Genomic DNA, 57,671 nt, shown 5'->3' with positions numbered 1-57,671 from the left:
TTACGAACATCTTAGCGTCGGATTGCTGGTTCTGATTGTGGTTATCGGTTTTAACTGCTGCCGCAGTCCGCTTCTGCGCATGGGCGGTATCGCCATTGGTTTATGCGTTGGCTATATCGTTTCGTTATGCCTGGGCATGGTTGATTTCAGCAGCATGCGCAATCTGCCGCTCATCACCATCCCACATCCATTCAAATACGGATTTAGTTTCAGCTTTCATCAGTTCCTGGTTGTCGGCACGATTTATCTACTTAGTGTGCTGGAAGCGGTAGGCGATATCACCGCCACAGCGATGGTTTCCCGCCGCCCGATTCAGGGGGAGGAATATCAGTCGCGTCTGAAAGGAGGCGTGCTGGCGGATGGACTAGTCTCTGTCATTGCCTCCGCGGTCGGTTCATTGCCATTAACCACCTTTGCACAGAACAACGGCGTGATTCAGATGACTGGCGTCGCCTCACGTTATATTGGACGGAGCATCGCGGTAATGTTGGTGATCCTCGGGTTATTTCCAATGATCGGCGGCTTCTTCACCACCATTCCCTCAGCGGTTCTGGGTGGCGCAATGACGCTAATGTTTTCCATGATTGCAATTGCCGGTATCCGCATCATTATCACCAACGGATTAAAACGACGTGAAACATTGATCGTCGCTACCTCTTTGGGTTTGGGTCTTGGCGTTTCATATGACCCCGAAATTTTTAAAATCTTACCCGCCTCTATTTATGTATTAGTTGAAAATCCTATTTGTGCCGGAGGGTTAACCGCAATTGTTTTAAATATCATTCTCCCAGGAGGCTACCGACAAGAAAACGTTTTGCCAGGTATTCCCTCAGCGGAAGAGATGGATTAACAGTAAAGGAGTTAATGATGTCAGGCGAACACACGTTAAAAGCAGTTCGAGGCAGTTTTATTGATGTCACCCGTACGGTTGATAACCCGGAAGAGATTTCCTCTGCGTTGCGATTTATCGAAGATGGATTGTTACTGATTCGCCAGGGGAAAGTGGCATGGTTTGGCGAGTGGGAAGAGGGAAAATATCAAATCCCTGACTCCATTCGTGTCCGCGACTATCGCGGCAAGCTGGTAGTCCCGGGCTTTGTCGACACGCATATCCATTATCCGCAGAGTGAAATGATCGGCGCCTATGGCGAGCAGTTGCTGGAATGGCTGAACAAACACACCTTCCCCACCGAGCGTCGTTATGAAGATTTAGAATACGCACGCGAAATGTCGGCGTTCTTCATCAAGCAGTTATTACGTAACGGCACTACCACGGCGCTGGTGTTTGGTACTGTTCATTCGCAGTCGGTGGATGCATTGTTTGAAACCGCGAGTCATATCAATATGCGAATGATTGCCGGCAAGGTAATGATGGATCGCAACGCGCCAGATTATCTACTCGACACGGCAGAAAGCAGCTATCAGCAAAGTAAGGAGCTAATCGAACGCTGGCACAAAAATGGCCGCCTGCTGTATGCCATTACGCCACGTTTCGCCCCCACCTCAACGCCCGAACAGATGGCGATGGCACAACGCCTGAAAGAAGAGTATCCCGATACGTGGGTACATACTCATCTGTGTGAAAACAAAGATGAAATTGCCTGGGTGAAATCACTTTATCCTGAACACGATGGCTACCTGGATGTTTATCATCAGTACGGTCTGACAGGTAAAAACTGCGTCTTTGCTCACTGCGTCCATCTGGAAGAAAAAGAGTGGGACCGCCTGAGCGAAACAAAATCCAGTATCGCTTTCTGTCCGACCTCCAATCTTTATCTTGGCAGCGGCTTATTCAATTTACAAAAAGCATGGCAGAAAAAAGTGAAAGTCGGCATGGGAACTGATATTGGCGCAGGAACCACCTTCAACATGCTGCAGACGCTGAACGAAGCGTACAAAGTGTTGCAGTTACAGGGGTATCGCCTCTCAGCTTATGAAGCGTTTTATCTTGCCACCCTGGGCGGTGCGAAATCATTGGGGCTCGACAACCTGATCGGCAACTTTATGCCAGGTAAAGAAGCCGATTTCGTGGTGATGGAACCGACAGCAACGCCGCTTCAGCAACTGCGCTATGACAACTCTGTTTCTTTAGTCGACAAATTGTTCGTGATGATGACGTTGGGCGATGACCGTTCTATCTACCGCACCTACGTTGATGGTCGTCTGGTGTACGAACGCAACTAATAATAAAACCTTAACATCCTCGTGAGGACATCATTATGTCTGGAGACATCCTACAAACACCGGACGCACCAAAGCCCCAAGGCGCGTTGGATAATTATTTTAAAATTACAGCTCGTGGCAGTACCGTTCGTCAGGAAGTGCTGGCGGGTTTGACCACCTTTCTGGCCATGGTTTATTCCGTTATCGTGGTTCCCGGCATGCTAGGAAAAGCGGGGTTTCCTCCTGCGGCAGTTTTTGTCGCCACCTGTCTGGTCGCAGGTTTCGGCTCCCTGTTGATGGGGTTATGGGCTAATTTGCCGATGGCGATTGGCTGCGCCATTTCACTTACCGCATTTACCGCATTTAGCCTGGTGCTAGGGCAACAAATTAGCGTGCCTGTCGCGCTGGGCGCGGTCTTTCTGATGGGCCTCATCTTCACCGCCATCTCCGTAACGGGTATTCGTACCTGGATATTGCGTAATTTACCAATGGGTATTGCACACGGTACAGGTATCGGTATTGGTCTGTTCCTGCTGCTGATTGCCGCCAACGGCGTCGGTATGGTCATCAAAAATCCGATTGAAGGCTTACCTGTGGCGCTTGGTACGTTTACCTCTTTTCCGGTGCTGATGAGTTTGCTGGGATTAGCGGTTATCTTCGGTCTGGAAAAGCGCCGCGTTCCAGGCGGGATCTTGCTGGTCATTATCACCATCTCGATCATTGGCTTAATTTTCGATCCAACGGTGAAATACCATGGTCTGGTAGCCATGCCCAGCCTGACTGGCGAAGATGGAAAATCCCTTATATTCAGCCTTGATATTATCGGTGCGCTTCAGCCAACCGTGCTCCCGAGTGTACTGGCACTGGTGATGACCGCAGTGTTCGATGCCACTGGCACCATCCGTGCAGTCGCTGGTCAGGCGAATCTTCTGGATAAAGACAATCAGATTATTAACGGAGGTAAAGCACTAACCAGCGATTCAGTAAGCTCGATATTTTCAGGCCTGGTAGGCGCAGCCCCGGCAGCTGTCTATATCGAATCTGCGGCTGGGACTGCTGCCGGTGGCAAGACAGGTCTGACAGCGACTGTTGTAGGCTTTCTATTCCTGTTGATTCTGTTCTTATCACCGTTGTCGTTTCTGATCCCCGGTTATGCCACAGCCCCCGCACTGATGTACGTTGGTCTGCTGATGTTAAGTAACGTCTCGAAACTGGACTTCAATGACTTTATTGATGCGATGGCAGGACTGGTTTGCGCGGTATTCATCGTCCTGACCTGCAATATCGTTACCGGTATTATGCTGGGCTTTGTAACGCTGGTGGTGGGCCGCGTATTTGCGCGCGAATGGCACAAACTGAATATCGGTACTGTTATCATTACCGTCGCCCTGGTCGTGTTTTACGCAGGTGGTTGGGCAATCTAAGAGAAGCTCCGCGCCATACAAGCGCGGGGGTTTTATCAGAGAAGATTCTCGCCGCTGGCAGCAATACGCTGCTGGCGGATCCGCTTAAGTTCTCCCTCCGTCATCAACTGTAACGCCTGCGTCGGGCAGGACTCGACACAGGCAGGCCCTTCAACCCGATGTTCGCAAAGATCGCATTTCACGATCAGTGGACGTGCATTTCCCGGCAACATCTGAATGGTGATCATGCCAAACGGGCATGCACAGGCACAACTCTGACAACCAATACAACGGTCGGCGTTTGCCTCCACTAGCTGCTCCCCCATGGTTAGCGCCTGTACCGGGCAAGCCCCTACACACGGTGCATTTTCACACTGGTGACACATCACCGGTGCGCTTACGCTATCCAGACGCTGTACCTTTAAGCGCGGTAGAAAAAAACTGGCATTCAACTCCAGTTCTAACGGATGAGCAACCACGCAAGCCACTTCGCAAGTGCGGCAACCAATGCAGTCATTTTGATTGACAATAATTAACGATTTCATTGCGATGCCTTCGTATCAAACATAGCTAACATATCGCGCGCCGCCTGCCTTCCTGCCGCCATTGCGGTGACCACCAGGTCTGCGCCATGAACGGCATCACCACCCGCAAAGACTTTTTTCAGATGCGTTTGGGTAGATAAATGTCCCGCGGCGCCGGCTTTAATCAGGCCATATTTATCGAGTTTAATACCGCTACCTTGCAACCACGGCATCGCATGCGCCTGAAAACCAAATGCCATAATCAGGACATCGGCGGGCAGCTCAAATTCAGAACCAGCCACCGGGCAAGGACGACGTCGACCATCTGGCCCCGGTTCTCCCATTGCGGTGCGGATCAAACCAACCGCAGTTAAGTGCCCGTCATCATCACAGGCGATATATTGCGGCTGAACATTAAACTGGAATTCAACCCCTTCTTCGCGTGCATTGACTACCTCTTTGCGGGAACCAGGCATACTGACTTCATCACGACGATAAGCACAAATCACGCTGGCGGCATTCAGACGAATGGAGGTACGCAGGCAATCCATTGTCGTATCTCCGCCACCCAACACAACAACCCGTTTACCTGCAACATCCGTCTGCGGATACTCTTCAGATTCAGGCAGCCCCATCAACTGTCGGGTATGCGCAGTAAGGAACGGTAATGCCTGAATCACACCGGATGCATCTTCATTCGGCAACTCCGCACGCATCATGCCGTAAGTACCAACACCAAGGAAAACGGCATCATATTCCGCCGTTAAATCGCTAAAGGAAATGTCGCGGCCAATTTCACAGTTGAGATGAAAGTCGATCCCCATCGCCGTGAAAATCTCCCGCCGTTGGCTTAATACCGTTTTGTCCAGCTTGAAGGACGGAATACCAAAAGTCAGCATACCGCCGATTTCGGGATGCCGATCAAACACATCCGCATGCACGCCAGCCCGCGCAAGAATATCGGCACAGCCCAGCCCTGCGGGCCCTGCGCCAATCACCGCCACTCTTTCCATGCGGGGTATAACCTGGCTGACATCGGGGCGCCAGCCCATCGCCAGCGCGGTATCAGTGATGTAACGTTCCAGATTACCGATAGAGACTGCGCCGGTGTGATCTTTCAACGTACATGCCCCTTCACAAAGCCGGTCCTGTGGGCATACCCTGCCACAGATTTCTGGCAAGGAGCTGGTCTGGTGGCAACGTTCTGCCGCTTCGATAATCCGTCCTTCTTGCACCAGTCGAATGTAGTCTGGAATGGCGTTATGCAGCGGACAATGCCAGTTACAGTTAGCTTTTTCGGCGCACCAGACACAGCGGTCACTTTCATAAGCAGCTTGTTGTTGATCCAGCCCACAATAAATTTCTCCAAAGTGCGTTTTCCGCTCGCTCGCTGAAATTTTATCTGCACCTTTGCGCGGATTAACAGGGAGTAACGCCGCGCGGCGGGATGATGGTAGTTCCTCTGCTGCTTTTCCCTCTGCGGTTCTACGCTGACGCCTCATTTTTATCTGCTGTAACCCTTTGCCATCCATCAGCCGTAACGCCTGCGTTGGGCAAACTTCAACACAAGCTTGCGCGCCAGAATCTCGCTGAAAACAAAGGTCGCATTTCAATGCGACCACGTTATTCATCTCAATGACACCAAAGGGGCAAGCGATTGCGCATCTTTTACAACCAATACACTTTTGTTCATCCAGCTGTACGCTATCTGGTTGAAAAGTTAGAGCATTAACGGGACAAGCCGTAACGCAAGGGGCATTATTGCAATGATGGCAAGCAACGGGATTTGCGGCCAGTCCTTTCCCAACAACATGGAGACGAGGTCGAAAATCACTCTGACTCTGTGGCCAGTTTTCATGATTATGCGCCACCGCACAGGCAATTTCGCAGGCATGACAGCCTATACATTCCGCAGCATCAGCAGCGATAAACTTATTCATTCGTATCCCTTTCACTTGATGAGTTTTTGTCTTCTCAAATGTTGCGATGCAATAAACGGGCATATATTAGGTAGCGTATCTGTATTAATTGCAATTTTGGAACTTAGATCAAATTATTGCGCCGCAATCTATGCCGCTTTCATTAATTGATCATCGTAACCAAAAATAGGGACTTCAGGATTAAAAGTAATAAATGCGAGAGCTCGGTATGCCAGAATGATTAAAGAAATATCAATATGAGAAAATTAGAGATAATTTCACTACCCATTTATTTTCTCATCTATTCTGTTTAACTACGATTATGTGATTACCTCCGCATTTCCACCTTATAACCTCGCCTCCTCGCTAAAACTGGCATCCCACGAGCATGTCTTTATTCAGTTTTATGAAGGTAAACGGTTGCTTTTTAATTTGGCGAGCTTAAGGAGAGACGCATGAGCGCCATAGATTCTCAACCTCCCTCATCTTCAGGGCTAGAGCGCCCCACTGATGAAGTTGACCGCATATTATCACCAGGAAAGCTGATCATACTCGGTCTGCAACACGTGCTTGTTATGTATGCAGGTGCGGTCGCTGTACCGCTGATGATTGGCGACAGGCTTGGCCTCTCCAAAGAGGCTATCGCAATGCTCATAAGCTCCGATCTCTTTTGCTGCGGTATCGTCACGTTGTTGCAATGTATCGGCATCGGTCGTTTTATGGGCATTCGCCTGCCCGTCATTATGTCGGTGACCTTCGCTGCCGTGACACCGATGATTGCCATCGGGATGAACCCAGATATTGGTCTGCTGGGGATTTTTGGCGCGACCATCGCAGCGGGTTTTATCACCACATTATTAGCACCGCTCATCGGCCGCTTAATGCCATTGTTCCCACCGCTGGTTACTGGTGTGGTAATTACCTCTATCGGTCTTAGTATCATTCAGGTTGGCATTGACTGGGCCGCAGGCGGTAAAGGTAATCCGCAATATGGTAATCCCGTCTATTTGGGGATCTCCTTCGCCGTTTTAATTTTCATCTTGCTCATCACTCGCTATGCGAAAGGATTTATGTCCAACGTCGCCGTATTACTGGGGATTGTATTTGGTTTTTTCCTGTCGTGGATGATGAACGAAGTTAATCTGTCCGGATTATATGATGCGTCGTGGTTCGCGATTGTCACGCCAATGTCGTTTGGCATACCGGTGTTCGATCCCGTCTCTATTCTGACCATGACCGCTGTGTTAATCATCGTGTTTATTGAGTCTATGGGGATGTTCCTGGCCCTGGGGGAAATCGTCGGTCGAAAACTCTCTTCACAAGATATTATTCGCGGGCTGCGCGTAGATGGCGTCGGGACAATGATTGGAGGTACGTTTAACAGCTTTCCGCATACTTCATTTTCGCAAAACGTCGGTTTGGTCAGCGTAACGCGCGTTCATAGCCGCTGGGTGTGCATTGCTTCTGGCATCATTTTGATGTTATTCGGCATGGTGCCAAAAATGGCGGTGCTGGTGGCTTCTATTCCGCAATTCGTTCTTGGCGGCGCGGGGCTGGTGATGTTCGGCATGGTGCTTGCAACCGGGATTCGTATTCTGTCGCGTTGTAACTACACCACCAACCGTTACAACTTGTATATCGTCGCAATCAGTCTTGGCGTGGGTATGACCCCGACACTTTCTCATGACTTCTTTTCTAAGCTGCCGGCCGTACTGCAGCCCTTACTACATAGCGGCATTATGTTGGCAACCTTTAGCGCCGTTGTACTGAACGTCTTCTTTAATGGCTACCAGCATCATGCCGATCTGGTTAAGGAATCTGTTACTGATAAAAATTTGAAAGTCAGAACAGTCCGTATGTGGCTTCTGATGCGCAAGCTAAAGAAAAATGAGCATGGAGAATGATATGAATCTTTTAATACGCGCAATATTCAGTCTGCTGTTGCTCTTTCTGATTTCTATTCCTGTCATTTCTGACTGCGTTGCAATGGCCATTGAAAGCCGTTTCAAATATATGATGCTGCTTTTTTAATTACCTTTCCTTGTCGGCATCCGCATTGCTACCGTCGGATGCCGATAAACACTCACATGGTTAATCATTTCACTCTTCTGTTATCTATAATGACGAGTGACTAGAATTAAATGTGAGAAATCATGCAAACGGAACATGTCATTTTGCTGAATGTAAAGGGAATTCCCTCGGGTACGCTGGAAAAATATACCGCGCACACGGCTGATACCCCATTACATCTGGCATTTTCATGCTGGCTTTTTAACCGTGAAGGCCAACTATTAGTAACCCGCCGCGCATTGAGTAAAAAAGCGTGGCCCGGCGTGTGGACCAACTCGGTTTGCGGTCACCCACAGCAGGGAGAAAGTAATGAGGAGGCGGTGATCCGTCGTTGTCGCTTTGAGCTGGGTGTGGAAATAACGCCCCCCGAGTCAATCTATCCTGATTTCCAATACCGCGCCACCGACCCGAATGGCATCGTCGAAAACGAAGTGTGCCCGGTTTTTGCCGCACGAATTACCAGTGAATTGCTGCCAAACAGTGATGAAGTGATGGATTATCAATGGTGCAATTTATCGTGTGTTTTGCGTGGAATTGATGCTACGCCATGGGCGTTCAGTCCGTGGATGGTAATGCAGGCGACGAATAGCGAAGCGAGAAATATGTTGTCTTCTTTCGCGCAGCAAAAGTAAAAAACCCCGACAAATGCCGGGGTTGCGTGCTTTCGCGTAATGCTTATTTTACCGGACGCATAGCCGGGAACAGGATCACGTCGCGAATGGTGTGGCTGTTAGTAAACAGCATAACCATACGGTCAATACCAATGCCCAGGCCAGCTGTCGGCGGCAGACCGTGTTCCAGAGCGGTTACGTAGTCTTCATCGTAGAACATCGCTTCGTCATCACCAGCATCTTTGGCGTTAACCTGATCCTGGAAACGCTGCGCCTGATCTTCTGCATCATTCAGCTCGCTGAAGCCGTTACCGATTTCACGTCCACCAATGAAGAATTCGAAGCGGTCAGTGATTTCCGGGTTTTCGTCGTTACGACGCGCCAGCGGAGACACTTCTGCCGGATACTCAGTAATGAAGGTCGGTTGAATCAGATGCGCTTCCGCAACTTCTTCAAAGATCTCCGTTACGATACGACCCAGGCCCCAGCTCTTCTCAACCTTGATACCGATAGATTCAGCAATAGCTTTAGCTGAGTCGAAGTTGTCCAGATCCGCCATATTGGTTTCCGGGCGGTATTTCTGAATCGCTTCGCGCATGGTCAGTTTTTCGAATGGTTTACCAAAGTCGAAAACTTCATCGCCGTAAGGCACTTCAGTCGTACCCAGAACGTCCTGTGCCAACGTACGGAACAGAGACTCGGTCAGTTCGATCAGATCTTTATAGTCCGCATAAGCCATGTAGAGTTCCATCATGGTGAACTCTGGGTTATGGCGAACGGAGATCCCTTCGTTACGGAAGTTACGGTTAATTTCGAACACACGCTCAAAGCCGCCAACCACCAGACGCTTGAGGTACAGTTCCGGCGCAATACGCAGGTACATGTCCAGATCAAGCGCATTATGATGGGTGATGAACGGACGCGCTGCGGCACCGCCTGGGATCACCTGCATCATCGGAGTTTCAACTTCCATAAAGCCGCGACCAACCATGAACTGACGAATGCCCGCCATGATCTGTGAACGCACTTTAAAAGTATTGCGGGATTCATCGTTGGAGATGAGATCCAGGTAACGCTGACGATAACGCGCTTCCTGATCCTGCAAGCCGTGGAATTTATCCGGCAGCGGACGCAGAGCTTTGGTCAGCAAACGCAGTTCGGTGCAATGAATAGACAGTTCACCAGTTTTAGTCTTGAACAACTTACCTTTAGCACCGAGGATGTCGCCCAGATCCCACTTTTTGAACTGCTCATTGTAGACGCCTTCCGGAAGATCGTCGCGTGCAACGTACAGCTGAATACGCCCACCAACGTCCTGCAGCGTAACAAAGGATGCTTTACCCATAATGCGGCGGGTCATCATACGACCAGCAACAGATACCTCGATGTTCAGCGCTTCCAGCTCTTCGTTTTCTTTCGCGTCGAAGTCAGCGTGCAGTTGGTCTGAGGTATGATCGCGACGGAAATCGTTCGGGAACGGGATCCCCTGCTCGCGCAGGTTGGCCAGCTTCTCACGGCGCGTTTTCAGTTCATTGTTAAGGTCGGCTACCGCGTCAGCGCCCTGTGCGTGTTGTTCAGACATTTTGGTTCCTCATAACCCTGCTTTCAAACTTGCTTCGATAAATTGATCCAGGCTGCCATCCAGCACCGCCTGCGTGTTACGGGTTTCAACCCCGGTACGCAGGTCTTTGATGCGGGAGTCATCAAGGACATAAGAACGAATCTGGCTACCCCAGCCGATATCGGACTTGGTGTCTTCCATCGCCTGTTTCTCGGCATTCTTCTTCTGCATTTCCAGTTCATAAAGCTTTGCTTTCATTTGCTTCATGGCCTGGTCTTTGTTCTTGTGCTGGGAACGGTCGTTCTGGCACTGCGTCACTATCCCGGTAGGGATATGGGTGATTCGCACCGCAGATTCCGTACGGTTAACGTGCTGGCCGCCCGCACCGGAGGCACGATACACGTCAATACGCAGATCCGCCGGATTGATGTCGATATCGATATCATCGTCGACTTCCGGATATACAAATGCAGAGCTAAACGACGTATGGCGGCGACCGCCGGAATCGAACGGACTTTTACGTACCAGACGATGCACACCGGTTTCAGTACGCAGCCAGCCGTAAGCGTAATCGCCAGCAATTCTGATGGTCACGGATTTAATACCCGCCACTTCACCTTCAGATTCTTCAATAATTTCTGTTTTAAAGCCGCGTGCTTCAGCCCAACGCAGATACATACGCATCAGCATGCTTGCCCAGTCCTGGGCTTCAGTACCACCAGAGCCAGCCTGAATATCGAGATAGCAGTCGGCACTGTCGTATTCGCCGGAGAACATGCGGCGGAATTCCAGCTGCGCCAGTTTATCTTCCAGCGTATCGAGTTCAGCAACGGCTTCGTTAAAGGTTTCTTCGTCGTCGGCTTCTACAGCCAGCTCCAGCAGGCCGGAAACATCTTCCAGGCCCTGGCTCATCTGGTCGAGCGTGTCGACAATGGCCTCAAGGGAGGAACGTTCTTTGCCCAGCGCCTGAGCGCGATCTGGTTCATTCCAGACATCTGGCTGTTCCAGCTCGGCGTTTACTTCTTCCAGACGCTCTTTCTTGGCATCATAGTCAAAGATACCCCCTAAGAACGTCAGAGCGCTCCGTGAGGTCCTGAATGCGGTTATTTACCGGATTAATTTCAAACATGGTCTGATTTCTTTTATTGGACTAGTCAAAATGCGGTGATAAGAGCGGGATTGTACCCAATCCACGCTCTTTTTTATAGAGAAGATGACGCTAAATTGGCCAGATATTATCGATGATGATTTGCAGGCTTCGGTTACCGCGAAACTCGTTGATATCCAGCTTATAGGCAAGCGTAACTTCACGAACGCCGTTGTCCGGCCAGCAACTGGTATCAACATTAAACGCAATACCGTCGAGCAGTGGCCCTCCGTCAACGGGTTCCACCATCACCTTCAAATGACGCTCGCCGACCAGGCGTTGCTGAAGCAAGCGAAAACGCCCGTCAAACAGCGGCTCCGGGAACATTTGTCCCCACGGTCCGGCATCACGCAACATTTGCGCGACCTCCATGGTCATTTCCGCTGCACTCAACGGGCCATCCGACACGACTTCCCCCTGCAGTAAAGCTGGGTCGAGCCATTCAGTCACCAGCTCACCAAAGCGCTGCTGGAAACGTTCAAACTGTGCTTCCTCCAGCGATAAACCAGCCGCCATAGCGTGGCCGCCAAACTTAAGGATCATGCCCGGATAGAGAGTATCCAGCCGCTCCAGCGCATCACGCATGTGCAGTCCCTGAATTGACCGACCAGAACCTTTAAGCGTGCCGTCACCGGCAGGAGCAAAGGCGATTACCGGACGATGAAAACGCTCTTTTATGCGCGATGCCAGAATCCCTACCACCCCCTGATGCCACTCAGGATGATACATTGCCAATCCACCGGGCAACGCCTCACGACTACGCTCAAGCTTCTCGCACAACGTCAGCGCTTCCGTCTGCATACCCTGCTCAATTTCTTTGCGCGTCTGGTTGAGTGCATCCAGTTCATTGGCAAGCACTCGCGCCTCGCCAATGTTATCGCACAGCAATAGTGCAACACCGACGGACATATCATCCAACCGACCAGCCGCATTCAGGCGTGGACCCAGCGCAAAACCTAAATCGCTGGCGGCCAGCTTTTGCGGATCGCGGTTCGAAATCTCAAGCAGCGCCTTAATACCAGGACGACATTTTCCTGCGCGAATACGGCTTAACCCTTGCCACGTCAGGATGCGGTTATTCGCGTCCAACGGCACAACGTCGGCAACCGTGCCTAATGCCACCAGATCAAGCAAATCCGCCAGGTTTGGTGGTGCGATACCGCGTTCATCAAACCAACCTTTATCACGCAGGAAGGTGCGCAGTGCCAGCATCAGGTAAAAGGCAACACCAACACCCGCCAGCGATTTCGACGGGAATTCACAGTCGTGCAGGTTAGGGTTGATGATGGCTTCTGCATCCGGCAGGGTATCTCCAGGCAGGTGGTGATCGGTCACCACCACCGGTATCTTCAACGTTCTGGCATGTTCAACACCAGCGTGGGAGGAGATGCCATTGTCGACAGTCACAATCAGTTGTGCGCCCCGGGCATGAGCCTGATCCACCACTTCCGGGCTTAAACCATAACCGTCTTCAAAGCGGTTGGGCACCAGGTAGTCAATGTTGCTACAGCCCAACGCACGCATAGCCAGGATGCTCAGCGCCGTACTGGTCGCGCCATCAGCGTCGAAATCCCCCACTACAATAATGCGAGTTCCCTCGCGAAATGCGTTATAGAGGATCTCAACCGCTTTTTCGACGCCGTTCAAATGCTGCCACGGCAACATCCCTTTCACGCTACGCTCAAGCTCCTGGGCACTGCGTACACCACGACTGGCGTACAAACGACGTAGCAAAGGCGGTAATTCTGCAGGCAGTTCGGCTGTCTCGTCGGCTTCACGTCGACGAAGTTGTATCTGTTGTTTCACGCGAATTATTTACCGCTGGTCTGTTTTTGGTGCGCATCCAGGAACGCTTTCATCTCTTTTGGTCCCTGGTAGCCTGGAACAACATAGCCGTTGCTCAGGACAATCGCCGGAGTTCCACTCACGCCAAACTGCACGCCCAGCGCGTAATGGTTAGCAATATCCACATCGCAGGTCGCCGGTTTCACACTCTTGCCTGCCATAGCATCATCAAAGGCTTTGTTTTTGTCTTGCGCGCACCAGATAGACTTCATGTCCTGCTCGGCCTGGCTCTCCAGTCCCTGACGCGGGAAGGCCAGATAGCGCACGGTGATCCCCAGCGCATTGTAGTCTTTCATCTCTTCATGCAGCTTGTGGCAGTAGCCGCAGGTGATGTCGGTGAAAATGGTGATAACGTGTTTTTCCTGCGGCGCTTTATAGACGATCATCTCTTTTTCCAGCGCGTTCAGATGTTTCATCAGCAGCTGATTGGTGACGTTCACCGGACTTGCGCCACTTACGTCGTACATCGGTCCCTGAATAATATGCTTACCGTCTTCAGTGACGTACAGCACACCACTGTTGGTCAGTACGGTTTTCATTCCCGCAACTGGGGCGGGCTGAATTTCGGTGCTTTGTACGCCCAGCTTAGTTAATGACTGGCGAATCGCCGCATCGTCTGCATGCACCATGCCTGAAAACGCCGTAGCCAGCAGGGTGAGCATCATAAAACGTTTTTTCATAACCTATCCTTTCCTGTCAGCACTCACGCTCGCGGGTGATGCTGTTGATGTAATTGACGCAAGCGCTCCGTTGCGACATGAGTATAAATCTGTGTGGTTGAGAGATCGCTATGCCCAAGCAGCATCTGCACCACGCGCAAGTCAGCGCCATGGTTGAGCAAATGCGTAGCAAAAGCATGCCGCAACACATGTGGTGACAGCTTTTCGCTGTCTATCCCCGCTAACACAGCATAGTGTTTAATACGATGCCAAAAGGTCTGACGGGTCATTTGTTGTGCACGCTGGCTGGGAAATAACACGTCAATCGAGACGCCATTCAGCAACCACGGACGACCATGTTCCAGATAAGTTTCCAGCCAGTACACAGCCTCTTCACCCAGTGGTACGAGCCGCTCTTTGTTACCTTTACCGATCACGCGCACCACGCCCTGACGTAAGCTAACATCACTCATTGTCAGCCCCACCAGTTCTGAAACGCGCAAACCCGTCGCATACAATACTTCCAGCATGGCTTTATCACGTAGCTCCAGCGGCTGTTCAATCAGCGGAGCCTGCAACAACCGTTCTACCTGTGCTTCACTGAGATCTTTCGGCAGACGCTGCGGCAGTTTAGGTGAGGCGAGCGAGGCGCTGGGATCATCGTCGCGAAATTTTTCGCGGTACAAATGCTGAAAAAAACGCCGCATTGCACTCAATAATCGCGCGGAACTGGTGGCTTTATACCCGCCATCCATCCGCTCGGCCAGCAGTGCCTGCAGGTCATCACTTTGCGCTGTCGCCAACGATACACCACGATGGTGTAGCCATTCGACAAGCATGGTCAGATCGCGACGATACGCACTTAACGTATTCTCCGCCAGATTTCGTTCCAGCCACAGGGCATCAAGAAATTGCTCGATGCGCGCCAGATCTTGTTCCACTCGCGCCCCTTATATCATTCTCACTTTTGATGCATTATGCCTCATTGTGCCGCGATTGCGGCGATTCTGATACACTACCCGCAACGCTACAGCAGAATTGAGATGTTTACGTAATGAACATGGGTCTTTTTTACGGTTCCAGCACGTGCTACACCGAAATGGCAGCAGAAAAAATCCGCGATATCCTTGGTCCCGAGCTGGTGACATTACACAACCTCAAGGATGATTCCCCGACCTTAATGGAGCAGTACGACGTGCTCATTTTGGGTATCCCAACCTGGGATTTCGGTGAAATTCAGGAGGACTGGGAAGCGGTCTGGGATCAGTTGGATAACCTCAACCTGGAAGGCAAAATTGTCGCGCTTTACGGCATGGGAGATCAACTGGGGTACGGCGAATGGTTCCTGGATGCGCTGGGTATGCTGCATGATAAACTCGTCACCAAAGGCGTAAAGTTTGTCGGCTACTGGCCAACAGAGGGCTATGAATTCACCAGCGATAAACCCGTCATTGCCGATGGGCAGTTGTTTGTTGGTTTAGCGTTGGATGAAACCAACCAGTACGATCTCAGCGATGAACGTATCCAGGCCTGGTGTGAACAAATTCTCGGAGAAATGGCCGAGCACTGGTCCTGAGTTGCTTCTGACTGACGGTTAAGGTCTGTAGCCTTACCGTCAGTGTTATTTCTGCGGCGCCTGTTGCAACATTAACCGCCGTAAATCCCGCCACTCAGCGTCATCCATACTGTCCGCCGCCAGCCACAGATGCTGACGTTTTCCGGCCTCTGAACGCAATCGCAACATCATGCCTGTTTTAATCATCCAGGGTGCGCTGACGATAGTCCACTCTTGCCCTTGCCAGCGTAGACGACCATCCATCAAGAGTCTGATCTCTCCCTGACAGGCGTTAATACGACGCTGGCTGCGCACGCTGTCGAACACTACAAGAGAGAGCAACACCAGCCATAATGGGGTGTAGCTCAATGGCCAGGGCATCAATAAAATAAGCACCGCGACCAGCCCGTGAATAAGTAACGAAAGCCACTGTGCGCGCCATGAAACGCGTAAATCAGATTGCCACTGGACCACGTTCCCGATTCCGTGTCTGGATGAGCCGTACCATCTGCTCCAGCTGTGGATCAGCCGGTTTCCCATGATTCATCAACCAATTAAATAAATCCGGGTCATCACATTCCAGCAGACGGATAAAGATCCGTTTTTCGTCGTCACTCAAGTTGTCATACTCGTGTTCGAAAAACGGCATAATTGAAATGTCCAACTCACGCATGCCGCGACGGCATGCCCAATGAATACGTGCTTTGTTGTTAATATCCATGTTCTTCTCTCTGTCTCACGAAAACGAAGTACTCGGCTATTGTAACGTGTTTTTCACGCTCTTTTGCGGGAATATCAGTAATCGGAAGCACGAACGCAAAATAAAACCACATTAAGTTAAAGGGTTCACCATTTTTGGATGTCTCTTCGCAAAGCTTAATATATGGCACAAATAGGGTGTTTAAACCGCTTGCAATGGGCTATAGCTCTTTTACCATTAGTCATTATTACTGCGTTAAGCAAATCAGGACATTATTATGGCTTTTACATCTTTTCCTCCTCGCCAGCCTTGTGCGTCAACTCGTTTGCCTCTGACGCTGATGACGCTTGATGACTGGGCTCTCGCCACCATTACGGGTGCCGACAGTGAGAAGTATATTCAGGGTCAAGTCACTGCGGATGTCAGCCAGTTGACCGAGCACCAGCATGTGCTGGCAGCTCATTGTGATGCCAAAGGCAAAATGTGGAGCAACCTACGTTTGTTCCGTCACGGTGACGGATTTGCGTGGCTTGAACGCCGCAGTCTGCGCGACACTCAGCTTACTGAGCTGAAAAAATACGCCGTTTTCTCCAAAGTGGTGATTGCCCCTGACGACGAGCGCGTTCTACTGGGCGTCGCTGGGTTCCAGGCACGTGCAGCGCTGACTGGCCTCTTTAATGAACTACCGGGCAGCGATAAACAGGTAATTACCGAAGGCACATCCACGGTATTATGGTTCGAACATCCAGCCGAACGTTTCCTGCTGATCGTCGATGTCGCAACGGCAGAAATGCTCGTCGAGAAACTTCGCGGCGAAGCAGAGTTAAATAACAGTCAACAGTGGCTGGCGCTGGATATCGAAGCAGGAATTGCGGTGATTGATTCCGTCAACAGCGGGCAGTTTATTCCGCAGGCTACTAATCTACAGGCTCTGGGTGGGATCAGCTTTAAAAAAGGCTGTTATACCGGCCAGGAGATGGTCGCCCGTGCTAAATTCCGCGGCGCCAACAAACGTGCGCTTTGGTCGCTGGCAGGCGCCGCCAGTCGGGTGCCGGAAGCCGGTGAAGACCTGGAACTAAAAATGGGTGAAAACTGGCGCCGTACGGGTACCGTTCTCGCTGCGGTGCAACTGGCAGATGGTCAGTTGTTGGTACAGGTTGTGATGAATAACGACATGGAAGCCGACAGCGTGTTCCGCGTTCGTGACGACGCCAAAACATTGCATATTGTACCGCTGCCGTATTCGCTGGAAGAATAAAAGAATAATGCCTGCTGGCACGCAGACTTATGGCCTACTATCCCGTAGGCCAGATGTGGCGTTAGCGGCCATCCGGCATTAAGCCTGCCCCACGTACAAGTAAATTGCCAGGAAGTGGCAAACGCTGCCCCCCAGCACAAACCCGTGCCAGATAGCATGGTTGTATGGGATACGTTTGCAGACGTAGAAAATGACGCCCAACGAATAAATCACACCGCCTACCGCCAACAACGTCACGCCGCCTACCGCCAGTTTTATCGCCAGTTGATATACCACAATCAGTGATAGCCAGCCCATTGTCAGGTAGGTCACCAGCGACAGGATCTTAAACCGGTGGGCGATGGTCAGTTTGAACAAAATACCGAGCAGAGCAAGGCTCCAGATAACAACCATCAGCCCTCGCGCCAGCGGTGAATCCAGGCCCACCAGCAGAAATGGCGTATAGGTCCCGGCGATCAGCAGATAAATAGCGCAGTGGTCGAATTTTTTCAGCCAGACCTTCGCTCTCTGATGCGGAACCGCGTGATACAAGGTTGAGGCGAGGAACAGCAGGATCATACTGCCGCCATACAGGCTATAGCTGGTAATGGCCATAGCGCTGGCATTGGTATCCACCGCCTGAACCAGCAACAGCACCAGTCCAACGATCCCAAACACCAGCCCGATACCGTGACTGATGCTGTTGGCTATTTCCTCAGCCAGCGAATATCCCTGCGCGATTAATGGTTTCTGAACCATAAGTTACTCCGGAGAAACGAACACTTTCGTGATTGCGTCTCTAGCGTAACTGAGAATGGTTCCAGTGAACACCTGTTAGCTAAAATATTTACCAGATAATAAATAATTAATATAAATCATATAATTAGTTTTTATTTTTCAGCTAACAGCCGTACCAAAGCAATCAAAGACATTTAAAATCAATCACATAAAATTGCGTTTGATGCGGATAGATCTCTGCAATCACGCGCTTAAGCTCATCAAGCGTCATATTTTCCTGCCGGGCATGTTTTTCCGTCAGCGTATCAAGTGTGATAGTCGATGTACCGACAACTTCGATAGTGCAGAAATAGCCGTCATCTTCGAAGCGCCCAACTCGCAGGATGTCGCCCGTTTTGAAATGTGATTCGGACTCATCGCGTATAGTGATTGTTTTGCGTCCGGCCAGAATGTCATCCTGGAAACGCTGAAAAAAAGTGATGTCATTTGGCTGCATGTTATTATCCCTGTAAATGAAGTCTGATGAGTGAGTTTTGCCATTGTGAGTATGTTCTCCCACGCCGCCATCGCTAGTCTCAACAATCTTGAGATACTGGTCTACAACTATGTCATCAAGAACCGTGACAAAGTCATGTACATGACCATCCGCGAACTGGCCGACGCTGCTGGAGTCTCCACCACCACCGTACTGCGCTTTTGTCGCAAACTGAAGTGTGAAGGTTACTCGGAGTTCCGCGTACGCTTTAAATTATATTTAGAACAGAATGAACCACAACAGAGTAATTTTGGTGCCAGCGAAATTATCAGCTTCTTTAAAGGCGTGAATAACGACGAGTTTGATAATCTACTCAATCAAGCTGTCGATATTATATTATCTTCCGAACGTATTATATTTGTTGGCGCAGGTACCTCAGGAGCCTTAGCAAAATATGGCGCTCGTTTTTTCTCTAATGTAGGAAAATTCAGCAACCATATTGATGATCCTTATTTCCCGGTTACCAATGATATGGCCCGAAACGCACTGGCAATCGTCCTTTCCGTTTCCGGTGAAACAGAAGAGATCCTGCGTTTCGCCAGCCAGTTCAGCCTGCACAACTGTAAAGTGCTCTCTGTCACCAGCCATGAACACTCACGACTGGCGAAGCTGGCTGACTTTAATCTTTCCTGGCACGTCCCGCAGACCCGAATTGCGGGCGTATATGATATTACTACACAAATCCCCGTCATTTATATTCTGGAATCACTCGGACGAAAACTGGCGAAAAAATTAGTGTAAAAAAACAATCTGTTTTTTTGATGTAACAAATCACATTGGCGCTATTTTGTTATATCGTGACATTTATCTTTCCTTTGTTAGACTCAAAATCAGATTGTATTAATTTGAGACTGAGCGCAGATGAAAAAACTTACCTTACCGAAAGATTTTTTATGGGGCGGCGCGGTTGCGGCGCATCAGGTTGAAGGCGGCTGGAACAAAGGCGGCAAAGGGCCCAGCATTTGTGACGTACTCACCGGCGGTGCCCACGGCGTTCCGCGCGAAATCACCCAGGACGTTGTACCAGGCAAATACTATCCGAATCATGATGCGGTCGATTTTTACGGTCACTACAAAGAAGACATTAAGCTGTTTGCCGAAATGGGCTTCAAATGCTTTCGTACATCCATAGCCTGGACCCGTATATTCCCGAAAGGCGACGAAACCCAACCGAACGAAGAAGGACTGAAGTTCTACGACGACATGTTCGATGAACTGCTTAAGTACAAGATCGAGCCAGTCATTACCCTCTCCCACTTCGAAATGCCGCTACATCTGGTACAGCAATACGGTAGCTGGACCAACCGCAAAGTTGTCGATTTCTTTGTTCGGTTTGCTGAAGTCGTCTTTGAACGCTATAAGCATAAGGTCAAATACTGGATGACCTTCAATGAGATAAACAACCAGCGTAACTGGCGCGCTCCATTGTTCGGCTATTGCTGTTCAGGCGTGGTGTACACCGAGCATGAAAATCCGGAAGAAACCATGTACCAGGTACTGCATCACCAGTTTATTGCCAGTGCACTGGCGGTGAAAGCAGCGCGTCGCATCAATCCACAAATGAAAGTCGGTTGTATGCTGGCGATGGTCCCTCTGTATCCTTTCTCCTGTAAGCCGGAAGATGTGATGTTCGCGCAGGAATCAATGCGTGAACGCTATGTCTTTACCGATGTTCAACTTCGCGGCTATTACCCGTCTTATGTGCTTAACGAATGGGAACGTCGTGAATTCACCATCAGAATGGAAGATGGAGATGAGCAGATCCTGCGTGAAGGCACCTGCGATTATCTTGGCTTCAGCTACTACATGACCAACGCCGTGAAAGCGGAAGGCGGCAGCGGAGATGCGATTTCCGGTTTCGAAGGCAGCGTGCCTAACCCACACGTCAAAGCCTCCGACTGGGGCTGGCAGATTGATCCAGTAGGTCTGCGCTATGCTTTATGCGAATTATATGAGCGCTATCAAAAACCCCTGTTTATCGTAGAAAATGGCTTTGGCGCATACGACAAAGTAGAAGAAGACGGCAGCATTAACGACGATTACCGTATCGACTACCTACGAGCCCACGTTGAAGAGATGATGAAAGCCGTTACGTATGATGGCGTGGATCTGATGGGATACACGCCGTGGGGCTGCATCGACTGCGTCTCTTTCACGACCGGCCAATACAGCAAACGCTATGGCTTTATCTACGTGAACAAGCACGATGACGGTACCGGCGACATGTCGCGTTCGCGCAAGAAGAGTTTTAACTGGTACAAAGAAGTAATTGCCAACAACGGTGAGAAGCTTTAACCACACAGGATAAAACGTACTTACCTGCGTGATGCCAGGTAAGTACGTAAACAAAGAGATCACCAGGTTTTACCGATTTTAAATTCCCAACGTACATTTTCCATTTTGGTCGCCGATTTGGCTTCTTGCATTACAGGGAAGAATGAACCAAAACCAAGCCATACATTTATTGAATCAATAGCAACATTAAAAGAGGGGCCGATAGCCCACTCGGTGGTACCTGAATGATTATTTATCACATAGCCCGTTGAGAGTTCCCGGGTACCTGAATCATTATGGCTATATGTACTCTCCACTCCAATATCCCACGGCATTTCGCTACACATATAGCGGAGTTGGGTATTCCATTGAAACTCATTTCCACGTTTAACCTCCTGATTTCCCCGTTCAAACGGACCCTGGAATATAAAATCCATATCACCTTTAATATTCGGGGTAAAAAACGTCGTTAAAGAAACTGATGCCCGAGCACCCCACGCCCCATTACCGGGTAAATGGTTATCTCCATCCTGTCCTGTCGGTAGCAACACCGCGCCACCAACTGTTAGCCAAAATGGCGCCCCCGCCCGCTGGCTCAATAATGCATAACTCAGACCAACTGACTGATCGCCTAACCCTTCTATGTGTTCGGGAGACATATTGTCGCGTCGATTGTTAATATAAGACCCAACAGTCACACCTTCGAGCCTGTCAGTAAAACCGTAACGAATTTTAAGTAGCCATATTTGTGAGTAGATATCAGGGCTTCCACTGCCTTTTATTTGATCATCCTTATCACGGAATGAACTGTTTATTGCTGTCAGTAACATTCCCTGCGGGAGTAACGCTCCTCCTGAAATTGCTGTATTAACAGGAGCACCTAACAACTTACTGGGGGGTGATGGCTTATCCATTATTTCCGCCCCCAGTGAATTCATAGATACAAAACATATTATTAATGATAATAAATTTAATCTCTTCATCATTCCTTCCTGAAATGAAAAATAAAAACACCGAAATAACTTCACAATAAATACATTTGAATCACTTATGGAATTTAATACGCTATAAATCAAAGAGGATTTAAAACCAAGCGAATTTAATGTACTGGAAATTATGCGGAAAAATTGAGATACAAATTCCGATTTAAGAGTTTATATGTTTCGCTGAAAGAGAATTTATTTACTTCCGTATCTCTGTCGCCAGATTCGGTATTTTCTCAGAGGGCTAATACTGGATGGCGTCCTTGTAAATGCAAATTATCAGGAAAACCAATTCATGGCACTGCTGGTTCAACACCTGTGGAGAACGGCAGTCCGTTGCATAAATCTACGGAACGGGTTGCGAACCTGTGTTCCGATTAGCGCAACGCCGTCCGGCAATGAACACATTACTTCCCTCCTGCCAGCTCCAGAAAACTCCCCGTAACATAAGATGCTTTCTCACTTAACAGCCAGGCGATCGCCTGAGCGACCTCTTCCGGTTGCCCGCCACGCTGCATCGGTAACATAGACTTCACACGATCAACTCTTCCTGGCTCACCGCCAGAGGCATGCATTTCGGTGTAGATAAGGCCAGGACGCACGCAATTCACACGTATCCCCTGTGCCGCCACCTCAAGTGCCAGACCGGTGGTGAGCGTATCTACCGCCCCTTTCGACGCAGCATAATCGACGTACTCAAAAGGGGCGCCAAGCCGCGATGCTGCCGAGGAGACATTAACAATTGCCCCACCCTGACCACCATGTTTTAAAGACATCCGCTTTACGGCCTCCCGACAACAGAGGAAATATCCAGTGACGTTAGTAGCCAGTACACGATTAATACGTTCGGCGGTTAAGTTTTCCACAGTACTCTGTTCAAACAAAATTCCGGCATTATTCACCAGTGCAGTTAGTGGTTCTCCTTCGCGGTCGATGGCTTCAAACATCGCCATAACCTGATTTTCATTACTGATATCTGCCCGCAGGGTAAACGCCTTACCACCCGATGCGATAATGCTATTCACGACTTCTGTTGCGGCAAGAATATTGTGGTGAAAGTTAACCGCGACCGTGTAGCCCTCTTCTGCAAGTTGCCGCGCAGTGGCGCGTCCAATACCGCGACTGCCGCCTGTCACTAATGCGATTGCCATTTCGTATTCTCCAGAAATAAAAAAGCCGGGTGGCGCATGCGCTTACCCGGCCTGTCGTTCATACCTCAGGTATTACTGATATTCGCTCATCGGCACGCAGGAGCAGAACAGATTACGGTCACCGTAAACGTCATCAAGACGCTTCACTGTCGGCCAGTATTTATTCGCAACACCTGTCGGGAACACCGCTATTTCGCGGCTATAACCGTGATTCCACTCAGCAACCAGTTCGTTCTGCGTGTGCGGAGAGTTAACCAGCGGGTTATCTTCCAGTGACCACTCGCCTGCTTTCACGCGATCGATCTCTGCGCGGATTGCAAGCATCGCATTAATAAAGCGATCCAGTTCCACTTTACCTTCAGACTCCGTTGGTTCCACCATCAGCGTACCCGCCACCGGGAAAGACATAGTCGGCGCATGGAAGCCGTAGTCGATCAGGCGCTTAGCAATATCCAGTTCACTGATGCCGGTTTCTTCTTTCAGTGGGCGAATGTCGAGAATACACTCGTGCGCCACACGGCCATCGCGGCCGGTATACAGTACCGGATAGGCATCTTTCAGACGGCTGGCAATGTAGTTGGCATTCAGAATCGCCACCTGGCTCGCCTGTTTCAGACCTTCTGCCCCCATCATGCGGATATACATCCAACTGATTGGCAGAATAGATGCGCTGCCGAACGGTGCAGCAGAAACTGCGCCCTGACGGGTGAGCATACCTTCAATCTGTACAACACTGTGCCCCGGTACAAACGGTGCGAGGTGCGATTTAACACCAATTGGTCCCATACCCGGACCACCACCGCCGTGCGGAATGCAGAAGGTTTTATGCAGGTTAAGGTGCGATACATCCGCGCCGATAAAGCCCGGCGAGGTGATACCGACCTGGGCGTTCATGTTCGCGCCATCCAGGTAAACCTGACCGCCATACTGATGCACAATCTCACACACTTCACGGATGGTTTCTTCATAGACGCCGTGAGTGGACGGATAGGTCACCATAATGCAGGAGAGGTTTTCGCCCGCCTGCTCAGCTTTGGCACGCAGATCAGCCAGATCGATGTTGCCGTTTTTATCACAAGCCACTACTACCACCTGCATACCCGCCATCTGCGCGGAAGCAGGGTTAGTACCGTGAGCAGAGGCCGGGATTAGACAGATATCACGATGCCCTTCGTTACGACTTTCGTGATAATGACGAATAGCCAGCAGGCCCGCATATTCGCCCTGTGCACCGGAGTTCGGCTGCATACAAACGGCATCATAACCGGTCAGTTTTACCAGCCAGTCGGACAGCTGACCAATCATTTGCTGGTAGCCTTCCGCCTGTTCCGGGGGGCAGAACGGATGCAGTTCAGCGAATTCTGGCCAGGTAATTGGGATCATCTCGGCGGCAGCGTTCAATTTCATGGTACAGGAACCCAGCGGGATCATCGCCTGGTTCAGCGCCAGATCTTTACGCTCCAGCGAATGCATATAGCGCATCATCTCGGTTTCGCTATGGTAGCGATTAAATACCGGATGGCTCAGGATCGCATCATCGCGCAGCATGCTGTCCTGAATAGAACGGCTGTCGAGGGCCACGTCTTTATCCAGAGCATCAATGTTCAGACCGTGGCTGTCGCCCAGCAGGACACTGAACAACTGCACGACATTTTCACGGGTGGTGGTTTCGTCGAGCGTAATACCTACCGCGTTATGAATATCACTGCGCAGGTTGATTTCTGCCGCTTCAGCGCGCGCCAGTACGGCAGCTTTGTCGCTTACTTCTACGCACAGGGTGTCGAAGTAGTGTGCGTGACGCAACTTCAGCCCTTTCTGTTGCAGACCTGCCGCCAGAATATCGGTCAGGCGATGGATACGATTCGCAATGCGTTTCAGTCCAACCGGGCCATGATAAACGGCATACAGGCTGGCGATATTTGCCAGCAGAACCTGCGAGGTACAAATGTTAGAGTTCGCTTTCTCACGGCGGATATGTTGTTCGCGAGTCTGCATCGCCATACGCAGAGCAGTGTTACCCGCTGCATCTTTCGATACGCCGATAATGCGGCCTGGCATGGAGCGTTTGTATTCGTCTTTTGCCGCAAAGAATGCCGCATGCGGGCCGCCATAGCCCATCGGTACGCCAAAGCGCTGTGCAGAGCCAAACACAATGTCGGCGCCCTGTTTGCCCGGAGCAGTCAGCAGCACTAACGCCATAAAATCAGCCGCAACGCTGACCACGACTTTACGGGATTTCAGTTCAGCAATCAGTTTGCTGTAGTCGTGAACTTCACCGGTGGTACCAACCTGTTGTAACAGAACGCCAAACACATCCTGATGATCCAGCGCTTTTGCCGCATCATCAACAATGACATCAAAGCCAAAGGTTTCCGCACGGGTGCGTACCACATCCAGCGTTTGCGGATGAACATCAGAAGCGACAAAGAAACGGTTGGCATTTTTTAGTTTGCTGACGCGTTTTGCCATCGCCATAGCTTCCGCTGCGGCAGTGGCTTCATCCAGCAGAGAAGCGGAAGCCATATCCAGACCGGTCAGATCCAGCGTGACCTGCTGGAAGTTCAGCAGCGCTTCCAGACGACCCTGGGAAACTTCTGGTTGGTACGGCGTATAGGCGGTGTACCAGCCTGGGTTTTCCAGCATGTTGCGCAGAATAACTGGCGGCAATTGCACGGCGGTATAGCCCATGCCAATGTATGACGTGAAGCGCTTGTTACGTCCGGCAATGGCTTTTAATTCAGCCAGCGCAGCGTATTCGGTCGCCGCCTCGCCCACCTGCGGCGGGGTTGCAAGCTGAATGTCTTTCGGCACAATCTGGCCGATCAGCGCGTTTAACGACTCGGCGCCAACCGCATTCAGCATCTCTTGCTGCTGCGCGGCGTCCGGTCCGATGTGGCGTTCAATGAAAGCGCCGCTGTTTTCAAGCTGGCTTAACGTCTGTGTCATGGGCGATGGTTCCTGAAACGTGCAGTGAATCGTAGGTGTATCTACTTACCTGAATACACGAAATAATTCACATTGCAGGACACAACGGCTTCCTGCAACGTGAAGAATGAAGCGTATTTACTCGTCTTCTAACAGTGCTTCATATGCAGTCGCATCCAGCAGCGACTCAATTTCGCTTTCATCGCTGGCCTTGATCTTAAAGATCCAGCCACCGGTATATGGCTCGCTGTTCACCAGTTCCGGGGAATCACTGAGCGCGTCGTTAACCGCAACAATTTCACCGCCCACCGGCGCATAAATGTCGGAAGCCGCTTTTACGGATTCTGCAACAGCGCAGTCATCGCCTGCGCTGACAGTCGCGCCAATTTCTGGCAGATCAACAAAAACCATATCGCCCAACAGCTCCTGAGCGTGTTCGGTGATACCAACGGTGTAAGAGCCATCAGCTTCTTTGCGCAGCCATTCGTGTTCTTTACTGTATTTCAGTTCTGCTGGTACGTTGCTCATCAATCAATCTCCAAAAAGGATGAATCACGCGACGGCTTTGCCGTTACGCACAAAAATAGGTTTAGTCACTTTTACCGGCATTTCACGGTTGCGGATCTGCACTATCGCTGTCTCGCCGATACCTGCTGGAACGCGCGCCAGCGCGATGCTGTAGCCCAGCGTTGGAGAGAATGTACCGCTGGTGATAACTCCTTCCTGCAGGTTGCCCTGAGCATCAGTGAAACGCACTGGCAGTTCATTACGCAGTACACCTTTCTCCGTCATCACCAGGCCAACCAACTGTTCATGGCCTTTTTCACGTTGCATTTCCAGCGCTTCGCGGCCAATAAAGTCACGGTCAGCAGGCTCCCACGCAATAGTCCAGCCCATGTTGGCCGCCAGCGGAGAAACACTCTCATCCATTTCCTGGCTGTACAGGTTCATACCTGCTTCCAGGCGCAGCGTATCACGTGCCCCCAGCCCGCAAGGCTTAACACCGGCTTCCACCAGCGCGCGCCAGAAATCCGCCGCTTTTTCATTCGGCATGGCAATTTCATATCCCGCTTCGCCGGTATAACCAGTGGTCGCGATAAACAAGTCACCAGTCTGCACACCGAAGAAAGGCTTCATGCCCTCTACCGCATGACGTTGTTCTTCATTAAACAGCGTGGTTGCTTTTGCCTGCGCATTTGGCCCTTGCACCGCAATCAACGACAGGTCGTCACGAACGGTAATGTCGATGGCATAAGGTTCAGCGTGTTGGGTAATCCAGGAGAGGTCTTTTTCGCGGGTGGCGGAGTTTACAACGAGGCGGAAGAAGTCTTCAGTGAAGTAGTAGACGATCAGGTCATCTATCACGCCACCCGAAGCGTTAAGCATACCGGAATAAAGGGCTTTGCCGGTTTTCGTCAATTTCGCGACGTCGTTTGCCAGTAGATAGCGCAAGAACTCCCGGGTGCGGCTTCCGCGCAGATCGACGATGGTCATATGCGAAACATCAAACATACCAGCATCGGTGCGGACAGCATGGTGCTCATCGAGCTGAGAACCATAATGCAGGGGCATCATCCAGCCATGGAAATCAACCATGCGCGCGCCACATAGCGTGTGTTGTTCGTACAAAGGAGTCTGTTGAGCCATCTTTTCCTCGTTGAATAAGCGGGGCTACCAACTCTTTCGTGGTGAAATCTTCGCCACGAAACCCAGCACCGCAGCCGCTCCGGGGGCTGCGACGCAAACGTTCTCTTTGCCTTGAACTTACCACTGAAATAGACGCTAAACCATAAGTCAAAATTAACCATCACATTAGCTTATGACTAAAAATGACAGGATATGCACCAGAATAAAAAACCACACAAAGGCCATTAAATCAGCGAAATTGATATGAAAAAGTTGAAATAATCAGCATCAATCCATATTAAATATGGAAAAAATGTTAAAAATGGCGTTATGAGAAAATAGTAATATTAAAAAAACTAATGCGAAAAAAGGTGTGGAATTAGATTATTTCAAATGAGATAAGTGTCCCGGCGCGCAGGCCGGGAGAGGAAAGTGTGACGGGTCTCAAACTCTTAAAATTGTCCTTTCGGACGTTAACGTAGCCACTCAGGAAGGTCGTTTAATCCCATTGCCTGACGGAGGAGTTGTGGTTTTACGCCAGGGAGGGTATCAGCCAGTTTCAGACCAATATCACGCAGCAGTTTCTTCGCCGGGTTTTCTCCGGCAAACAGTTCGCGGAAACCTTGCATACCAGCAAGCATCAGCGCCGCGCTGTGCTTACGGCTACGCTCATAACGACGCAGGTAGAGATGCTGGCCAATGTCTTTCCCCTGGCGTTGCAGGCGCTTAAGCTCATCAATCAGCTCTGCGGCATCCATAAAGCCAAGATTAACCCCCTGACCCGCCAGCGGATGGATGGTATGCGCCGCATCGCCAACCAGTGCCAGACGATGGGCGGCAAACTGGCGAGCATAGCGCCCCGTCAACGGGAACGTCTGACGTTCGCTTTCGAGTTGGCATAACCCCAGACGATTATCAAAGGCAATGTTCAGCGCCTGGTTAAACTCTTCAACGCTTGCCTGCTGCATACGCTCAGCTTCCTGCGGCGAGAGTGACCAGACAATAGAGCACAGATGCGGGTCACTGAGCGGTAAAAATGCCAGAATGCCCTCACCATGGAATGCCTGGCGAGCAACAGCACCATGTGCTTCCTGCGTACGAATAGTCGCGACCAGCGCATGATGCCGGTAATCCCAGAAGGTCAGCGGGATATCTGCTTTATTACGCAGCCAGGAGTGAGCGCCGTCTGCACCAATCACCAGGCGTGCGGTCAGCATCGATCCGTCCTTCAGGGTCAGAAAAGCATCGTTCTCACCCCATGCCACCTGCTGCAGTTCTGCCGGGGCCATAAGCGTAATATCCGCCGACTGCTGTGCCTTTTGCCACAATGCGTAATGGACCACCGCATTTTCTACAATGTGTCCCAAATGGCTGTACCCCATGCTTTGGTCATCAAATTCGATGCGCCCAAAACTGTCTCGATCCCACACTTCCATACCGTGATAACAACAGGCACGGCGGGCGACGATGTCTGACCATACGCCAAGACGGGTAAGCAGTTTTTCGCTGGCAGCATTAATTGCCGACACACGAAGCTGAGGAGGAGCATCCGTCGCCAGAGGGTGTGGAACATGTTGTTCTAACACTGCAACGCGTAACCCGCTGCCCTGCAAACCGCAGGCAACCGCCAGTCCTACCATGCCGCCACCAACAATTGCTACATCAACACTTTGCACTGTTTGCTCCTGAAAACGGGACGATCAAATACCGTAGGCCAGATAAGGCCTACTGGTCTACAGGCCATCATTAACGCGCAACCCACCCCAGGGTCCGCTCTACCAGCGCATCTCGCGCGGGGGTAAATAATTCCATCGCCATTAATCCGGCATTACGCCCAACGATCAACGGAGCCCAGCGATTGGCAAACAGATACACCAGGCTATTCGTCACGCCAATCGTCGCTTCACGGTCAGTCTGACGACGTCGCTGATAACGTGACAACACCGAATAATCGCCTACATCTTCGGCGGTGCTATGTGCCTGAGTCAGCGTTTCAGCAAGACTCATGACATCACGCATTCCAAGGTTAAAACCTTGTCCGGCAATCGGATGAAGCGTTTGTGCAGCATTGCCGACCAGAACAGTACGATGGGTCACTGCCTTCACTGCTGTGGTTAATGAAAGCGGATAGGCACTGCGTTTACCCGCTTGCGTAATATGACCCAGCCGCCAGCCAAATGCTGTTTGCAGTTCACGGCAAAACCGTTCGTCGGACCAGGCCAAGATCTCATCACGCCGCTCAAGCGGATGACACCACACCAGCGAGCATCGGCCATCTGACATCGGCAACATTGCCAGCGGGCCATGTTGCGTAAAGCGCTCAAACGCCCGTCCGTTATGCGGAACGGAGGTTGTGACGTTGGCAATCACGGCCAACTGTTCGTAAGGTTGCTGTTGCCACTCAACACCGCACGCGGTAGCCAGCGCAGAGCGAGTACCGTCAGCCGCTACCAGCACGCGACCGGTAATCACTTCGCCATTCTCCAGCGTGACCTCAACGCATTCCTGGGTGCGCGACACGCTGGCAACCCGATCAGGACAATGCAGCGTAACACCTCGCGCTTTGCGCAACAGTGCGAACAAACGCAGCCCAACATCATGCAGTTCCACCACCTGACCCAGTGCCGGTATACGGTATTCGTGCGCATCAAGCGTAACAAACCCGGCATGTCCACGATCGCTGACGTGTACTGTTTTGATCGCCGTTGCGCAATCGGCTATTGCCTGCCAGACGCCAATTCGCGCCAGCTGTTGACAGGTACCTGCCGCTAGCGCAATCGCCCTGGCGTCAAACCCCGGATGACAATCGCCCTCTGGATCGCTCGCTTCAATCAGATGAACCGGTAGCGTCCCATGGGTAAGCTGAGAAATGGCCAGCGCCAGCGTCGCGCCGACCATACCACCACCAACGATAATTACGCTCATTGCAGTCGCGCCGCAGCCATTAAGGCTTCAATCTCATCCGTCCTCTTAACCACACCGGAAGTAAGGTTTTCATTACCGTCTTCGGTAATGAGGATGTCATCTTCAATACGAATACCGATACCGCGATAAGCGGGCGGTACGTCGGCGTCAGGTGCGATGTACAGCCCTGGCTCTACGGTAAGCACCATCCCCGGTTCAAGAATACGTGAGCGATCCTGACCATAAACACCAACGTCGTGTACATCCAGCCCCAACCAATGGCTAAGACCATGCATAAAGAAAGGACGGTGTGCGTTATCGGCTATCAGTTGGTCAATTTCACCATGCAGAATACCGAGCTTCACCAGACCGGTAATCATGATACGTACCACTTCACCTGTGACCTCCTGGATGGAAGTACCGGGGCGATACAGACGCAAGCTGGTTTCCAGCGATTCCAGCACAATGTCATAGATTTCGCGCTGCGCAGGGGTGAATTTGCCGTTTACCGGGAAGGTACGCGTAATGTCGCCTGCGTAGCCTTTGTATTCACACCCGGCGTCAATCAACACCAGATCGCCATCGCGCATTTCACTTTCGTTTTCGGTGTAATGCAGGATACAGCCGTTTTCGCCACTGCCGACAATGGTGTTGTAGGACGGGTAACGCGCACCATGACGGGTGAATTCGTGGTGAATTTCCCCTTCAAGTTGGTATTCAAACATCCCTGGACGACATTTTTCCATCGCACGGGTGTGCGCAAGAGCAGTGATTTCTCCGGCGCGACGCATCACTGCGATCTCTTCTGGCGATTTAAACAGGCGCATCTCATGCACCATTGGGCGCCAGTCAATAATAGCCACCGGCGCTTTCAGATTTTGTCTGGAACCTTTACGCAATTTTTCCAGTGCAGTGAAGACTATCTCATCTGCATACGCATATTCGCCTTGTGCGTGGTAAACCACGTCCAGACCATTAAGCAGTTGGTGCAGTTGCTGGTTGATTTCACTGAAGGCTAACGCCCGGTCAACGCCCAGTTTCTCCGGCGCAGCATCCTGCCCCAGACGACGGCCAAACCAGATCTCTGCGGTAAGGTCACGTACCCGATTGAACAAAACGCTATGGCTATGAGTGTCATCACTTTTAATCAGCACCAGCACAGCTTCAGGTTCGTTAAAACCAGTGAAATACCAGAAATCGCTGCTCTGGCGATATGGATATTCACTGTCCGCACTGCGCGTCGCTTCAGGGGCGGCGAAAATCAGTGCGGCGCTGCCGGGTTGCATTTGTGCCAGTAAAGCCCGGCGGCGGCGGAGATACTCTTGCTGCGTCATAACACTCTCCTTGGCGTTTCGTTCTTAGTGCAAAGTCGGTTTACGTACTTCTGGTGCAGTCGGCTGCTGACGTGTAAATGTGTCATGACATAGCAGAGCCGCAACACGCACATACTCAATGATCTCTTCGAGCGACATTTCCAGCTCTTCCTGATCTTCGTCTTCGTCGTATCCCAACTGAGCGATATTACGCAGATCGTCGATAGCTTCGCCGGTTTCGCCGGTCACTTTATCGAGCTTAGGTTGGGTGACACCGAGACCAAGCAAAAAGTGGTTTACCCAACCTGCCAGCGCATCGGCACGTTCGAAGACGCTGACATCGTCTCCCTCAGGCAGATAAAGCTGAAAAAGAAAACCGTCGTCTTCCAGGGCATCACTGGTGGCTGAGTGCATTTTAACCAGAGCCTGGGCCAGCTCATGACCAAAGGCCAGGCCTTCATTCGTCAGGTCGTGCAACAGCGGCTGCCATGAGCTGTCGTTGTTACCGCCGCAAATCATCCCACTGATCAAACCGTGCATTTCGGCAGGGGTCAATCCAGCCCCTTGTTGGTTCAAAAACTGGCTAACTTCGTTGTAACCAGGCATTTCGTTCTGTATAGACATAAGCATTCGTCATCAAAGGGAGGATATTCATGATATGCTACCACTTTGGACCCTGGTGGACCAGAAAAGGGCTTGTATCTTGATACCAGGGTAGCTATAGTGTCGCCCCTTCGCAGACCCAAGGTCTGGAGACGAAGGCAGCGCAGTCAATCAGCAGGAAGGTGGCATGTCTGCACAACCCGTCGATATCCAAATATTTGGCCGTTCACTGCGAGTGAATTGCCCGCCTGAACAAAGGGATGCGTTGAATCAGGCTGCGGACGATCTGAATCAGCGATTGCAAGATCTGAAAGTTCGCACTAGAGTCACAAATACTGAGCAGTTGGTTTTCATCGCCGCGTTGAACATCAGCTATGAGTTAACTCAGGAAAAAGCGAAGACGCGTGACTACGCGGCGAGCATGGAACAGCGTATTCGGATGCTGCAACAAACCATTGAACAGGCGTTGCTTGATCAGGGTCGCATTACCGAAAAAACGCCCCAAAACTTTGAATAACACTTTTCGGTTTACTGTGGTAGAGTGACCGTGAAGACAAAATTTCTCTGAGATGTTTGCAAGCGGGCCAGTCCCCTGAGCCGATATTTCATACCACAAGAATGTGGCGCTCCATGGTTGGTGAGCATGCTCGGCCCGTCCGAGAAGCCTTAAAACTGTGACGACGCATTCACCTTGAACCAAGGGTTCAAGGGTTACAGCCTGCGGCGGCATCTCGGAGATTCCCTTCTACCTGGCTACAGCCATGACACTACTTCCTGAACTTCCATTATCCCGGCAAGAAATTCGTCAACTGATCCGTCAGCGTCGCCGTTCGCTTACTTCTGAACAACAAATCCAGTTCGGTCAGCAGGCTGCGACCAGAATGCTGAGCTATCCCCCTGTTGTACTGGCACACACCGTAGCGGTTTTTCTCTCCTTTGATGGTGAACTTGATACCCAACCGCTGATCGAACAGCTCTGGCGGGCTGGCAAGCGTGTCTACCTTCCGGTTCTGCATCCGTTCAGCCCTGGTAACTTACTGTTTCTGCACTATCATCCGCACAGCGACCTGGTGACAAACCGATTAAAAATCCAGGAACCTAAACTGGATGTACGCGACGTATTGCCGCTGTCGAAACTGGATGTACTTATCACACCGCTAGTCGCATTTGATGAAGACGGACAGCGTCTGGGAATGGGCGGAGGTTTTTACGACCGCACATTACAAAACTGGCAGCAATATAAGATCCAGCCCGTGGGCTATGCACATGATTGCCAGTTAGTCGAAAAACTACCGGTCGAAGAGTGGGATATCCCACTGCCTGCGGTGGTGACGCCGTCAAAAGTGTGGGAATGGTAAGGGTGACAAAAACCAAATTACCTGGATTGACTTTGCTGATTCTTTAACCTAGTTTAGTGAGTAAGGGTAAGGGAGGATTACTCCTCCCCTGTGACTGACTGTTAATAAGCTGCGAAACTTACGAGTAACAGTACAATCAGTATGATGACTGACTTCATCATAACCCTTCTCCTTTAAGCCCTCCCTTCGGTGAGGGCTTTTACCGTTTCAGCCCCATGCTGCCCCTCTATCGTAAATTGTCACTGTATTGACACAATGCGCTATACAGCCTTTACTCTCCTTCTGCGGCAAGCTTCGCAAACGCTCTTGTGAATGATGTAAGCGGTAGAAAAGTTAACAGTATTGAGAAAAGGGGTTGTCAGGGAAGAGACGATGGGAGAAGTGATGTCAAAGCTAAAATGCAGCGATTGCCCCTTTTTGACCAAGCAGCGGCAACGCTGTATTAACAACAAGCAGGCCGCAGCCTGCTTGTCAAAAGCATAATTAGTACAGCATGCGCGCGCGAATTGTTCCTGGAATGGCTTTCATCGCCAGCAGCGCTTTCTCCGCCACATCTTCATCCGCCTCGATATCAATAACCACATACCCCACCTGCGCGGAGGTTTGCAGATACTGCGCGGCAATGTTAACGCCCTGCTCAGCGAAGATTTGGTTCAGCGCGGTCAATACGCCCGGACGATTTTCGTGAATGTGCATCAGGCGACGACCACCATGCAGCGGCAGCGAAACTTCCGGGAAGTTGACAGCAGACAGCGTAGAGCCATTGTCGGAATACTTCGTAAGCTTACCTGCCACTTCCAGACCGATGTTTTCCTGCGCTTCCAGCGTTGACCCACCAATGTGCGGCGTCAGGATCACGTTATCAAAATCGCACAGCGGAGAGGTGAATGGATCGCTGTTGGTCGCCGGCTCTGTTGGGAATACGTCGATTGCTGCCCCTGCCAGATGTTTAGTTGCTAACGCATCGCATAGCGCTGGAATATCGACCACCGTTCCGCGAGCAGCGTTGATCAACAGCGCCCCCGGTTTCATCAGTGCAATCTCTTTTGCGCCCATCAAATTTTTCGTTGATGCATTTTCCGGTACGTGAAGACTCACCACATCGCTCATATTCAGCAGATCGGAAAGATGCTGTACCTGTGTAGCGTTACCAAGAGGTAGTTTATTTTCGATATCATAGAAATAGACATGCATCCCCAGCGACTCCGCCAGAATGCCCAACTGGGTACCAATGTGGCCGTAACCGATAATCCCCAGTTTTTTACCACGCGCCTCAAAAGAGCCGGTAGCCAGTTTATTCCAGACGCCGCGGTGCGCTTTAGCATTGGCCTCCGGAACGCCGCGAAGCAGCAGCAACAGCTCGCCAATAACCAGTTCGGCAACAGAACGCGTGTTAGAGAATGGTGCGTTAAACACAGGGATCCCGCGTTTTGCCGCTGCGCTCAGGTCAACCTGATTGGTACCGATACAGAAGCAGCCAATCGCAACCAGTTTCTCTGCGGCTTCAATAACATCTTCAGTCAGATGGGTACGGGATCGCAGGCCAATGAAGTGGGCATCACGGATGGACTCTTTCAGTTGTTCTGTGTCCAACGCGCCTTTATGAAACTCGATGTTGGTGTAACCTGCCGCACGAAGGCTTTCCAGTGCTTTTTGATGCACGCCTTCAACCAGCAGAAATTTAATCTTGTCTTTCTCCAGCGATACCTTTCCCATTTACCCGACCCTGTCTTTTTTGTTCAAACTGATGTGTTGTGTGTGGGATTTTCATCCTCCTCTTCAACATATCAAAAAATAATATTGCGGCAATATGAACGTTTGCGTCGTCGTTCTGAAGAAGTGTCATTCAGTGGGAAATGTCAGAGTAAAATACTGGTGATAACTTTTTCTTTGGAGGGATCGGCAGGACAAGATTGAAAACGTGACAGATGTCACCAAATTTGCCCTGCCAAAATTTTTTTAACGGTAGAAGACTCTCCCGTCAGATCATTTTACGATAGTTTTCACGCCATCAGCCGTGCCAATCAGCGCCACATCGGCGCCACGATTGGCAAACAAACCTACGGTCACAACGCCTGGAATCGCATTAATAGCGTTTTCCATAGCAACGGCGTCGAGGATCTCCAGGCCGTGCACGTCGAGGATCACGTTGCCATTGTCCGTCACCACGCCCTGGCGGTATTCAGGACGCCCACCCAGTTTCACTAACTGGCGAGCAACCGCGCTACGCGCCATCGGGATAACTTCTACCGGCAGCGGAAAGTTACCGAGAATATCGACTTCTTTAGACGCATCAGCGATGCAGATAAATTTCTTCGCCACTGAAGCAATAATTTTTTCACGGGTTAACGCCGCACCGCCACCTTTAATCATCTGCATGTGGCCGTTAATTTCATCAGCACCATCAACATATACGCCGAGGCTATCCACTTCGTTAAGATCGAACACGTGGATGCCGAGGCTTTTGAGTTTTTCAGTCGATGCGTCCGAACTGGACACCGCGCCTTCAATCTGGCCTTTCATTGTGCCCAGCGCATCAATAAAGTGTGCGGCTGTTGAACCTGTACCTACGCCCACAATGGTGCCGGGCTGTACATACTGAAGTGCCGCCCATCCTACTGCTTTTTTCAGTTCATCCTGCGTCATGATCGTTTCGCCTGTGGTGTGAAAATTCACGCGCATTATAGAACATTGCGCAGAAAAATGTCCCCACACCCGCTCGCAGGCGGCGGATTTCGTCTTTACCCAACCCAAAATTGTGTCATAGTGCAGAACACGCAAAAATTTCAGGAGTACGTCAGAGCAATGAAACGTCCGGACTACAGAACACTACAAGCACTGGATGCGGTTATTCGTGAACGAGGATTTGAGCGCGCTGCGCAAAAGCTGTGCATCACGCAATCCGCGGTTTCACAACGCATAAAACAGCTTGAGAATATGTTCGGACAACCGTTGCTGGTGCGCACCGTACCGCCTCGTCCTACTGAACAGGGACAAAAGCTGCTGGCGCTTCTGCGCCAGGTTGAGCTGCTGGAAGACGAGTGGCTCGGCGATGAACAAACCGGCTCTACCCCGCTGTTGCTCTCTCTGGCGGTGAACGCCGACAGCCTGGCGACATGGTTACTCCCGGCGCTGGCACCAGTGCTGGCAAACTCACCGATTCGCCTGAATTTACAGGTTGAAGATGAAACGCGCACCCAGGAACGCCTGCGTCGCGGTGAAGTGGTCGGTGCGGTGAGTATTCAACATCAGGCGCTGCCAAGCTGTCTGGTGGATAAGCTAGGCGCGCTTGACTACCTGTTTGTGGGATCAAAGCCTTTCGCCGAGCGTTATTTTCCTAATGGCGTCACCCGCTCAGCCCTGCTGAAGGCGCCGGCGGTGGCGTTTGACCACCTTGACGATATGCACCAGGCCTTCCTGCAACAAAACTTCGATCTTCCGCCTGGCAGCGTTCCATGCCATATCGTTAACTCGTCCGAAGCCTTCGTACAATTAGCGCGCCAGGGCACCACCTGCTGCATGATCCCGCACTTACAGATAGAAAAAGAACTGGAAAGCGGTGAGCTTATCGACTTAACGCCGGGCTTATTCCAGCGCAGGATGCTGTACTGGCATCGCTTTGCACCGGAAAGTCGCATGATGCGCAACGTCACTGACGCACTGCTGGCATACGGGCACAACGTGCTGCGCCAGGATTAACCCTTTCATTTCATTGCCGGATGACGCTTCGTTTATCCGGCTTAACACCTTTCATATTATCTCCGTCATTTCTTTGAAATTCATCACAAAATAAAACACACCACGCGGCAAAAAACGACGCCCTGTTGGCTATTTTTTGCTGGCGACAAGCCCAATGAAAAAGCTCACCGTATTCGCAAAGATTCAACTAATTGCGTAATACGGAGCAAAAAATGGCAAACGTACAGGAGTGGCAAACACTCGCCAACAAAGAACTCAGCCGACGGGATAAAACCGTCGAATCGCTGGAACGACAAACGGCGGAAGGGATTGCCATCAAGCCGCTGTACACTGAGGCTGACCTCGATAATCTGGAAGTAACAGGCACACTCCCCGGCCTGCCGCCTTACGTACGTGGCCCGAGAGCAACCATGTATACCGCGCAACCGTGGACCATTCGCCAGTACGCCGGTTTCTCCACCGCTAAAGAGTCCAACGCTTTTTACCGCCGTAACCTCGCCGCGGGTCAAAAGGGGCTTTCCGTCGCCTTTGACCTTGCCACCCACCGGGGCTATGACTCAGACAATCCACGTGTAGCAGGCGACGTTGGGAAGGCAGGCGTAGCTATCGATACAGTAGAAGACATGAAAGTCCTGTTCGACCAGATCCCGCTCGATAAGATGTCAGTGTCGATGACCATGAACGGCGCGGTGCTGCCAGTGCTGGCGTTTTATATTGTGGCCGCAGAGGAGCAAGGTGTATCACCGGAGCTACTCACCGGTACCATCCAGAATGACATTCTGAAAGAGTACCTGTGCCGTAACACCTATATTTACCCACCGAAACCTTCAATGCGCATTATCGCCGACATCATCGCCTGGTGCTCAGGCAACATGCCGCGTTTTAATACCATCAGCATCAGTGGTTACCACATGGGCGAAGCCGGAGCCAACTGCGTTCAGCAGGTGGCGTTTACGCTGGCTGATGGCATTGAATACATCAAAGCCGCACTCTCTGCCGGGCTAAAAATCGACGATTTCGCCCCACGTTTGTCATTCTTCTTCGGCATCGGCATGGATCTGTTTATGAACGTCGCCATGCTACGCGCCGCGCGCTATCTGTGGAGCGAGGCGGTCAGCGGTTTTGGCGCGACAAACCCGAAATCATTAGCCCTGCGCACCCACTGCCAGACTTCCGGCTGGAGCCTCACCGAACAGGATCCTTATAACAACGTAGTCCGCACCACTATTGAAGCGCTCGGCGCCACACTTGGCGGCACACAGTCTTTACACACCAACGCCTTTGATGAAGCGCTCGGTCTGCCTACTGATTTCTCCGCACGTATTGCACGTAATACGCAGATCATTATTCAGGAGGAGTCGGAAATCTGCCGTACCGTTGATCCGCTGGCCGGATCGTATTACGTCGAGTCGTTAACCGATCAAATCGTCAAACAGGCGCGCGCGATCATTCAACAGATTGATAAGGCGGGCGGGATGGCGAAAGCGATCGAAGCCGGATTGCCGAAACGCATGATCGAAGAAGCCTCTGCCCGTGAGCAGTCGCTGATCGACCAGGGCAAGCGCGTCATTGTTGGGGTTAACAAGTACAAACTGGATAAAGAGGATGAAACGTCGGTACTGGAAATTGACAACGTCAAAGTGCGCAACGAACAGATCGCGTCTCTGGAGCACATCCGTGCCACCCGCGATGATGCCGCAGTCAAAGCGGCGCTAAACGTGCTCACCCACGCCGCGCAGCATAATGAAAACTTGCTTGCCGCTGCAGTCTGCGCTGCCCGCGTTCGCGCCACGCTCGGGGAAATCTCCGACGCACTGGAAGCCGCCTTTGACCGTTATCTGGTGCCAAGCCAGTGCGTCACTGGCGTGATTGCGCAAAGTTACCACCAGTCCGATAAATCCGCCTGCGAATTTGATGCCATCCTTGCGCAAACCGAACAGTTCCTGGCAGACAATGGTCGTCGCCCACGCATTCTGATCGCCAAAATGGGGCAGGACGGCCACGATCGCGGCGCGAAAGTGATCGCCAGCGCCTATTCCGATCTCGGTTTCGATGTCGATCTCAGTCCAATGTTCTCCACCCCGGAAGAAATAGCCCGTCTGGCGATCGAAAATGATGTGCATGTGATCGGCGCATCTTCACTGGCGGCGGGTCATAAAACCTTGATCCCGGAACTGGTCACCGCACTCAAAGGCTGGGGACGAGAAGATATCTGCGTGGTGGCTGGAGGTGTTATCCCGCCGCAGGATTACGCTTTCCTGCAAGAGCGCGGCGTAGCGGCCATATATGGCCCCGGCACACCAATGCTCGACAGCGTCCGCGATGTATTAACCCGTATCAGTCAACATCATGATTAACACCACCACGCTTGAAGACACCATCCAGCGCTTGCGTATGGGCGATCGCGCCACACTCGCTCAGGCCATGACGCTGGTGGAGAGCCACCATCCGCGACACCAGGCGCTAAGCACGCAATTGCTGGACGCCATTATGCCATTCACTGGTAACGCCCTGCGTCTGGGAATTACCGGCACTCCTGGCGCGGGCAAAAGTACCTTTCTGGAAGCGTTCGGCATGTTGCTGATCCGCCAGGGACTGCGGGTGGCGGTGATTGCCGTCGATCCCAGCAGTCCGGTCAGCGGCGGCAGCATTCTTGGCGATAAGACCCGGATGACGGAACTGGCACGCGCAGAGGCAGCGTTTATTCGCCCGGTCCCCTCCAGTGGCCATCTGGGGGGGACCAGCCAACGCGCACGTGAGTTAATGCTGTTGTGCGAAGCGGCGGGCTTCAACGTGGTAATTGTTGAAACCGTTGGTGTTGGGCAGTCCGAAACTGAAGTGGCCCGCATGGTCGATTGCTTTATCTCACTACAAATCGCCGGTGGCGGGGACGATCTGCAGGGGATCAAAAAAGGCATCATGGAGATGGCAGACCTGATTGTCATCAATAAGGACGACTGTGAAAACCGGGCCAGCGTCGCCACCGCCCGCCATATGTATGAATCTGCCCTGCATATTCTGCGCCGTAAGTACGACGAGTGGCAACCGCAGGCTCTGGCCTGTAGCGCACTGGAAAAACGAGGCATTGAGGAAATCTGGCAGGCGATAACCGACTTCAAAACATCTCTTACCGCCAGCGGCCGACTGGAAAAAGTTCGCCAACAGCAGTCTGTGGACTGGTTACAAAAACAGGCCGAAGAAGAGGCGCTTCACCTGCTGTTTGCGCGCGCTGATTTCGACCGTTACTTCCAGCAAACGCTACAGTCGGTCAAAAACCATGATCTTTCGCCGCGCACCGGCCTGCGGCATATCAGCGAATTTATCCAGCATCATTACTTTGAATAAAGAGAACATTATGTCTTATCAATACGTCAACGTTGTCATCATCCAGAAAGTCGCGGTCATCGAATTCAATTATGCCCGCAAGCTCAATGCCCTGAGTAAAGTGTTTATCGATGATCTGATGCAGGCGCTGAGCGACCTCAACCGCCCGGAAATTCGCTGTATTATCCTGCGCGCGCCGAGCGGGGCAAAAGTGTTCTCTGCCGGGCATGACATTCATGAACTCCCCGCCGGACGTCGCGATCCGCTCTCTTATGACGATCCGCTGCGCCAGATCACCCGCATGATCCAAAAATACCCAAAACCCGTGATCTCCATGGTCGAGGGCAGCGTCTGGGGCGGTGCGTTTGAGATGATCATGAGTTCCGATCTGATCATCGCCGCCGAAACCTCCACCTTCTCGATGACGCCGGTCAACCTCGGTGTACCGTATAACCTGGTGGGTATTCACAACCTGACCCGCGATGCGGGATTCCATATCGTCAAAGAGCTGATTTTTACCGCCTCCCCTATCACGGCGCAACGCGCAATGGCGGTCGGGATCCTTAACCATGTGGTCCCTACTGATGAACTGGAAGATTTCACTCTACAAATGGCACACCACATCTCGGAAAAGGCGCCACTGGCAATAGCCGTTATCAAAGAAGAGCTACGCGTGCTGGGCGAGGCGCACACCATGAATTCAGATGAATTTGAGCGGATCCAGGGCATGCGCCGCGCAGTTTATGACAGCGAGGACTATCAGGAAGGGATGAATGCGTTTATGGAAAAACGCAAACCTAACTTTGTAGGTCATTAATCACACGGGGGAAAGGAGATCGCCATGAAACGGATGAGTGCCGAAAAAGCGGCAGAGATTATCCAGCACGATGATATGGTCGCGTTCAGCGGCTTTACGCCAGCAGGTTCACCAAAAGCGTTACCTGCTGCGATTGCCCGACGTGCCAGCGAGCTGCATCAGGACGGACAGTCCTTTCAGATCCGCCTGCTGACCGGGGCGTCCATTAGCGCGGCAGCTGACGATGCGCTATCAGAGGCTGATGCTGTTTCCTGGCGCGCCCCTTATCAAACCTCTTCCGGCCTGCGTCAGAAAATTAATCAGGGTCAGGTGAGATTTGTCGATCTCCATCTGAGTGAAGTCGCTCAGATGGTAAATTACGGCTTTTTTGGCGATATCGATGTTGCCGTCATTGAAGCCTCCGCTATCGCACCGGATGGTCGGATTTGGCTTTCCAGCGGAATTGGCAATGCGCCAACCTGGCTGCTGCGAGCAAAAAAAGTGATTATTGAGTTGAATCACTATCATAATCCACGCGTGTCAGAGTTGGCCGACATTGTTATTCCGGGCGCTCCGCCGCGCCGTAACAGCGTTCCCATCTTTCATACTATGGATCGCGTAGGCAGCCAGTGCGTTCAGATTGACCCGAAGAAGGTTGTCGCAGTGGTGGATACTGAGCTTCCCGATGCCGGAAATGCATCGGATAAAACCAACCCAGTCTGCCAGCAAATTGCTGATAATGTAGTGGCCTTTCTGCTGACAGAAATGGCGCACAAACGTATCCCGCCTGAGTTCCTGCCGTTACAAAGCGGCGTCGGCAATATTAACAACGCGGTGATGGCACGACTTGGCGAGAACCCGGATATCCCGCCTTTTATGATGTACTCAGAGGTGTTGCAGGAGTCCGTTGTACATCTGCTGGAAACGGGAAAAATCACTGGCGCCAGTGCCTCAAGCCTGACGGTTTCCGCAAGTTCGCTGGAGAAGATCTACGACAACATGGATTTCTTCAGCAACCGGATTGTGCTTCGTCCGCAGGAGATCTCCAATAACCCTGAGATCATCCGTAGACTTGGGGTAATCGCGCTAAACGTCGGGCTGGAGTTTGATATCTACGGTCATGCCAACTCCACGCACGTCGCAGGAGTGAACCTGATGAACGGCATTGGCGGCAGCGGTGATTTCGAACGCAATGCCTATCTGTCTATCTTCATGGCTCCGTCCATTGCCAAAGGCGGAAAAATTTCGACAATCGTCCCCATGTGCAGTCACGTTGATCACAGTGAACATAGCGTAAAAGTGATCGTTACCGAGCAAGGAATCGCCGATCTGCGCGGGTTATCACCGTTGCAACGGGCGCACACCATTATCGAAAACTGCGCGCATTCCCTTTATCGGGACTATCTGCACCAGTATCTGGAGAAAGCGCCTGGTGGGCATATCCATCACGATCTCAGTCATGCGTTTGATCTGCACCGCAACTTAATAGAGAGTGGCTCAATGCTGGGTTAATTTGCCATGCCGTCACGATCTTCAACAATGTGCTGTAGCATTGTGGCGGTATAGCGATGATTTTTCAGCGAATAGAGAAATTCCTGCATGTACATTGGACTACCGGGCGCATCGAAATATTTCAGCGTCGCCGGATTCACCAGTCGCCAGGCAAAATGGGGAATCACTGTCAGAAACTGCCCGCGCTCGACTGCGCTTATCTTGGCCATAAAGCTGTATGGACGGTAGATGATTGTCGGGTGGATCCCACACGGGCGCATATATGCATCGATCATCGCCTCAAAGTTAGCCCGATTCTGAAAGCGCATTTGCAGCCAGGGTAACTCGCGCAGCAGATCCTGCGGCTGTTTTTCTTCATAACGTCGGGAAACCAGAAACCCCAGGCGCAGCGGTGGCAACTCGCTGACCGTCATATTTTCCAGTCCTTGCACACGAGGTGAAACGTGCTGAGGTGAAATAATAAAGTCCAGTTGCCTGTCGAACAGATTATCAATTACCCCATTCTCACTGAACTCAACAGCCTGAGCGGTCACGCCATCGTACTTGTCGCCAAGGCTAATCAGTTGGTCAAAAATAATGGTGGGATAGGTATTGTCGATGCCGATGACGACATCTCGCGAGCGACGAGAGGAATTATTAATTTCATTATCAATAGCAGATAGACGTTGATAGACGGGAAACAGTTTCTGATACAGCTCCTGCCCCGCTTTGTTCAGACTGATGTTGTTATCTTTCCGGGTAAACAACGTATAGCCGATTTGCTCTTCCAGTGCGGCAATGCTTTTACCAAAGGGCGATGCGGTCATGTGTATTTTTTCTGCTGCTCTGGCGATGTTATTGGTTTGCGCCAACAGAATAAAATTCCGCATCTTTTTCGAGATAAAAATATCCATAGTCACCTCATAAAATCACTATGGCATATCCTCATGCAGACAAATAAAAGACTCGCGACGCGGTCTCACTTTTACAGTTGTTCACAGAAAAAGCCCGGCTGATTAGCCGGGCCTGAAATGATTATTGCGTCTTTGTTGGTGTTGCCGTTGGCTGGCTCGCTGCAGGCTCTATCTGAAAGACCACATCCACCTGATCGTCAAACTGAATGACCGGTTGTTCGTAGGTTTCCTGAGCTGATGGCGCAGGTGCCGCGTCAGCTTTCATCATCCGTACCATTGGGCTCGGTTGATAGTTAGAGACATGGTAACGCACGCTATAAACCGGGCCCAGCTTGCTGTTGAAGCCGGCAGCCAGCTCCTGTGCCTGATGAACAGCATCATCAATAGCCGCTTTACGCGCTTTGTCTTTGTAGGCATCCGGTTGGGCAACGCCCAGCGATACCGAACGGATCTCATTCAGACCTGCTTTCAACGCGCCATCCAGCAGTGCGTTAAGTTTATCCAGCTGACGCAGTGTGACTTCAACGGTACGCACCGCGCGATAGCCTTTGAGTACGCTTTTACCGTTCTGGTAATCGTAGTCTGGTTGTGTACGCAGGTTTGCTGAGCTGATGTCCTTCTTCGCTATCTGATTCTGCTCAAGGAAGGAAAGATATTGCGCCACACGATCGTCGGCCTGTTTCTTTGCTGATGCAGCGTCCTTCGCTGCCACGTTGACTTCGATCGCCAGAGTTGCGATATCAGGCGTTGCATCTACGCTTGCCGTTCCTGAAGTCACGATGTGCGGTCCGTTCGGCAATTCATTTGCCTGTACCGATAGTGCACTGAATCCGACTAATGCCGCCAGGGCCATCACTTTGAACTTCACTCTCGTTCCTCCATGTTACATTAACTACCCCGAAACTCAGGGCACATGCAGGCAAGCTTAGCGGATCTCAGCCTGTTGTCCATCAGACAACACTTAGAGTCTGGCCCCTCAGGTGTCCTTGTTACAGCCAGTCTGGGCACAGACAACGCGGAAAAACAGGAGCTTATACATAGTAAGTGAGGATTTTGATCACTGCCCATGGTCAAAATGGCAAATAGAATAACCTAATGGGCCAGACTTTTAGTTGAACAGGGCGTGAACATGCCCAACCCCCTCTTTCGCCAGTTGAAAAGCGATAAACCACATCACTAATCCCACCAGCGTATTAATGATACGCTGAGCTTTAGCCGTGCGCAGTCGCGGCGCCAGCCAGGCTGCCAGCAGCGCCAGTCCGAAGAACCACAGGAACGATGCGCTAACGGTTCCCAGCGCAAACCAACGCTTAGGCTCAACGTCCAGTTGACCGCCCAGACTTCCCAACACCACAAAGGTGTCCAGATAGACGTGGGGATTGAGCCATGTCACTGCCAGCATGGTGGCGATAATCTTCCAGCGCCCCTGCTTCATTACCTCAGCACTGGCCAGTTCCAGATTACTGCTCATTGCTGTTTTTAACGCCCCGAAACCGTACCAGAGTAAGAACGCCACGCCCCCCCAGGTCACCAGAGCCATCAGCCATGGCGACTGTATCAGCAATGCACTACCGCCAAAAATTCCTGCGCAGATCAACACTAAATCGCTGATGGCGCAGAGTAAGGCAATCATGATGTGATACTGGCGGCGAATGCCCTGATTCATTACGAATGCGTTTTGTGGGCCAAGCGGAAGTATCATGGCTGCGCCAAGCACAAGCCCTTGAAAATAATACGATAACACGTTAATCATCCCGAACTGTTTCTCTTAGAAGCAGACTATAGCGCGGGAATATCATTAGCGGAAATTGATAATTTTAATTGGTGATAAGAGCAGCTAATAACGATAATTTAAAGAAAGGCCGGCAAACCGGCCTTGTACTGATTACTCTGCTGCGTTCTCTTTAACACGCTTGAAATTCACGTCCATCTGCGGATACGGGAAACTGATACCATTGGCATCAAATTCGCGCTTGATGCGCTCCAGCACATCCCAGTAGACGCTTTGCAGATCGCTGCTATTGCTCCAGACACGCACCACAAAGTTAATGGAGGACGCTCCCAGTTCATTCAGGCGCACCGTCATTTCGCGATCTTTCAGGATACGATCGTCAGACTGGATGATATCGGTAAGGATTTTTTTCACCTGATCAATATCAGAGTCATACGCCACGCCAATGATAAATTCGTTACGGCGAACCGGTTCACGTGAGAAGTTAATGATATTCCCGGCGATAATCTTACCGTTCGGGATAACGACAATCTTGCCGTCTAAGGTACGCATGGTGGTTGAGAAAATCTGCACGTTGAGCACGGTTCCGGCGACACCGCCGAGATCAACATACTCACCAGCGCGAAAAGGACGGAACATCACCAACAACACACCAGCGGCAAGGTTAGACAGTGAACCTTGCAAGGCCAGACCTACGGCTAAACCCGCGGCACCGAGAACAGCAATCACCGAGGCCGTTTGCACTCCAACGCGCCCCAGAGCGGCGATCAGCGTGAATGCAATAATACCGTAGCGCACCAGTGCAGAGAGGAAGTCAGCAACGGTCGCATCAATTTGACGCGCAACCATCACACGGTTAATGGTGTTAGAGACAACACGCGCCACAATCATCCCGATGATGATAATAGCGATAGCCGCAACGATGTTAACGGCATAACTCAGCAGTAGAGCCTGGTTACGTACCAGCCAGGTGCCCGCACCATTTATGCTGTCGACAACATTCAAATCTTCCATTCAATATTCCTTTTATGCTTACCCAATTGGGAGAACTAAAGCCGCCCCACAGGAGCTGGCAATCAGACAAGGTTAAACAAAAAACGTCATTGTTGCCAAATTGATCACAAAATTTTTGTCGTCAGCATATTGTAATCATAAAAAAGGCCCGCGTTTGCGGGCCTCATGTCACGTTGAGCAGGGGTCAATTACAGAACGTCAACCGCGTTCAGTTCTTTGAAAGCCTGTTCCAGACGGGTGATCATCGTTGCCTGACCAGCACGCAGCCATACGCGCGGATCGTAGTATTTTTTGTTCGGCTGATCTTCGCCTTTCGGGTTGCCCAGCTGGCCCTGCAGGTAAGCTTCGTTCGCTTTGTAGTAGTTCAGAACACCTTCCCAGGTAGCCCATTGGGTATCGGTATCGATGTTCATTTTCACTACGCCGTAGCTTACGGAGTCTTTGATTTCCTGAGCAGTCGAACCGGAACCACCGTGGAATACGAAGTTCAGGCTGTTGTGCGGCAGGTTATGTTTCTTAGAAACATAGTCCTGAGAGTCGCGCAGGATAGTCGGGGTCAGAACCACGTTACCCGGCTTGTACACGCCATGTACGTTACCGAAAGAAGCCGCGATGGTGAAACGCGGGCTGATTTTGCTCAGCTCGGTGTACGCGTAATCAACGTCTTCCGGCTGGGTATACAGTGCAGAAGCGTCCATGTGGCTGTTGTCCACGCCGTCTTCTTCACCACCGGTGCAACCCAGTTCGATTTCCAGGGTCATGCCCATTTTGGACATACGCGCCAGGTATTTGGAGCAGATTTCGATGTTCTCTTCCAGAGACTCTTCAGACAGGTCGATCATGTGAGAAGAGAACAGTGGTTTACCGGTTGCAGCAAAGTGTTTTTCACCCGCGTCCAGCAGACCGTCGATCCACGGCAGCAGTTTCTTCGCGCAGTGGTCAGTGTGCAGGATAACCGGAACACCGTAGTGTTCAGCCATCTGGTGAACGTGATGCGCGCCAGAGATAGCACCCAGGATTGCAGCACCCTGAGGAACGTCAGACTTCACACCTTTACCGGCGATGAAAGAAGCACCACCGTTGGAGAACTGTACGATTACCGGCGCTTTAACTTTTGCAGCGGTTTCCAGAACGGCGTTGATGGAGTCGGTACCTACGCAGTTAACGGCTGGCAGAGCAAAGTTGTTTTCTTTTGCTACCTGGAAAACTTTCTGTACGTCATCACCAGTGATTACGCCCGGTTTTACGAAATCAAAAATTTTAGACATGTTGCGAGTCCTGTATCTTCGGCCTTGGAAAGGGGGCGCGCTCTAAAAGCGCGCTAAAAATTGGGCAGGTTATCCCTGCCCATTAGTGTCTTACTTTTTAGCACGCTCTTCGAGCATTGCTACTGCTGGCAGTACTTTACCTTCCACGAATTCGAGGAATGCGCCGCCACCAGTGGAGATGTAGGAGATTTTGTCAGCGATGCCGAACAGGTCGATAGCTGCCAGAGTATCGCCGCCGCCTGCGATAGAGAACGCTTCGCTGTCTGCGATGGCGTTAGCCACAATTTCAGTCCCTTTGCGGAAATTAGGGAATTCGAACACACCTACCGGACCGTTCCACAGAATGGTTTTTGCATTCTTCAGGATTTCAGCCAGTTGCTGTGCAGATGCGTCACCGATATCCAGGATCTGCTCGTCTTCTTTCACGTCGTTAACGGATTTCAGCGTAGCAGGTGCGGTTTCAGAAAACTCGGTCGCAACACGAACGTCAGCCGGAACCGGAATATCACAGATAGTCAGCAGGCGTTTAGCTTCATCAACCAGATCTGCTTCGTACAGGGATTTACCCACGCTGTGACCCTGCGCGGCAACGAAGGTGTTGGCGATACCACCACCCACGATCAGCTGGTCAGCGATTTTAGACAGGGAATCCAGAACGGTCAGTTTGGTAGAAACTTTAGAACCACCGACGATGGCAACCATCGGGCGAGCAGGTTCTTTCAGAGCTTTACCCAGCGCATCAAGCTCAGCAGCCAGCAGCGGGCCAGCACATGCTACGTCAGCGAATTTCGCGATACCATGAGTAGAAGCCTGAGCACGGTGAGCAGTACCGAAAGCATCCATTACGAATACGTCACACAGTGCAGCGTATTTTTTGGACAGTGCTTCGTCATCTTTCTTCTCGCCTTTGTTAAAGCGAACGTTTTCCAGAACCACCAGCTCACCGGCAGCAACATCAACGCCGTCCAGGTAATCTTTCACCAGGCGAACCGGGTTAGACAGTTTGTCTTTCAGGTAGTTAACAACCGGCAGAAGAGAGAATTCTTCGTTGTACTCGCCTTCGGTAGGACGACCCAGGTGGGAAGTTACCATCACTTTTGCACCCTGCTTCAGGGCCAGTTCGATGGTCGGCAGGGAAGCACGGATACGCGCGTCGCTGGTTACTTTCCCTTCTTTAACTGGTACGTTCAGATCCGCACGGATAAAAACACGTTTACCAGCAAGATCCAGATCGGTCATCTTAATTACAGACATGGTGAATCCTCTCGTTGATTCTTAAAGTTTTGCAAGCGCTCACGCGCCTTACCTGAAACCAATAGCAGCCATAGCTAACGTTGTGTCGAGCATACGATTAGCAAAGCCCCATTCATTATCGCACCAGACCAATGTTTTGATCAGGTGAGCGCCACTTACGCGCGTTTGAGTACCATCAACGATGGCGCTGTGCGGGTCGTGGTTAAAATCTACAGAGACCAACGGTAATTCCGTATAGTCAACTATACCATGAAATGCACCTTGTGCTGCTTTTTGCAGCAACTGGTTGACTTCACTGGCTTTTACAGGTTTTTTCACCGTCACGCTTAAGTCGATCGCCGTCACATTTATGGTCGGTACACGTACCGCAATCGCCTCAAAACGATCGTTAAATTGCGGGAAAATTCGCGTGATACCCGCTGCCAGTTTGGTATCGACCGGAATAATCGACTGGCTGGCTGCTCTCGTGCGGCGCAGGTCAGGATGGTAGGCATCGATAACCTGTTGATCGTGCATCGCAGAGTGGATCGTCGTGACAGTACCAGACTCAATGCCGTAAGCATCATCCAGCAATTTAATGACGGGAATTATGCAATTCGTGGTGCAGGAGGCGTTGGAAACGATCCGGTGTTCAGCGCGCAGCTGTTCCTGATTAACGCCAAACACAACGGTTGCATCGATGTCGTGACTACCTGGATGTGAAAAGAGCACTTTTTTGGCGCCAGCGGCGATATGCGCCTCGCCGTGTTCGCGGCTACCGAAGACCCCCGTACAGTCCAGCACAACGTCAACACCCAGTTCGCGCCATGGAAGCGCATCGAGTGTTCGCTCATGCAGGATGCGAATCGCGTCGTCGCCAACAATGAGCTGGTCACGCTCCTGGCGAACATCCCAGGCAAAACGTCCATGGCTGGTGTCATATTTCAACAAATGCGCCATGCCAGCGGCATCCGCCAGTTCGTTGATTGCCACCACGGTGATTTCCGCCCGACGCCCGGATTCGTACAAAGCACGAACCACGTTACGTCCGATGCGACCGAAACCATTAATCGCTACGCGTACGGTCATAGGTCTCCTGCAAGGATTTCTCAGAAACGATGTGGCTGACAGAGTAATGCAGCAAACCGCTCAGGAAAACCTTACCTGTCGCAAACTGCGACTGATTGATTAATTGTCGAACATTTAATCGACTGAAACGCTTCAGCTAGAATAAGCGAAACAAGGAATAAAAGGAATGATTGTCCAGCAACAGAACGCAGTTATCTGACTTACGTCACATTTTAAAGCCCTTCATCGCTAAATTTATTCCATATCCCAGAATTGTGAATAAGCGTAGCAAGATAATTTCGTTGCCGTATCACAAATCCTGATTTATATCAGAAAGCTCCCTTACCTGCGTCTATATTATCAGCGCTACGTCCGAGTCTCGGAGTCCCCAATCTATGGCCACATTTTACCCCCACTCATCTGAAGCTCGCTTCCGCGCGCTGCGTTTATTACCCGGTCAGGAAGTTTTTGCCCAACTGCACGCTTTTGTACAACAGCATCAGCTCCAGGCTGCCTGGATAGCCGGTTGTACCGGGAGTCTGACCAACATAGCCTTACGCTATGCAGGGCGCGAAGAAACTACATTAGTGACCGGAACATGGGAAGTCATCTCCCTGAACGGTACGCTTGAGCTCACCGGAGAGCACCTTCATCTCTCGGTATCCGACCCACAAGGCGCGATGCTGGGAGGCCATATGATGGCTGGCTGTACCGTGCGTACCACGTTGGAACTGGTTATTGGCGAGCTGACAAGTCTGGCTTTTAGCCGTCAGCCCTGCGTTGTTTCCGGCTATGACGAACTGGTTATCTCATCCCGCTAACGCTTCACTTTAAAGAGGTCTTTTATGGCGCGTCGCCAATTTTCCAGCCAGTCACTGGTACTGATTGTCATTGCTATAGCGATCAATATGGTCGGTGGACAGCTCATCAGTATGTTGAAACTGCCTATTTTTCTCGACTCCATTGGCACCTTAATCAGCGCGGTGCTGTTAGGCCCGATTGTAGGGATGCTGACAGGTTTACTTACCAATCTGCTCTGGGGTTTATTGACCGATCCTATCGCCGCAGCCTTTGCTCCCGTGGCAATGGTTATCGGACTGGTTGCCGGATGGCTGGCGCGGGCAGGATGGTTCCGTACCTTACCGAAAGTGGTGGTCAGTGGCGTGATTATTACCCTGGCCGTCACAATCGTCGCCGTACCTATCCGCACCACTCTTTTTGGTGGTGTCACCGGCAGCGGTGCCGATTTATTTGTCGCCTGGATGCATTCCGTCGGTCAGAACCTGGTGGAGTCCGTTGCCATCACCGTCATCGGTGCAAATCTGGTCGATAAAATTCTGACGGCGGTGATCGTCTGGATACTGTTGCGTCAGCTTCCGTTGCGCACAACGCGTCATTTTCCAACGATGTCTGCAGTGCGTTAAATGCATCCGTTTACCTCGTTGACCTTATGGGCATTTGCCGCCTGCTCGACGTTACTGCTGCCGGCAGGAATACCGCTTACCGTTTACAGCCTGGCGATGTTTCTCTGTTTGCTGAGCATAAAAGCAACGCGCCCCCGGGCGAAATATGTGGTCTGGCTGATGCTCCCCTTAGGGTTTGGGCTGTGGCTGGTACACGGAGGATGGTTGACGGAGTGGATCAGCGGTCAACCACGCACGCCAGAACGCTGGGCCGGAGCCGTCACGCTGTGGCTACGGATCCTGGCGATTGTATCAACGTCACAGATGTGGATGCAGTACGTACCGGTATCGCGGTTTATTCGCGCCCTGTTCGCCTCCCGCCTGCCCCCCGGCGTCGCCTATCTGTTCGCAGGTCCGCTACTGGTCGTCGAGCAGCTCAAACGGCAGTTGGCGATCATTAATGAGGCTCAACGTGCTCGCGGCGTACCGCTGGATGAGCGCTGGTATCAGCGCTTGCGTGCCATACCTGCACTTATTGTGCCGTTAACACATAATGCGCTAAACGATCTGGTTGTACGCGGCGCAGCGCTGGACATGCGGGCATTTCGCCTGCACCGCAGACGGACCACGCTTTGGGCACCAGAAGACAGTACATTACAGTGCATCGCCCGGTACACCATGGTGTTCGCCATGCTGACAGAAGCAGGAGTGTGGATATGGTTACGCTAGAGCAGTTTCGCTATATCCCAACACACACCACGCGTCCGCCAGCCTGCTTTGACTTTCACTACTCAGCGCCTGGCATGATCGCGATTTTTGGGGATAACGGCAGCGGTAAAAGTACGCTGGCACAGCTGATGGCGGGCTGGTACCCGGATTTTCTTCCCGGAGAAATTGAGGGCAAAGGTACACTGCTGGGTAATCCCGTCGGGGAGCTGTCGCTCGTGGAGCAATCCTGCACCATCCAGCTTGTGCAGCAATCGCCTTATTTACAGCTTTCCGGGTGTACTTTCAGCGTAGAGGAGGAGGTGGCATTCGGCCCGGAAAACCTCAGCCTGGACGAAGCGGAGATAATGCGCCGAATTGACAAGGCACTTACGCTGACTGAATGTCAATCACTGCGTCATCGCCATCCAGCTACGCTTTCAGGCGGCGAAACTCAACGGGTTGTCATTGCCAGCGCCCTCGCGATGCAACCTAAGATATTAATACTGGATGAGGCTTTCAGTCGTCTGACGTCACAGGCCACCGACATGCTATTGGAGCGCTTGCAACAATGGGCACAGATACAACATTCACTGGTCGTACTTTTCGAGCGTAATCACTCCCCTTTTCTGAGCCAGTGCCAGCGGGCCTGGCAATTGCGCAACGGAGCTTTATTCCCCTTATGTTAACGCTGAATCAGGTCACCTATCGCTGGCCAAACGCTAATGAAGACTGTTTGCGCGATATTTCGTTAGTGCTTAGAGAAGGTGAATGGCTGGCGCTAACTGGCGATAATGGTGCAGGCAAATCCACGCTGCTGCGTGTAATGGCAGGGCTTTTGCCTCCCTCACCGGGTGAGATTACCCTGCAGAACATGCCCATTGCGCAACTAAAAAACCGTGAACGAGCCAAAATTCTCGGGGTACTGTTTCAGGAAGCAGAAAATCAAATTTTTCACAGCAAGGTAGCTGAAGAAGTGGCCTTTGGCTTACGGTTACAGAAGCGCCCTGCAACGGAGATTGCGCAACGCACCACAGCAGCACTGCAATTATGCGGGTTAGAGGACGTCGCCGACGCACATCCACTGGATTTGCACACAGCGCAGCGACGTATGGTCGCCGTCGCCAGCCTGGAAGCCCTCGCCCCCTCCATTTTACTGCTTGATGAACCCTGCCGGGATTTTGATACGCACTGGCTGAGCATATTTGAAAACTGGCTTTCAGTATGCCGCAAGAGGGGAACCAGCGTTGTCGCAATCAGTCATGACGCTGCCTTCACACAGCGCCATTTTGCCAGCGTAGTGCGTCTTGAATCCGGTCAATTAATCACGGAACTGCCCTGATGAGCAAAAAAAACGGGCCGCCTGAGCGACCCGTTTACCGTTGTAATCAGAATTACAGCAGCGCTTTCGCTTTCGCGACCACGTTGTCTACGGTGAAGCCGAACTCTTCAAACAGCAACTCTGCCGGAGCAGACTCACCAAAGGTGGTCATACCGACGATAGCACCGTTCAGGCCCACGTATTTGAACCAGTAGTCCGCAATACCCGCTTCGATAGCAACGCGAGCAGAAACGGCTTTCGGCAGTACAGATTCACGGTAAGCCGCGTCCTGTTTGTCGAATGCGTCAGTGGACGGCATGGAAACCACACGCGCCTTCACGCCTTCTGCGGTCAGTTTGTCCCACGCAGCAACAGCCAGCTCAACTTCAGAACCGGTAGCAATGAAGATCAGCTCCGGCTGACCTGCACAATCTTTCAGTACATAACCACCGCGAGCGATGTTCGCCAGTTGCTCTTCGGTACGTTCCTGCTGCGCCAGGTTCTGACGGGAGAGGATCAGCGCGGTCGGGCCATCCTGACGCTCAACGCCGTATTTCCACGCTACTGCGGATTCAACCTGGTCACATGGGCGCCATGTGCTCATGTTCGGGGTAACACGCAGGGAAGCAACCTGCTCTACCGGCTGGTGAGTCGGGCCATCTTCACCCAGGCCGATGGAGTCGTGGGTATAGACCATTACCTGACGTTGTTTCATCAGCGCAGCCATACGTACCGCGTTACGGGCATATTCCACGAACATCAGGAAGGTAGAGGTGTACGGCAGGAAACCACCGTGCAGAGAGATACCGTTCGCGATAGCGGTCATACCGAATTCACGTACACCGTAATGGATGTAGTTACCGGCGGCATCTTCGTTAATCGCTTTAGAACCAGACCACAGCGTCAGGTTGGAAGGCGCAAGGTCAGCAGAACCACCGAGGAATTCCGGCAGCAAAGGACCAAACGCTTCGATTGCATTCTGCGATGCTTTGCGGCTGGCGATTTTCGCCGGGTTAGCCTGCAGTTTAGCAATGAACTCTTTCGCTTTCGCATCGAAGTCAGACGGCATTTCACCGTTCATACGACGGGTGAATTCAGCCGCTTCCTGAGGGAAGGCTTTCGCATAAGCAGCAAACTTCTCGTTCCATGCGGCTTCTTTTGCCTGGCCTGCTTCTTTCGCATCCCACTGAGCATAGATTTCAGACGGGATTTCGAACGGCGCGTATTTCCAGCCCAGTTGTTCACGGGTCAGTGCGATTTCAGCGTCGCCCAACGGTGCGCCGTGAGAATCGTGCGTACCTGCTTTGTTTGGAGAACCGAAGCCGATGATGGTTTTGCACATCAGCAGAGACGGTTTGTCAGTCACTGCACGGGCTTCTTCTACTGCGCGTTTAATCGCATCAGCATCGTGACCATCTACGCCACGAACTACGTGCCAACCGTAAGCTTCGAAACGCTTCGCGGTATCATCAGTGAACCAGCCTTCAACGTGACCGTCGATGGAGATGCCGTTGTCGTCGTAGAACGCAATCAGTTTACCCAGTTTCAGCGTACCGGCCAGGGAGCATACCTCGTGAGAGATACCTTCCATCATGCAGCCATCGCCCATGAAAGCGTAGGTGAAGTGATCAACGATGTCGTGGCCTGGACGGTTAAACTGCGCCGCCAGTGTTTTTTCAGCGATAGCCATACCAACCGCGTTAGCGATACCCTGACCCAGCGGACCGGTAGTGGTTTCCACACCCGCGGTATAACCCACTTCCGGGTGACCCGGAGTTTTTGAATGCAGCTGACGGAAGTTCTGCAGTTCAGACATCGGCAGATCGTAGCCGGTGAGGTGCAGCAGGCTATAGATCAGCATAGAGCCGTGGCCGTTGGACAGCACGAAGCGGTCACGGTCAGCCCAGGATGGGTTATTCGGGTTGTGGTTCAGGAAATCACGCCACAGGACTTCGGCAATGTCAGCCATCCCCATCGGGGCGCCCGGGTGACCGGATTTGGCTTTCTGTACTGCGTCCATGCTCAGCGCACGAATAGCATTGGCAAGCTCTTTACGTGAGGACATTTTGACTCCAGATCGGATAATGAAGGCCATACCCTTAACGACTTGACGACAGCGCGTTTTGGGCTACGCCGGAAAAAAGTGCCAACAATGTAACCCAAGCCGCGTGTCATGTACATGGAGCATCCTTTTACCGCTTCAGAAATCTCCGGATCATGCTCGTAAGTTGCGCAATCTTCTCGCATGCTTATTGTTCTTTTCTTTATACTTAGGCCGAGCGTCGGTTTATCTGCAAGCCACGCATTTTTTAGAATAATCCTGACTTTGTGCGGAAGAGAAAAAATGAAAATTCGCGCTTTACTGCTTGCTATGAGCATGGCTACGGCATTGACCGGTTGCCAGAATATGGACTCCAACGGACTGCTTTCTTCAGGTGCGGAGGCTTTTCAGGCCTACAGCCTGAGCGATGCCCAGGTTAAAGCGCTGAGCGATCAGGCCTGTAAGGATATGGACAGCAAAGCGACCATCGCCCCGGCGGGCAGCGAATATGCGACGCGTTTAAGTAAAATTTCCGCTGCGCTTGGCGATAACATCAACGGCCAGCCGGTAAACTACAAAGTCTACATGGCGAAAGATGTGAACGCCTTTGCCATGGCAAACGGCTGTATCCGCGTCTATAGCGGTCTGATGGATATGATGACCGATAATGAAGTTGAGGCGGTCATTGGTCACGAAATGGGTCACGTCGCGCTGGGTCACGTGAAAAAAGGTATGCAGGTTGCGCTGGGAACCAACGCCGTACGTGCCGCGGCGGCCTCTGCGGGCGGGATCGTCGGCAGCCTGTCACAATCACAATTGGGCGATCTGGGTGAAAAACTGGTGAACTCGCAGTTCTCCCAGCGTCAGGAGTCCGAAGCGGATGATTACTCGTATGATTTGTTGCGCAAACGTGGCATCAGTCCGGCAGGGTTAGCAACCAGTTTTGAGAAGCTGGCGAAACTGGAGGAAGGACGTCAAAGCACGATGTTTGACGATCATCCGGCATCAGCAGAACGAGCTCAACATATTCGCGATCGCATGAGCGCGGATGGGATTAAATAGTTTTAGCCCTATTCTGCAATGATATCGGACGTTATTGGCGAAGCCAGTTTGGACACGGACAGCGCACAGCCACCGGAGCGTACACGCAGTACGTGAGGATGGCGAGCACTGCCCGGGTTCAAAATGGCGAGCAAAATAGTCCGATACCGGTTACTCGCCCTTTTTCGCTGCCTGGATGTAAAGCATTTCCAGAGCCAGCGTAGCCGCCGCCAGCGCGGTGATCTCGGACTGGTCATAGGCCGGAGCGACTTCTACGACGTCCATCCCAACGATGTTCAGATCCTTCAGACCGCGCACCAGCTTGATTGCACGATCGGAGGTCAAACCGCCGATCACCGGCGTACCGGTTCCCGGAGCAAACGCCGGATCAAGACAGTCGATATCAAAAGTCAGGTATACCGGCATATCACCCACAATCTGCTTAACCTGAGCGATGATGTCATCAACGCTACGATCGTTCACCTGGCAGGCATCCAATACGGTAAAGCCGTTGTCTTTGTCGAACTCAGTGCGGATCCCGATCTGTACCGAATGGTTCGGATCGATCAGACCTTCGTTCGGTGCGGTATAGAACATGGTGCCATGATCGAATTCGCAGCCGTTGGCGTAGGTATCGGTGTGAGCATCAAAATGTACCAGCGCCATTTTACCGAAGTGCTTAGCGTGGGCGCGCAGCAGCGGCAGAGTGACGAAGTGGTCACCGCCGAAGGAGAGCATACGTTTACCCGCGGAAAGCAGTTTCTCTGCATGCGCCTGCAGCTTTTCACTCATTTCACGAGCATCACCGAACGCATAA

55 protein-coding genes and 1 other RNA gene (2 of these 56 only partly in view) are annotated in these 57,671 nt (G+C 51.6%); 24 read left to right on the top strand and 32 right to left on the bottom strand.

Features of this window, described 5'->3' with window-relative positions; genetic code table 11:
- The 3 genes in view from xanQ to ghxQ are tightly spaced (at most 35 nt apart) and all read left to right on the top strand, a layout consistent with a single transcriptional unit that may run on beyond the window.
- Positions 1 to 850, top strand: partial view of a xanthine/proton symporter XanQ gene (gene xanQ / locus LG384_RS21520; protein ID WP_225761482.1) — the 3' portion only. The gene continues 551 nt to the left of window position 1, outside the view; only the last 850 of its 1,401 coding nucleotides appear in the window; the start codon falls outside the window, past its left edge; it ends in the stop codon at positions 848 to 850.
- A 17-nt stretch (positions 851 to 867) separates the two neighbouring features.
- The gene (gene guaD / locus LG384_RS21515; RefSeq protein WP_045447218.1) at positions 868 to 2,184 is read left to right on the top strand and encodes a guanine deaminase; all 1,317 of its coding nucleotides are present in this window, start codon (positions 868 to 870) and stop codon (positions 2,182 to 2,184) included.
- A gap of 35 nt (positions 2,185 to 2,219) precedes the next feature.
- Positions 2,220 to 3,587: a guanine/hypoxanthine transporter GhxQ gene (gene ghxQ, locus LG384_RS21510; RefSeq protein WP_045447221.1), complete on the top strand. Its 1,368-nt coding sequence runs from the start codon at positions 2,220 to 2,222 to the stop codon at positions 3,585 to 3,587.
- A 35-nt stretch (positions 3,588 to 3,622) separates the two neighbouring features.
- Here the strand turns inward: ghxQ and LG384_RS21505 are convergent, their stop codons facing one another.
- Together LG384_RS21505 and ygfT are read right to left on the bottom strand one after the other, a co-directional pair.
- Positions 3,623 to 4,111: a 4Fe-4S dicluster domain-containing protein gene (locus tag LG384_RS21505; protein WP_200009959.1), complete on the bottom strand. Its 489-nt coding sequence runs from the start codon at positions 4,109 to 4,111 to the stop codon at positions 3,623 to 3,625.
- A complete protein-coding gene (ygfT, locus tag LG384_RS21500; protein WP_225761481.1) occupies positions 4,108 to 6,030 on the bottom strand; it encodes a formate-dependent uric acid utilization protein YgfT in 1,923 nt (640 codons plus the stop codon). The genes LG384_RS21505 and ygfT overlap by 4 nt, the downstream gene beginning before the upstream one ends.
- Positions 6,031 to 6,464: 434 nt before the next feature.
- Between ygfT and uacT the strand changes: the two genes are divergently transcribed.
- From uacT to idi, 3 genes are all read left to right on the top strand, one after another.
- The gene (uacT, locus tag LG384_RS21495) at positions 6,465 to 7,913 is read left to right on the top strand and encodes a urate/proton symporter UacT (protein WP_045447229.1); all 1,449 of its coding nucleotides are present in this window, start codon (positions 6,465 to 6,467) and stop codon (positions 7,911 to 7,913) included.
- Position 7,914: 1 nt separating this feature from the next.
- Positions 7,915 to 8,040 (top strand): protein YqfG, encoded by a 126-nt coding sequence (gene yqfG, locus LG384_RS21490; protein WP_136345252.1) that lies wholly within the window; start codon positions 7,915 to 7,917, stop codon positions 8,038 to 8,040.
- A 122-nt stretch (positions 8,041 to 8,162) separates the two neighbouring features.
- A complete protein-coding gene (gene idi, locus LG384_RS21485) occupies positions 8,163 to 8,711 on the top strand; it encodes an isopentenyl-diphosphate Delta-isomerase (protein ID WP_225761480.1) in 549 nt (182 codons plus the stop codon).
- A gap of 43 nt (positions 8,712 to 8,754) precedes the next feature.
- Here idi and lysS read toward each other — a convergent pair whose 3' ends face one another.
- The 5 genes from lysS to xerD all read right to left on the bottom strand — a co-directional run bounded on the left by lysS (position 8,755) and on the right by xerD (position 14,843).
- Positions 8,755 to 10,272: a lysine--tRNA ligase gene (gene lysS, locus LG384_RS21480; RefSeq protein WP_045447234.1), complete on the bottom strand. Its 1,518-nt coding sequence runs from the start codon at positions 10,270 to 10,272 to the stop codon at positions 8,755 to 8,757.
- Positions 10,273 to 10,281: 9 nt separating this feature from the next.
- Positions 10,282 to 11,380, bottom strand: a protein-coding gene (gene prfB, locus LG384_RS21475; protein WP_136345251.1) for a peptide chain release factor 2 whose coding sequence is annotated in 2 segments (ribosomal slippage) — positions 10,282 to 11,304 and positions 11,306 to 11,380 — 1,098 coding nt in all. Because the reading frame shifts where the segments join, the coding sequence is not laid out codon by codon here.
- 90 nt (positions 11,381 to 11,470) lie between these two features.
- Complete coding sequence (gene recJ / locus LG384_RS21470; protein ID WP_200009962.1) at positions 11,471 to 13,204, bottom strand: single-stranded-DNA-specific exonuclease RecJ; 1,734 nt, start codon at positions 13,202 to 13,204, stop codon at positions 11,471 to 11,473.
- Positions 13,205 to 13,209: 5 nt separating this feature from the next.
- The gene (dsbC, locus tag LG384_RS21465; protein WP_045447244.1) at positions 13,210 to 13,923 is read right to left on the bottom strand and encodes a bifunctional protein-disulfide isomerase/oxidoreductase DsbC; all 714 of its coding nucleotides are present in this window, start codon (positions 13,921 to 13,923) and stop codon (positions 13,210 to 13,212) included.
- Between the two features lie 23 nt (positions 13,924 to 13,946).
- Positions 13,947 to 14,843, bottom strand: a complete 897-nt coding sequence (gene xerD / locus LG384_RS21460) for a site-specific tyrosine recombinase XerD (protein WP_045447247.1) — start codon at positions 14,841 to 14,843, stop codon at positions 13,947 to 13,949.
- A gap of 113 nt (positions 14,844 to 14,956) precedes the next feature.
- Between xerD and fldB the strand changes: the two genes are divergently transcribed.
- Positions 14,957 to 15,478, top strand: a complete 522-nt coding sequence (gene fldB, locus LG384_RS21455; protein WP_045447250.1) for a flavodoxin FldB — start codon at positions 14,957 to 14,959, stop codon at positions 15,476 to 15,478.
- Between the two features lie 45 nt (positions 15,479 to 15,523).
- On the opposite strand, the gene LG384_RS21450 is transcribed toward fldB, so the two are convergent.
- Positions 15,524 to 15,931 (bottom strand): protein YgfX, encoded by a 408-nt coding sequence (locus LG384_RS21450; protein ID WP_045447253.1) that lies wholly within the window; start codon positions 15,929 to 15,931, stop codon positions 15,524 to 15,526.
- On the bottom strand, positions 15,912 to 16,178 hold the full coding sequence (gene sdhE / locus LG384_RS21445; RefSeq protein ID WP_045447256.1) for an FAD assembly factor SdhE: 267 nt from the start codon (positions 16,176 to 16,178) through the stop codon (positions 15,912 to 15,914). Before sdhE ends, LG384_RS21450 begins: the two co-directional genes overlap by 20 nt.
- A 256-nt stretch (positions 16,179 to 16,434) precedes the next feature.
- On the opposite strand from sdhE, the gene ygfZ reads away from it, so the two are divergent.
- On the top strand, positions 16,435 to 17,415 hold the full coding sequence (gene ygfZ, locus LG384_RS21440; RefSeq protein ID WP_045447259.1) for a tRNA-modifying protein YgfZ: 981 nt from the start codon (positions 16,435 to 16,437) through the stop codon (positions 17,413 to 17,415).
- 78 nt (positions 17,416 to 17,493) lie between these two features.
- Here ygfZ and LG384_RS21435 read toward each other — a convergent pair whose 3' ends face one another.
- Complete coding sequence (locus LG384_RS21435; RefSeq protein WP_045447262.1) at positions 17,494 to 18,153, bottom strand: hemolysin III family protein; 660 nt, start codon at positions 18,151 to 18,153, stop codon at positions 17,494 to 17,496.
- A gap of 163 nt (positions 18,154 to 18,316) precedes the next feature.
- On the bottom strand, positions 18,317 to 18,628 hold the full coding sequence (gene yqfB / locus LG384_RS21430; RefSeq protein WP_045447266.1) for a N(4)-acetylcytidine aminohydrolase: 312 nt from the start codon (positions 18,626 to 18,628) through the stop codon (positions 18,317 to 18,319).
- A gap of 51 nt (positions 18,629 to 18,679) precedes the next feature.
- On the opposite strand from yqfB, the gene LG384_RS21425 reads away from it, so the two are divergent.
- Together LG384_RS21425 and bglA are read left to right on the top strand one after the other, a co-directional pair.
- The gene (locus tag LG384_RS21425) at positions 18,680 to 19,408 is read left to right on the top strand and encodes a MurR/RpiR family transcriptional regulator (RefSeq protein ID WP_225761608.1); all 729 of its coding nucleotides are present in this window, start codon (positions 18,680 to 18,682) and stop codon (positions 19,406 to 19,408) included.
- 120 nt (positions 19,409 to 19,528) lie between these two features.
- Positions 19,529 to 20,962 (top strand): 6-phospho-beta-glucosidase BglA, encoded by a 1,434-nt coding sequence (gene bglA / locus LG384_RS21420; RefSeq protein WP_225761479.1) that lies wholly within the window; start codon positions 19,529 to 19,531, stop codon positions 20,960 to 20,962.
- Between the two features lie 59 nt (positions 20,963 to 21,021).
- On the opposite strand, the gene LG384_RS21415 is transcribed toward bglA, so the two are convergent.
- The 9 genes from LG384_RS21415 to LG384_RS21375 all read right to left on the bottom strand — a co-directional run bounded on the left by LG384_RS21415 (position 21,022) and on the right by LG384_RS21375 (position 32,467).
- A complete protein-coding gene (locus LG384_RS21415) occupies positions 21,022 to 21,924 on the bottom strand; it encodes a transporter (RefSeq protein ID WP_225761607.1) in 903 nt (300 codons plus the stop codon).
- Positions 21,925 to 22,331: 407 nt separating this feature from the next.
- A complete protein-coding gene (locus LG384_RS21410) occupies positions 22,332 to 23,075 on the bottom strand; it encodes an SDR family oxidoreductase (RefSeq protein WP_225761478.1) in 744 nt (247 codons plus the stop codon).
- Positions 23,076 to 23,147: 72 nt separating this feature from the next.
- A complete protein-coding gene (gcvP, locus tag LG384_RS21405) occupies positions 23,148 to 26,021 on the bottom strand; it encodes an aminomethyl-transferring glycine dehydrogenase (protein ID WP_045447279.1) in 2,874 nt (957 codons plus the stop codon).
- Positions 26,022 to 26,138: 117 nt separating this feature from the next.
- Positions 26,139 to 26,528, bottom strand: coding sequence for a glycine cleavage system protein GcvH (gene gcvH, locus LG384_RS21400; protein ID WP_200009965.1), 390 nt, complete (start codon positions 26,526 to 26,528; stop codon positions 26,139 to 26,141).
- A gap of 24 nt (positions 26,529 to 26,552) precedes the next feature.
- Positions 26,553 to 27,647, bottom strand: a complete 1,095-nt coding sequence (gene gcvT, locus LG384_RS21395; protein ID WP_225761477.1) for a glycine cleavage system aminomethyltransferase GcvT — start codon at positions 27,645 to 27,647, stop codon at positions 26,553 to 26,555.
- A 452-nt stretch (positions 27,648 to 28,099) separates the two neighbouring features.
- On the bottom strand, positions 28,100 to 29,302 hold the full coding sequence (gene ubiI, locus LG384_RS21390; protein WP_045447288.1) for an FAD-dependent 2-octaprenylphenol hydroxylase: 1,203 nt from the start codon (positions 29,300 to 29,302) through the stop codon (positions 28,100 to 28,102).
- 70 nt (positions 29,303 to 29,372) lie between these two features.
- Positions 29,373 to 30,551, bottom strand: a complete 1,179-nt coding sequence (gene ubiH / locus LG384_RS21385; protein ID WP_225761476.1) for a 2-octaprenyl-6-methoxyphenyl hydroxylase — start codon at positions 30,549 to 30,551, stop codon at positions 29,373 to 29,375.
- Complete coding sequence (gene pepP / locus LG384_RS21380; RefSeq protein ID WP_225761475.1) at positions 30,548 to 31,864, bottom strand: Xaa-Pro aminopeptidase; 1,317 nt, start codon at positions 31,862 to 31,864, stop codon at positions 30,548 to 30,550. Before pepP ends, ubiH begins: the two co-directional genes overlap by 4 nt.
- Before the next feature lie 24 nt (positions 31,865 to 31,888).
- Positions 31,889 to 32,467 carry a YecA family protein gene (locus LG384_RS21375; protein ID WP_136345249.1) on the bottom strand — a complete coding sequence of 193 codons (579 nt, stop codon included), beginning with the start codon at positions 32,465 to 32,467 and terminating at the stop codon, positions 31,889 to 31,891.
- 166 nt (positions 32,468 to 32,633) lie between these two features.
- Between LG384_RS21375 and zapA the strand changes: the two genes are divergently transcribed.
- The 3 genes from zapA (at position 32,634) to LG384_RS21360 (ending at position 33,804) form a co-directional block, all read left to right on the top strand.
- Entirely contained in the window at positions 32,634 to 32,963 is a 330-nt protein-coding gene (zapA, locus tag LG384_RS21370) for a cell division protein ZapA (RefSeq protein ID WP_045447299.1), read from the top strand.
- 41 nt (positions 32,964 to 33,004) lie between these two features.
- Positions 33,005 to 33,188: non-coding RNA, 6S RNA (gene ssrS / locus LG384_RS21365), on the top strand.
- A gap of 19 nt (positions 33,189 to 33,207) precedes the next feature.
- Entirely contained in the window at positions 33,208 to 33,804 is a 597-nt protein-coding gene (locus tag LG384_RS21360) for a 5-formyltetrahydrofolate cyclo-ligase (protein ID WP_045447302.1), read from the top strand.
- Positions 33,805 to 33,905: 101 nt separating this feature from the next.
- Here the strand turns inward: LG384_RS21360 and LG384_RS21355 are convergent, their stop codons facing one another.
- The 3 genes from LG384_RS21355 to rpiA all read right to left on the bottom strand — a co-directional run bounded on the left by LG384_RS21355 (position 33,906) and on the right by rpiA (position 36,450).
- Positions 33,906 to 33,965, bottom strand: coding sequence for a type I toxin-antitoxin system Ibs family toxin (locus tag LG384_RS21355; protein ID WP_136345268.1), 60 nt, complete (start codon positions 33,963 to 33,965; stop codon positions 33,906 to 33,908).
- A gap of 322 nt (positions 33,966 to 34,287) precedes the next feature.
- Entirely contained in the window at positions 34,288 to 35,520 is a 1,233-nt protein-coding gene (serA, locus tag LG384_RS21350; protein WP_045447305.1) for a phosphoglycerate dehydrogenase, read from the bottom strand.
- A 270-nt stretch (positions 35,521 to 35,790) separates the two neighbouring features.
- A complete protein-coding gene (rpiA, locus tag LG384_RS21345; protein ID WP_136345248.1) occupies positions 35,791 to 36,450 on the bottom strand; it encodes a ribose-5-phosphate isomerase RpiA in 660 nt (219 codons plus the stop codon).
- A gap of 159 nt (positions 36,451 to 36,609) precedes the next feature.
- On the opposite strand from rpiA, the gene argP reads away from it, so the two are divergent.
- The 5 genes from argP (at position 36,610) to LG384_RS21320 (ending at position 43,135) form a co-directional block, all read left to right on the top strand.
- Positions 36,610 to 37,503: a DNA-binding transcriptional regulator ArgP gene (argP, locus tag LG384_RS21340; RefSeq protein ID WP_003825477.1), complete on the top strand. Its 894-nt coding sequence runs from the start codon at positions 36,610 to 36,612 to the stop codon at positions 37,501 to 37,503.
- A gap of 212 nt (positions 37,504 to 37,715) precedes the next feature.
- A complete protein-coding gene (scpA, locus tag LG384_RS21335) occupies positions 37,716 to 39,860 on the top strand; it encodes a methylmalonyl-CoA mutase (protein ID WP_225761474.1) in 2,145 nt (714 codons plus the stop codon).
- Positions 39,853 to 40,848 (top strand): methylmalonyl Co-A mutase-associated GTPase MeaB, encoded by a 996-nt coding sequence (meaB, locus tag LG384_RS21330; protein ID WP_225761473.1) that lies wholly within the window; start codon positions 39,853 to 39,855, stop codon positions 40,846 to 40,848. The genes scpA and meaB overlap by 8 nt, the downstream gene beginning before the upstream one ends.
- Before the next feature lie 10 nt (positions 40,849 to 40,858).
- Positions 40,859 to 41,644, top strand: a complete 786-nt coding sequence (scpB, locus tag LG384_RS21325) for a methylmalonyl-CoA decarboxylase (protein WP_045447321.1) — start codon at positions 40,859 to 40,861, stop codon at positions 41,642 to 41,644.
- A 24-nt stretch (positions 41,645 to 41,668) separates the two neighbouring features.
- A complete protein-coding gene (locus LG384_RS21320) occupies positions 41,669 to 43,135 on the top strand; it encodes an acetyl-CoA hydrolase/transferase family protein (RefSeq protein WP_225761472.1) in 1,467 nt (488 codons plus the stop codon).
- Here the strand turns inward: LG384_RS21320 and LG384_RS21315 are convergent.
- The 7 genes from LG384_RS21315 to epd form a co-directional block, all read right to left on the bottom strand.
- Positions 43,132 to 44,028: a LysR family transcriptional regulator gene (locus tag LG384_RS21315; protein WP_045447326.1), complete on the bottom strand. Its 897-nt coding sequence runs from the start codon at positions 44,026 to 44,028 to the stop codon at positions 43,132 to 43,134. The two genes, LG384_RS21320 and LG384_RS21315, sit on opposite strands and share 4 nt — an antisense overlap.
- Before the next feature lie 121 nt (positions 44,029 to 44,149).
- Positions 44,150 to 44,896 (bottom strand): oxidative stress defense protein, encoded by a 747-nt coding sequence (locus tag LG384_RS21310; protein WP_045447329.1) that lies wholly within the window; start codon positions 44,894 to 44,896, stop codon positions 44,150 to 44,152.
- Positions 44,897 to 45,136: 240 nt separating this feature from the next.
- On the bottom strand, positions 45,137 to 45,772 hold the full coding sequence (argO, locus tag LG384_RS21305; protein WP_225761606.1) for an arginine exporter ArgO: 636 nt from the start codon (positions 45,770 to 45,772) through the stop codon (positions 45,137 to 45,139).
- A gap of 141 nt (positions 45,773 to 45,913) precedes the next feature.
- Positions 45,914 to 46,774 (bottom strand): small-conductance mechanosensitive channel MscS, encoded by an 861-nt coding sequence (locus tag LG384_RS21300; RefSeq protein ID WP_200041824.1) that lies wholly within the window; start codon positions 46,772 to 46,774, stop codon positions 45,914 to 45,916.
- 188 nt (positions 46,775 to 46,962) lie between these two features.
- A complete protein-coding gene (fbaA, locus tag LG384_RS21295; protein ID WP_003027029.1) occupies positions 46,963 to 48,042 on the bottom strand; it encodes a class II fructose-bisphosphate aldolase in 1,080 nt (359 codons plus the stop codon).
- 90 nt (positions 48,043 to 48,132) lie between these two features.
- Entirely contained in the window at positions 48,133 to 49,296 is a 1,164-nt protein-coding gene (gene pgk / locus LG384_RS21290; protein WP_045447335.1) for a phosphoglycerate kinase, read from the bottom strand.
- Positions 49,297 to 49,344: 48 nt separating this feature from the next.
- The gene (gene epd / locus LG384_RS21285) at positions 49,345 to 50,364 is read right to left on the bottom strand and encodes an erythrose-4-phosphate dehydrogenase (protein WP_045447338.1); all 1,020 of its coding nucleotides are present in this window, start codon (positions 50,362 to 50,364) and stop codon (positions 49,345 to 49,347) included.
- Positions 50,365 to 50,738: 374 nt separating this feature from the next.
- On the opposite strand from epd, the gene LG384_RS21280 reads away from it, so the two are divergent.
- The 5 genes from LG384_RS21280 to LG384_RS21260 are packed head-to-tail and all read left to right on the top strand — an operon-like array spanning position 50,739 to position 53,793.
- The gene (locus LG384_RS21280; protein ID WP_225761471.1) at positions 50,739 to 51,164 is read left to right on the top strand and encodes a PPC domain-containing DNA-binding protein; all 426 of its coding nucleotides are present in this window, start codon (positions 50,739 to 50,741) and stop codon (positions 51,162 to 51,164) included.
- A 24-nt stretch (positions 51,165 to 51,188) separates the two neighbouring features.
- Positions 51,189 to 51,767, top strand: a complete 579-nt coding sequence (locus tag LG384_RS21275) for an ECF transporter S component (RefSeq protein ID WP_045447343.1) — start codon at positions 51,189 to 51,191, stop codon at positions 51,765 to 51,767.
- Positions 51,768 to 52,475 carry an energy-coupling factor transporter transmembrane component T gene (locus tag LG384_RS21270; RefSeq protein WP_225761470.1) on the top strand — a complete coding sequence of 236 codons (708 nt, stop codon included), beginning with the start codon at positions 51,768 to 51,770 and terminating at the stop codon, positions 52,473 to 52,475.
- Entirely contained in the window at positions 52,463 to 53,140 is a 678-nt protein-coding gene (locus LG384_RS21265) for an ABC transporter ATP-binding protein (protein ID WP_225761469.1), read from the top strand. Before LG384_RS21270 ends, LG384_RS21265 begins: the two co-directional genes overlap by 13 nt.
- Positions 53,134 to 53,793, top strand: coding sequence for an ABC transporter ATP-binding protein (locus LG384_RS21260; RefSeq protein ID WP_225761468.1), 660 nt, complete (start codon positions 53,134 to 53,136; stop codon positions 53,791 to 53,793). The genes LG384_RS21265 and LG384_RS21260 overlap by 7 nt, the downstream gene beginning before the upstream one ends.
- Before the next feature lie 52 nt (positions 53,794 to 53,845).
- Here LG384_RS21260 and tkt read toward each other — a convergent pair whose 3' ends face one another.
- Positions 53,846 to 55,837, bottom strand: coding sequence for a transketolase (gene tkt / locus LG384_RS21255; protein WP_048220580.1), 1,992 nt, complete (start codon positions 55,835 to 55,837; stop codon positions 53,846 to 53,848).
- Positions 55,838 to 56,116: 279 nt separating this feature from the next.
- Between tkt and LG384_RS21250 the strand changes: the two genes are divergently transcribed.
- Positions 56,117 to 56,875: a M48 family metallopeptidase gene (locus LG384_RS21250; RefSeq protein ID WP_045447355.1), complete on the top strand. Its 759-nt coding sequence runs from the start codon at positions 56,117 to 56,119 to the stop codon at positions 56,873 to 56,875.
- Between the two features lie 150 nt (positions 56,876 to 57,025).
- Here the strand turns inward: LG384_RS21250 and speB are convergent, their stop codons facing one another.
- Positions 57,026 to 57,671, bottom strand: partial view of an agmatinase gene (speB, locus tag LG384_RS21245; protein ID WP_003027056.1) — the 3' portion only. 275 nt of this gene lie beyond the right edge of the window; the window shows 646 of its 921 coding nt (coding positions 276-921); its start codon lies off the right edge, out of view; it ends in the stop codon at positions 57,026 to 57,028.

Source organism: Citrobacter sp. Marseille-Q3906, from assembly GCF_916618775.1.
Taxonomy (GTDB): Bacteria; Pseudomonadota; Gammaproteobacteria; order Enterobacterales; family Enterobacteriaceae; genus Citrobacter; species Citrobacter murliniae.
The sequence above is the reverse complement of the archived record's forward strand: the minus strand, read 5'-3'. Positions and strand labels throughout refer to the sequence as shown.

What these genes read in the sequence shown, in the direction of transcription:
- guaD (WP_045447218.1), top strand. Translation starts at nt 868, where the DNA reads ATGTCAGGCGAACACACGTTAAAAGCAGTTCGAGGCAGTTTTATTGAT.
- ghxQ (WP_045447221.1), top strand. Translation starts at nt 2,220, where the DNA reads ATGTCTGGAGACATCCTACAAACACCGGACGCACCAAAGCCCCAAGGC.
- LG384_RS21505 (WP_200009959.1), bottom strand. Translation starts at nt 4,111, where the DNA reads ATGAAATCGTTAATTATTGTCAATCAAAATGACTGCATTGGTTGCCGC.
- ygfT (WP_225761481.1), bottom strand. Translation starts at nt 6,030, where the DNA reads ATGAATAAGTTTATCGCTGCTGATGCTGCGGAATGTATAGGCTGTCAT.
- uacT (WP_045447229.1), top strand. Translation starts at nt 6,465, where the DNA reads ATGAGCGCCATAGATTCTCAACCTCCCTCATCTTCAGGGCTAGAGCGC.
- yqfG (WP_136345252.1), top strand. Translation starts at nt 7,915, where the DNA reads ATGAATCTTTTAATACGCGCAATATTCAGTCTGCTGTTGCTCTTTCTG.
- idi (WP_225761480.1), top strand. Translation starts at nt 8,163, where the DNA reads ATGCAAACGGAACATGTCATTTTGCTGAATGTAAAGGGAATTCCCTCG.
- lysS (WP_045447234.1), bottom strand. Translation starts at nt 10,272, where the DNA reads ATGTCTGAACAACACGCACAGGGCGCTGACGCGGTAGCCGACCTTAAC.
- dsbC (WP_045447244.1), bottom strand. Translation starts at nt 13,923, where the DNA reads ATGAAAAAACGTTTTATGATGCTCACCCTGCTGGCTACGGCGTTTTCA.
- fldB (WP_045447250.1), top strand. Translation starts at nt 14,957, where the DNA reads ATGAACATGGGTCTTTTTTACGGTTCCAGCACGTGCTACACCGAAATG.
- sdhE (WP_045447256.1), bottom strand. Translation starts at nt 16,178, where the DNA reads ATGGATATTAACAACAAAGCACGTATTCATTGGGCATGCCGTCGCGGC.
- ygfZ (WP_045447259.1), top strand. Translation starts at nt 16,435, where the DNA reads ATGGCTTTTACATCTTTTCCTCCTCGCCAGCCTTGTGCGTCAACTCGT.
- LG384_RS21435 (WP_045447262.1), bottom strand. Translation starts at nt 18,153, where the DNA reads ATGGTTCAGAAACCATTAATCGCGCAGGGATATTCGCTGGCTGAGGAA.
- yqfB (WP_045447266.1), bottom strand. Translation starts at nt 18,628, where the DNA reads ATGCAGCCAAATGACATCACTTTTTTTCAGCGTTTCCAGGATGACATT.
- LG384_RS21425 (WP_225761608.1), top strand. Translation starts at nt 18,680, where the DNA reads ATGTTCTCCCACGCCGCCATCGCTAGTCTCAACAATCTTGAGATACTG.
- bglA (WP_225761479.1), top strand. Translation starts at nt 19,529, where the DNA reads ATGAAAAAACTTACCTTACCGAAAGATTTTTTATGGGGCGGCGCGGTT.
- LG384_RS21415 (WP_225761607.1), bottom strand. Translation starts at nt 21,924, where the DNA reads ATGAAGAGATTAAATTTATTATCATTAATAATATGTTTTGTATCTATG.
- LG384_RS21410 (WP_225761478.1), bottom strand. Translation starts at nt 23,075, where the DNA reads ATGGCAATCGCATTAGTGACAGGCGGCAGTCGCGGTATTGGACGCGCC.
- gcvP (WP_045447279.1), bottom strand. Translation starts at nt 26,021, where the DNA reads ATGACACAGACGTTAAGCCAGCTTGAAAACAGCGGCGCTTTCATTGAA.
- gcvH (WP_200009965.1), bottom strand. Translation starts at nt 26,528, where the DNA reads ATGAGCAACGTACCAGCAGAACTGAAATACAGTAAAGAACACGAATGG.
- gcvT (WP_225761477.1), bottom strand. Translation starts at nt 27,647, where the DNA reads ATGGCTCAACAGACTCCTTTGTACGAACAACACACGCTATGTGGCGCG.
- ubiH (WP_225761476.1), bottom strand. Translation starts at nt 30,551, where the DNA reads ATGAGCGTAATTATCGTTGGTGGTGGTATGGTCGGCGCGACGCTGGCG.
- pepP (WP_225761475.1), bottom strand. Translation starts at nt 31,864, where the DNA reads ATGACGCAGCAAGAGTATCTCCGCCGCCGCCGGGCTTTACTGGCACAA.
- LG384_RS21375 (WP_136345249.1), bottom strand. Translation starts at nt 32,467, where the DNA reads ATGTCTATACAGAACGAAATGCCTGGTTACAACGAAGTTAGCCAGTTT.
- zapA (WP_045447299.1), top strand. Translation starts at nt 32,634, where the DNA reads ATGTCTGCACAACCCGTCGATATCCAAATATTTGGCCGTTCACTGCGA.
- LG384_RS21360 (WP_045447302.1), top strand. Translation starts at nt 33,208, where the DNA reads ATGACACTACTTCCTGAACTTCCATTATCCCGGCAAGAAATTCGTCAA.
- serA (WP_045447305.1), bottom strand. Translation starts at nt 35,520, where the DNA reads ATGGGAAAGGTATCGCTGGAGAAAGACAAGATTAAATTTCTGCTGGTT.
- rpiA (WP_136345248.1), bottom strand. Translation starts at nt 36,450, where the DNA reads ATGACGCAGGATGAACTGAAAAAAGCAGTAGGATGGGCGGCACTTCAG.
- argP (WP_003825477.1), top strand. Translation starts at nt 36,610, where the DNA reads ATGAAACGTCCGGACTACAGAACACTACAAGCACTGGATGCGGTTATT.
- scpA (WP_225761474.1), top strand. Translation starts at nt 37,716, where the DNA reads ATGGCAAACGTACAGGAGTGGCAAACACTCGCCAACAAAGAACTCAGC.
- meaB (WP_225761473.1), top strand. Translation starts at nt 39,853, where the DNA reads ATGATTAACACCACCACGCTTGAAGACACCATCCAGCGCTTGCGTATG.
- scpB (WP_045447321.1), top strand. Translation starts at nt 40,859, where the DNA reads ATGTCTTATCAATACGTCAACGTTGTCATCATCCAGAAAGTCGCGGTC.
- LG384_RS21320 (WP_225761472.1), top strand. Translation starts at nt 41,669, where the DNA reads ATGAAACGGATGAGTGCCGAAAAAGCGGCAGAGATTATCCAGCACGAT.
- LG384_RS21315 (WP_045447326.1), bottom strand. Translation starts at nt 44,028, where the DNA reads ATGGATATTTTTATCTCGAAAAAGATGCGGAATTTTATTCTGTTGGCG.
- LG384_RS21300 (WP_200041824.1), bottom strand. Translation starts at nt 46,774, where the DNA reads ATGGAAGATTTGAATGTTGTCGACAGCATAAATGGTGCGGGCACCTGG.
- fbaA (WP_003027029.1), bottom strand. Translation starts at nt 48,042, where the DNA reads ATGTCTAAAATTTTTGATTTCGTAAAACCGGGCGTAATCACTGGTGAT.
- pgk (WP_045447335.1), bottom strand. Translation starts at nt 49,296, where the DNA reads ATGTCTGTAATTAAGATGACCGATCTGGATCTTGCTGGTAAACGTGTT.
- epd (WP_045447338.1), bottom strand. Translation starts at nt 50,364, where the DNA reads ATGACCGTACGCGTAGCGATTAATGGTTTCGGTCGCATCGGACGTAAC.
- LG384_RS21280 (WP_225761471.1), top strand. Translation starts at nt 50,739, where the DNA reads ATGGCCACATTTTACCCCCACTCATCTGAAGCTCGCTTCCGCGCGCTG.
- LG384_RS21275 (WP_045447343.1), top strand. Translation starts at nt 51,189, where the DNA reads ATGGCGCGTCGCCAATTTTCCAGCCAGTCACTGGTACTGATTGTCATT.
- LG384_RS21270 (WP_225761470.1), top strand. Translation starts at nt 51,768, where the DNA reads ATGCATCCGTTTACCTCGTTGACCTTATGGGCATTTGCCGCCTGCTCG.
- LG384_RS21265 (WP_225761469.1), top strand. Translation starts at nt 52,463, where the DNA reads ATGGTTACGCTAGAGCAGTTTCGCTATATCCCAACACACACCACGCGT.
- LG384_RS21260 (WP_225761468.1), top strand. Translation starts at nt 53,134, where the DNA reads ATGTTAACGCTGAATCAGGTCACCTATCGCTGGCCAAACGCTAATGAA.
- tkt (WP_048220580.1), bottom strand. Translation starts at nt 55,837, where the DNA reads ATGTCCTCACGTAAAGAGCTTGCCAATGCTATTCGTGCGCTGAGCATG.
- LG384_RS21250 (WP_045447355.1), top strand. Translation starts at nt 56,117, where the DNA reads ATGAAAATTCGCGCTTTACTGCTTGCTATGAGCATGGCTACGGCATTG.